This window comes from Paenibacillus sp. JGP012 (genome assembly GCF_014203995.1).
Taxonomy (GTDB): domain Bacteria; phylum Bacillota; class Bacilli; order Paenibacillales; family Paenibacillaceae; genus Paenibacillus; species Paenibacillus silvae.
On sequence record NZ_JACHKG010000003.1, the window covers coordinates 1 to 57,671 of the forward strand.

The following is a 57,671-nucleotide window of genomic DNA, read 5'->3' on the forward strand; positions in this document are numbered from 1 at the left end:
TTGCACGCAAGCGGTTGAACCGCCGTATACCGAACGGTACGTACGGTGGTGTGAGAGGTCGGCTACTCAACTAATGGGTAGCCTCCTACTCGATTTATCAGGGTATCCGGCAATTGCTTATATATATTAAGGGAATGGGATTTCGAGTAACCGCCTTTAGTTTTATTTAAGCAAACGAATGTCGCGATATTATATATTTATTGTCGTGAGTTTCGATTAAAAATAGATGCATCATATGATAACTTATAGATAAATGTCAGAATATTATATATTATGGAGGGAAGACATTCGTGACCATTCGTATAGGTAAAATCAGCTTGTGGCATGTTCATGCATGGGATTACATCAAACAAGCACAGGAGCATCAGGATACGGTTATGGCTGCCGTTTGGGATGAAGATGCAAAGCGTGGGCAGGAAGCGGCTGACCGCCTGAACGTTCCCTTTTATGCGTCACTTGCCGATATGCTGGCTCAGGACGACATTGATGCAGTGATCGTAGACGCACCAACACGACTGCATGAAGAGGTTATTACAGCTGCCGCCAAGGCAGGCAAACATATTTTTACGGAAAAAGTCATTGCGGCTACAGAAGCAGAAGCCAATATGATTCTGAAAGAGGTTCAGGCTAACCGGGTGAAAATGACCATATCTTTACCACGCCTCTATGCTGGCTATACAGCTACGATTCAGGAGGTGCTTGAACGCGGGCTGCTCGGACAAATTACGTATGTCAGAGTACGGTTGTCTCACGATGGCGCAATTACAGACTGGCTGCCGCAGCATTTCTACAGTTTGCAGGATTGTCAGGGTGGAGCATTGATTGATCTGGGCTGTCATCCGATGTACTTGACCCGATTGTTTCTGAATGAGGACATTACAGAGGTAAACGCCAGCTTTGGATATATTACAGGCAAAGAAGTCGAGGACAACGCGGTAGCAACGCTTTCAACGGCATCAGGAGCGATTGGTGTAGTGGAGGCCGGGTTTGTAAACAGTCATTCGCCGTTTGTTATTGAGGTGCATGGTACACAGGGGACATTGCTGTACGGCACACCTGAGAATAAATTGCTAATTCGCACGAAAGAAGGGGAGAAGCAGTATAACGAATGGACAGAGCTTCCTGTTGCTGAAAGTATGGAAAGCGCATTCAATCAATGGGTATCTCACATCCAGCAGAATACAGAAGCCATTGATAACATCGATATGGCGATGGAATTAACCCGTCTGATGCAAGCGGCGAATCGTTCAGCGAAGGAAGGCCGGCGTATTGCTCTCGTGGAGCTGGACAGCAATATAAGTTGAACTATTTATTTACACGTTAACGAAGAGGGCAGAAAAAACCTGGAAAAGCGGAGCGGTCGCCTTTATCACCGGATTTTCCCTTTGAAAAAAGGGAATCCAAAAAATCTGGGGATAACAGCGATTGGAAGGTTGTTCTGTCATCGGAGTGGATTGTGTAAAATTTTCACTTCAACATATATAGATAAAAAAGGCTCGGCGTTAAGTAATGTTAAGGAGGAAGGCAGCTTGAGTCTGTATCCGTATGGGAAAATGCTTGACCGGCAGGATCTGCTGGAGCGGCTTGATATTACCGTGGTATGGGGACATTACGAAATCCGTGTGCTGCGTTTCCATCTGACAACGTTTCCAGCGGGGCGTATCGTGGATTTTCATAACCATGCAGAATATGAATTCCATCTGATCCCCAGAGGTAAAGGCAAGGTGATTATTGATGATCAGACTCATGCGTTGTCTGAAGGCATGTTATACCTGACCGGGCCTGGCGTTGTTCATTATCAGGAGGCAGATGCGGAAGAGGACATGGATGAGCTGTGTCTTCACGTGGACATTGTGCACAAGCCGCGAGAGCATGTCGATCCTTGGGAAGCAGCCGAATCGGAGGAGACCATTGAAAAGCTGAGAACGCTTCCGCATATTCCTGTTCAGGACTATCATCGTGCGATGTCCTGTTTTCTTGAAGCCTATGAAGCATGTGATCATAAAATGGTCGGATATTATACCTCGATCAAGCAGCTGGTGGTCAGTATTCTACTCAAAACTGTTCGCGCATATGATACCGGTGGAATCCGGGCTGAAGCACCTGTGCGGGACATGACGGCATACCGGTATGATTTTGCCGTGCAGTATATGGAAGCCAATCATGCTTCGGCTGTGACGCTGGAGCATGTCGCCGAGAAGCTGCATATCAGCAGCCGTCAGCTGCAGCGCATTTTCTATCAGGTGCAGCCGAATATGCCATTCAGCCGTGTGTTGGAGGACATTCGTTTGCGGGCAGTGTGCAATAACTTGCAGGAGAGCAATGCTTCCATTGAGCAGATTGCACTGGCCTCCGGCTTTAACAACGCCAATTATCTGCATGCCGTGTTTCGCAAGCGGCTCGGGATGACCCCGTCGGCTTTTCGCAAAATGAAACAATCCATGTTCATAAACTAAACAACCATTTTCCATTAAATAAAACAACAATACCAAAGTGAGGGTGACTAGGATGAGTAAAGTATATCGCATTGGAATTATCGGCTGTGGCGGAATTGCGAATGGCAAGCATTTGCCGAGTCTGAGCAAGCTGGATAACGTTGAACTGGCTGCCTTCTGTGACATTGTCGAGGAGCGTGCAGTGGAGGCAAGGAAGCAGTACGGTTCCGAAGGTGCAGACATATACACGGATTATCAGGAGCTGCTGAAGGATGCTTCGCTGGACATTGTGCATGTGCTGACACCGAACATTTCCCATGCGGAGATTTCGATCGCGGCGCTTGAGGCAGGCAAACATGTTATGTGTGAAAAACCGATGGCTAAGACGGCAGCAGAAGCTCAGCTTATGCTGGAAGCCGCAGAACGCACGGGGAAAAAGTTGACCATCGGATACAATAACCGTTTCCGTCAGGACAGTCTGTATCTGAAGCAGCTGTGTGACGCAGGGGAGCTTGGTTCGATTTATTTTGCCAAAGCCCATGCCATTCGCAGAAGAGCCGTGCCGACTTGGGGTGTATTCCTCGATGAAGAGAAGCAGGGCGGCGGGCCGTTGATTGACATCGGAACACATGCACTGGATTTGACCTTATGGATGATGAATAATTATCAGCCAAAAGTGGTGCTCGGCACGACACATCACGAGCTTTCCCAGAGAGAAAATGCAGCCAACGCGTGGGGACCGTGGGATCCTCAGAAGTTCTCGGTTGAGGATTCGGCTTTTGGTATGATTGTGATGGAAAACGGGGCAACCATCATGCTGGAATCCAGCTGGGCCTTGAACTCTCTGGATGTGGATGAGGCCAAATGCAGCCTGAGCGGTACAGAAGCGGGTGCGGATATGAAAAATGGGCTTCGTATTAATGGCGAGAAGTTCAGCCGTCTGTACACGAATGAGATTGAGCTGAGCTCCGGCGGGGTAGATTTCTACGAAGGAGCTTCAGAAAATGCACCAGACATCGAGATGAGAAGATGGATCGAAGCAATCGACAAGGATATCGAGCCGGTGGTTACCCCCAAACAGGCACTGGTGGTTTCCCAGATTCTGGAGGCCATCTACGAGTCTGCACGTACAGGCAAAGCCGTTTATTTTGATAACTGATACGTTTAACTCCCAAACCTCTGTCCCTTTCACAAGGGAAGAGGTTTTTTTATGCATTTGTTAAAAAGTAGAGAGAGCAGTCTATACCAGGCAGGATTCATGCACATAGGATGAGAGAAAACAAGCTGAAAGAGGGCATACGTTGAGCAGCCAACTTTCTCATCCGGTGTCCATTGTTGTTTGTACCAATCGGCCGCAATTTCTCGATAACATCCTGCAAAATTATAGTCGTCAGCGTTATAAGGGCAAAGAACTGATTATTATTTTGAACCTGGACAGCATGGACATGCGTTTGGTTCAGAAAAAGATGCGGAAATATACGCATGTTCACGTATACCGGGTACCGGAGAGGATTTCACTGGGGCAATGTTTGAATGCCGGAATAACCAGAGCCCGCTTTTCACTGATTGCCAAAATGGATGATGATGACTATTACTCTCCTTACTATCTTGAAGAACAGGTGCATGCGCTCCGGCGAACCGGAAGTGATATTGTGGGCAAGCACTCTTGTTTGGTTTATCTGGAGGCTTCGCGAACATTGCTGGTAAGATCTCCTGGCGAGAAAAATAAACCTGTGGAATTCGTACAAGGAGGCACCTTGTTATTCCGCAAAAAGGTATTAAAGAGAGTTCGCTTCACCGACCGTTCGGTTGGAGAGGATGTTACGTTTCTCAGGCAATGCAGGAAGAGAGGATACAAGGCTTATGCGACCTCGCCTTACAACTATGTGTATCTTCGCAGGCAGAACAAGGCAAGTCATACCTGGAGGGCGGAGGATCAGTTCTATCTTGAAGGCAGCAAGCGGCTGGCTGTGACCAGGAATTTCAAACCTTTTGCCAATAAGCAACCATAGCATATAGATATAGATTTTCTGAGGAGCAGGTACGTTAAGTCATTCCGTCAGTGATTAACCAAAAGTTCACACTTTAATGATAAAGAGGTTTTGCCTGCCGGCAGAGCGTCTTTTTTTCTTTGTTTATCAGGTGTATCTCGACATGAAGGGACTGGCTCTGAAGCAGGAAACGAAATAAATGTAGCTTTTTAGAAAAAAAAGTATTGCATATCAGTTTAGTCGGAATTATATTAATGGTATAAGGTCTAGACCATAAACAGATGGGAGTGTTCAGATGTCTAATCCATTCTCCTTTCGATTCGAAAAAGTATCAACGAAAAAGGTTAGTGAATTTATTCGTGAACAGCTTGAGGAAGCTATTATTTTGAAAGAGCTGATGAGTGAAGAGCAGCTCCCGGCCGAGCGGGACTTGGCCGAGATGTTTGATGTAAGCCGTATTACCGTACGCGAAGCACTCTCTGCGCTTGAGGATAAGGGATTAATCGAGAAGAGAGTCGGGGCCAAAGGTGGAACATTTGTCCTGCCACTGACGGCCAACTCCCATAAACGTACAAGAGAAGAGATCAAGCGCGATTGGGCACAGATGCTCAAGGTTTTTGAATATCGGACGATCATTGAGCCAGAAGCGGCTTTCCTGGCTGCTGAGCGGATCACCGCAGGCGAGCTTGAGCTGTTGTATGACTATATGAAACAAAGTATTGAGCCTGACTGTACGCGTGAGTGGTTCAGGGCACTGGATGTCAAATTCCATCTGACCATAGCTAAAGCTTCAGGCAATCCTTATTGCGAGAGAGCTGTAAGGCAGATTCGAACCAAGATTAACCCGGCACTGGATCTGATGCCTTATAATGAGCAAATTCGTTCAGTGAACTACGAGGTACATATGGAGATTCTTGAAGCGCTGAAGTCTCGGGACAGCATACGGTCTCGGGAAACGATGAAAAGGCATATCGAGTTCTCGGCGGATGCAATCTATGCCCGGTTGTTGTCTGACTCAGAGGAAAAGGAAAGGAATGACGTTTAATGAAACAATCCGAATTGATAGAACTTGCGCAGCCATTGCAAGCCAAGTTAAGTGCCTGGCGCAGAGACTTGCATCGCCACCCGGAGATAGGTTATGAGGAGCATCGTACTTCTGCAATTGTAGCGGAACATCTGGAGCAGCTTGGACTGGAGGTAACACGTCATGTGGGACAGACAGGTGTGACAGGTCTGCTTCGCGGAGAGACGGATGGACCTACCTTTGCACTGCGGGCTGATATGGACGCTTTGCCGATCGAGGATCAGAAGCATGTAGAATACCGCTCGACAGTACAGGGCAAGGCTCATCTTTGTGGTCATGATGCGCATACATCCATTTTGATGGGGGCAGCTGAACTGCTTACGAGTCTTGGCAGACCTAAATCGGGCAATATCAAATTTATTTTTCAGCCTGCCGAAGAAGGTCTCGCTGGTGCAAGAGCGATGATTCAGGACGGAGTGCTGGAGAATCCCAAGGTGGATGCCATTGCGGGCCTGCATATGACCCCTGGCCAGGATACAGGAACCGTAGGTGTGAGTCAGGGTGTTGCCTTTGCATCAGCTGATCGGCTGGTGATCAAAATTCATGGTCAGGGGGGACATGCGGCCCGTCCTCATGAAGGCATCGATGCTATCGCCGTATCGGCACAAGTCATTACCGCACTGCAAAATGTAGCCAGCCGTATGGTTGATCCGCTGGAACCTGTTGTGGTGACCATAGGTAAAATTACCGGAGGTTATATGGGAACGGCGATCGCACCGGAAGTGGAGATGGTGGGCACTGTACGTACCTTATCACCTGAATTGCGTGAACGGATGCCTGATCTGATCAAACAAGTGGTAAACGGTGTATGCAGTTCGTTTGGCGCAGGATGTGAAGTGGTCTATGGTGACGGTTATCCGGTTGTTGTCAATGATCTGGGCATGGTTGATCTGCTGACGGATGTCTGTGAAGAGGTGAATGCACAGAAAGGTTGGAGTTATATCAAGCCGTCTACAGGCGGTGAAGATTTTGCTTTTTATTGTGAGCACGTGCCGGGTGTGTTTTTTCGGTTAGGTTCGGGAAACGAAGAGCAGCGCACGCGATATCCGCTTCACCATCCGATGTTCGATCTTGATGAGAAGGTCATGCCTTATGGTGTCGGCTTGTTATCCGCTGTAGCACTTGAGTTTCTGGCAAGAAATACGACTTCTAAGGGGGAAGAATCATAATGAAAAAAAGACAATGGTCAGGTCTGTGGATTACCTTGCTGGCAATGGTGATGGTGCTTAGTGCCTGCGGAGGAAGCGGCAAAGGTACAGAGAACAATACGGCATCAGAGGGAAGCGGCAGTGAAGCGACAGTCAGCAGCACATTAACGATTGCAGCGGCAACCGATATTGAAAGCTTTGATCCGCACAACAATAACAATACAGCCAGCGAAGCTGTGCTTGTGAACGTGTTTGATTATCTGGTCAAAAACGACAGCCAGCAGAAGAAAGTACCTGCACTCGCCACATCATGGGAGCAAGTGAATGATACGACATGGAGATTCAAGCTGCGTGAAGGCGTAACCTTCCACAATGGTGATCCATTCACATCAGCGGATGTGAAGTACACGCTGGAGCGTGTAGCCAAAGACAATACGTTGAAACAAAACAGTTATTTCAAAAACATCGTTGAAGTCAAAGCGGTAGATGAGCATACTGTCGACATCATTACAGAAGGACCAGACCCGCTGCTTCTTAATCGTTTGTCCAAAATGGGTGCCGGCATGCTGCCTGCAAAGTATATTGCAGACAAAGGTATGGATGCGTTCCTGAAAGAGCCGGTAGGCACAGGTCCTTACAAGTTCAGTAAGTGGACCAAAGACGACCGTGTAGAGCTTGTGAAAAATGACAAGTACTTCGGCGGTGAGCCGAAGTGGAATGAAGTTGTTTTCCGTGTCATCCCTGAAGCATCTACTCGTGTATCCGAATTGCTTGCTGGCGGTGTTGATGTTGCGGCTTCTATTCCGTCCACAGACATTGCTCGGATCGAAGGCGAAGCCGACAAAAAAATTGTGAAAGCACCGATTCAGCGTGTGCTTCAGCTGATCTTCCGCCAGACCGAGGGCAGCATTACAGCTGATTCTAAGGTACGTGAAGCGATTGACCTGGCGATTGACAAACAAGGCATTGTGGACAGCATTGCTGGCGGAGCAGGAATCGTTACCCGGACTTCGGTGACACCAGGCAACTTCGGCGCCGATCCGTCATTGTACAAAACATCATTGTATGATCTGGACAAGGCGAAGCAGCTCCTGAAGGAAGCGGGATATGCTGAAGGGCAAGCAGAGATGACGATTTCGGTCTCCTCCCAGTATAAAGAGCAAGCTGAAGTCGTAGCCGCGATGCTGGATCAGGCCGGATTCAAAATCAATCTGGACGTGCTTGAGCCGAGTGCATTCAGCGAGCGCTACAGCTCCAAATCATTCAAGGAAATTTTCATGATTGGTATTGGTAACTCCTTGTTCGATGCTTCGAACAACTACAACCGTTACATGGTGGAAGAAGCCAAAGGTGAATCGGATTACAACAATCCGGAGGTGGAGAAGCTGCTGCAATCTGCTCTGGTAAACATGAACCCTGAGTCTCGTGAGAAGCAGTACCAGCAGATACAGCAGATTTTTGCTGAAGAGCGTCCGGCTGTGTATTTGTATCAGATGGAAGGTGTCTATGGAACCAATGACAAAGTGAACTTTGCACCGCGCAGTGATGAGATGTTCTACGCTGACGAAATTACACCTGCCGCAAAGTAACATCAGGCTTATACCACCTGTCATTGCATGAGTATGCCGTGAACGGCAGGGACTGGATGAACTGGTTCCTGTCGTTCTTTTTTTGAAAAGGGAGGTGAGCCGGGAGTGGGCAAATACGTATTCAAATCTCTGTTACAGATTATTCCGGTGCTTTTTATTGTGTCATTGATCGTATTTGTGCTGGTTCGAGTCACAGGTGATCCTGTTGCACTGATGCTGCCTGAGACAGCTACAGCGGAAGATCGGGCTGTATTAACACAGGCATTGGGTCTGGATCAGCCTCTGTACACACAATATGTGAAGTTTCTGGGCAATGCAATCCAGGGCGATTTCGGCCAATCTTTCCGTTACAATCAGCCTGCACTTGAGCTGGTGCTGGAGCGACTGCCTGCCAGCTTTGAGCTGGCTGCGGCAGCCATGCTTTTTGCCGTATTGATGGCAGTGCCGCTGGGGGTCATCTCTGCGGTGAAACGAAATACGTTTACCGATCTGCTCATTTCGGGCATTTCGGTTATTGGCAAGGCGATGCCAAACTTCTGGATGGGTATTATGCTGATTCTGCTATTCTCTGTCATGCTTGGCGTGCTGCCCGTTTCGGGGCGCGGGGGCTTGTCACATCTGATTCTGCCCGCATTTACCCTGGGCGTTGGTTTAGCCGCTCAGATGACTCGATTGATTCGCTCCAGCATGCTTGAAATTCTGAACCAGGATTATGTTCGCACGGCACGCAGCAAAGGGCTCGGCCCTTTGACGGTCATTGTTAAACATGCTTTTCGCAACGGTCTGATTCCGGTCGTGACCATTATGAGCCTTCAATTTACCAGCTTGATCGGAGGTACGTTGATTACCGAGACGGTATTCTCCTGGCCAGGTCTGGGGCAGCTGCTCGTAGTCGCTGTAAATACACATGATATGGCTATCGTACAGGCTGCTGTGTTTGTGATTGCATTGATCGTGGTGCTTGTCAACATTGTTACGGATGTGTCTTACAGACTGCTGGACCCACGAATCAAATATGACTAGAAGGAGGTGCGATCCATGAGAGACAGCAATGAAATGTCCATTCAGGGTACAGAACCGGGCAATAACCATAGCAACGATGATCATAATCATAAACGTGTATTTGCCGGCTTTCGTTCCATCTGGCAGCAGCTGTTGATCAGCAAGACCGGATTATTCGGTGCGGTGCTGGTATTGGTGGTTGTCGTGATTGCTATTGCCGCACCTCTGCTTACAAGTCATGATCCGGCAGCAGTCAGTCCGCTCAACCGGCTCAAACCACCTGCATGGCTTGAAGGCGGGACAGCCGAATACTGGCTGGGAACCGACAATCTGGGAAGAGACATGTGGAGCCGTATCGTGTATGGTGCACGTGTTTCGCTCATTGTGGGGATGGGGGCAGTGATTGTCTCCGGCATACTTGGAGCTATTCTGGGCTTGATTTCAGGATTTTATGGAAAATGGCTGGATGCCATAATTATGCGTGTAGGTGATGCGTTTATGGCGATCCCGACGATTCTGTTCATGCTTGTTGTGATGGCAATTGCAGGCCCCGGAATGACAACATTAATCCTGGTGATCGGTGTGACGAACTGGGTTCCCTTCACCCGTGTAGTCCGAAGTGAGGTGCTGAGTATCAAAGAGCGAGATTTCGTATTTGCTGCGAGATCGATTGGTGCCAAGAATGGACGGCTGATATTAAAGCATATTTTGCCTAACGTATTATCATCCTTTATCGTCATCTGTGGTATGAATGTGGGCACAACCATTATTATGGAAGCTTCGCTCAGCTTTCTCGGATTGGGAATCAAACCGCCGGATGTATCCTGGGGAGGCATGTTAAGCGATGGGCGGCAGTATGTAGCCACAAGCTGGTGGGTTGCTACTTTTCCGGGACTGGCGATTACGTTTACCGTGCTGGGCGTTATTTTCCTTGGCGATTGGCTGCGGGATGTGCTTGATCCTCGAACAGAGTCTGCTCATAAATAAAACGGAAGGGAGATAGGGTGATGAAAAAAAGCCGGATTATGCCGGAGGATCTGAATCAGTACCGCTGGATCAGTCAGCCTGTGATCAGTGTAAACGGGCAGGTTGCATACGTTGAACAGACAATTGATCAGGTAAAGAATGAGTATAACACCCAGATTCGTGGAATTTCTCTGGACGGAACGGAAGATGTAGCGTTGACCGATGGTACGAAAGACACCTCTCCTGCCTGGTCACCAGATGGAGGCACGCTGACTTTCCTGCGTTCAACTGAGGCGGGTAAGGGGCTGTGGAGCCTTCCAACAGGAGAGGCGGAAGCGGTAATGCTCATATCTCCTGAACGTAAAATCATAAGTTATATCTGGTCTCCCGACGGGAGTTATATTGCGTTTACCAGTAAAATTCCATCAAATGCAGCTGGGCATAGAGCTCAATCCAAAGATGATGAGTCGACGAACGGCTCCAATGCTGCATTATCTGTTGCACCCACGTCTGTGTTACGTGGTAAGGTCTATGAACGTACAACACCAAAGGCTGAAGGTGCGGGCTGGTGGGATGGTCAGTACACTCATTTATTTGTTTACGAGATTGCTAGTGGACAAATCACACAGATCACCTCTGGCTGCTGGAGCGTCAGTATGCCGATATGGTCTCCCGATAGCCTCAAGCTTGCATTTATCTCCAAACAAACGCAAGAAGAGCATGTGGACCCGGATCTGCTGTACCACTCGGACGTATACATTGTCTCCATGAATGAAGGGAAGGAGGCAGAGCCATACCAGGTCACAGATTCCAGTCTTCAGATCAGCCAGTTTTCGTTTACACCTGATGGCAGCCAGCTCATTCTCATTGCCAGTGACCGTCAATACGGAAGCGGAAGTCACAATCAACTGTTTACCATTCCCGTACAACGGGGGGGACCCAGGCTAATGGCACCTGAATTGGATATGCATATCGGCAATGCTGCTTTAAGTGATATGAAATCGGCCAGTGCTTCACCTTCTCCGATAATCAGTCAATCTTTTCCGCAGCAGGGTGTATATGTTCTGGGCACGCATCACGGCAATGTGGATGTATATCGAGTCCATACAGACGGACGCTGCGAAGCAGTCACCCCGGCAGGTGAGAAGGATGTGTATCAATATACGGTATCTGCTGATGAGAAAAAACTGGTGATCGCGGCATTGACGGATTCACATCCGAGTGAGTTATATATTGTAGAGGCCGAAAACGGACAAATGTTCAGACTCACCCGCCGAAATGATGAATTTATGGCGAAACGGCAGGTCAACGTACCTCAAAGAATTGAGTTCTCATCCTCGGATGGTTGGCTGATTCAAGGGTGGCTGGCTATACCTGATTCACGATCCGTGAGCAAGCTTCCTTTGATTCTACAGATTCATGGAGGTCCGCACGCGATGTATACCGGAACGTACAGCCATGAGATGCAGACTCTGCTTGCAGAAGGATATGCCGTTTTATGGGTTAACCCGCGTGGAAGCATAGGATACGGGCAGGATTTTGCCCGGGCATGCCGTGGAGACTTTGCTGGTGGAGATTATCGGGACTTGATGGAGGCAGTGGATTATGCGCTTGCATCATATAATGAGCTTGATGAATTACGTTTGGGTGTGGCAGGTGGCAGTTATGGAGGCGTCATGACGAACTGGATTATCGCTCATTCCCATCGCTTCAAGGCCGCTGTTACACAGCGCTGTATCTCCAACTGGCTGTCTATGTACGGGACAAGTGATATCGGCATTTCCTATGTCGAAGGCGTAATCGGGGGCAATCCGGCAGAGCATGCAGCCTATCTGTGGTCTCGCTCCCCGCTGGCTCATGCACATCAGATCGAAACGCCGCTGTTAATTATGCATGGTGAGCAGGATTATCGAACGCCGATTGCTCAGGCTGAAGAGCTGTATACAACCCTGAAGCGTTATGGCAAAACAACAAAACTGATTCGTTATCCAGGCTCCAACCACTCCTTGCTCAAAAGCGGCAAACCCTCGCTGCGTGTAGACAGCTTTGAACAGGTGAAGGCCTGGTTTAATGCGTATTTATAGCACATCAGATCATGATTGAGTTTGTGGGGATAATCTCCGATTGTATATTTTCTAACATAGATTGAAAACCAAAAACCGCAATAACAGCGGTTTTTTTGCTTTTTACAGAAAAAGTTGTATTTCATCCTCCTGTGATATATATTTAAATTAAATGATAGTATTATCTATCAAAAATATCGGAGGCGATTCATATGCTGATACAACAAACATTAGGTCATATTCAAATATCGGATGACGTCATCTCCAAAATGGTCGGTAAAATAACCAGTGCTACCCGTGAAATTTCTTCGATGTCTGCCGGATTGGTTGAGAGCGTCAGCAAAATATGGAGTGGCCGCAGCCTGCAGAATGGAATCGCCATTCGAAGAGTAGACGACCGTGTAGAGATTAATGTCAGAGTGATTATGCGTTACGGCAGCAAGGTACATGAGGTTTGCAGAGAATTGCAGCATAAGGTTATCGAGCAGGTTGAACATTTTACAGGCTTATCGATCCAGGCGGTAAACGTCATCGTGGAAGGCATGACGCCTGACTTGGCGTCAGCTAAATAACAGACACCCATACCAAGAGAAGATTACAGGAGTGAGAGCTATGAGCCAAACCAATATTGTAAAAGCAAGCCCGCAAACCGCCATTTTGAAAGCAAGTCCAGAGTCAGAAGTTGGAGGTAAATTAACTGAAATGGCGCTTGATTATATGAAATTTTCCCTGGCCGGATCAAGAGAGCCTGCTGTCATTAATAGAACATTTCGGAAGCTGTGGAAGGCTCGAAATAATCGCTTCAGTCACGAGCATGCATATGAGGCTGTACGGGATGGCAAAACACTGGGCATGATCATGTGTTATCCGACAACGCTAATGAACAAGCTGGCGATGCCTACGTTCTCTCAGCTGTTTGATCTGCACAAATGGAAGCTGATTGCTTACAACCTGCGTCACTTCAAAGAGTTCTATACCATGGTCACATTGAAAGAAGGGGAACATGACGAGTATCATATCAGTACAATTGCTACCCTGCCAGAGAGCAGAGGACTTGGGATAGGAACGGAGTTAATCCGGCATGCGGAGAAGCAGGCGAAGCTGCAAGGTTTTGCGAAATCTTCATTAACCGTCAAACAGGAGAACGCTGGTGCAATCAAGCTGTATGAACGTCTTGGATACCAAAAGGTCGGAGAAATCAACAAACCAGCCGTATCGATGTACCGAATGTCAAAAGTGCTTGTGTAAACGTAATGCACTTGACATCCATATGGTATAGTAGTTGAAGTGATCCATGAAAGGCATGTGACTTTAAAGCATGCTGCATGGAACTTCAACACGATATCAAACGGGGTGTGAAAATGTATCAATACAAGGATCAGGAGTATGAAGCAGTGCACTTTGAAGGACGTGATCTGCGATACGGCGAGCTGATGAATTGTGTGTTCAAACACTGTACGTTCATGAATGCTTCGATGGAAGAGATCGAAACGAGCAATTGCCGTTTTATCGAATGTGATTTTAAGGGTGCGTCTATGAATGGATCATTGCATACGGAGTCTGCATTTGAGAATTGCATGTTTGGCGGTGCAAACCTGTTTGCTTCCAAATTTACGGCTTGCAAAATGACCGGATCGGACTTCTCCGGTGCCCAGATGGACGGCATTACGCTTGTTAAAGGCGACTGGTCTTATACGAATCTGAGACATACCCGGCTTGGAAAACAGGATTTGCGTGGCATTCGTTTCTATGAAGCTGATCTGAGCGAGAGTGATCTGACCAAAGCAGACCTGCGTGATTGTGATCTCACGAGAGTGTCCATGAGCAAGGTGAAGCTGCAGGGCGCTGATCTGAGAGGTGCTATTCTGGATGGAATAGATCTGAAATCTCTGGATTGGAAAGGGGTACGCATGGATCGAGAACAAGCGGTTCTTCTTGCACGCTCCTATGGAGCTAAAGTAGATTAGTTGCTTTTGCTTGTAAGAGACTTGCTCATAGGCTTTCAAATTTTGCTTTAAGATGAGTATGAATATTTGACAGGACGTCAATGAGCTACGCAGGAAGCCGTTTAGCCTATGTTGACCCGTTATTGTCATTCATGTTAAGTTTTTGATATTCCATATGTGCTTGAAGAAAGAGGGTGGGAAAAGTGTTGACTGAACTAGAGGTTGTGGATGTTGTTGTGAACCTGTCACTGAACACCAATCATGGCATGGTTCACAACATAATCAAACAGAATCCGGACACAACAAACACTTCTAAATGAGGCTTTTTGCGTTGTCCTGATTATGTTCAAATATGAAAGTGATGCAAGCCATGTCAGGTTATACACTGCCCGACTAACTTTTATATTTCACATAAAAAGGATGATCTCTATGTCTATAATCAGCGTTACCAACCTGACCTTTGCTTATGAAGGCAGTTACGATAATATATTTGAACATGTAAGTTTTCAGCTTGACTCGGATTGGAAATTAGGGTTTACCGGCAGGAATGGTCGAGGAAAAACGACATTTCTGAATTTGCTGCTGGGCAAATATGAATACAGCGGCCATATTTCCGCCAATGTCATATTCGAATATTTTCCGTTCCATGTGGATGACAAGGGAGCCATGACAATGGATATCGTGGCCGAGATTGTTCCCGATGTTGTTCAATGGCAACTGATGAGGGAGCTGAATCTGCTCCAGCTGTCTGATGATGTGCTTTACCGCTCTTTCGATTCGCTATCGAATGGAGAACAAACCAAAGTGATGCTGGCTGCCTTGTTTCTGAAGGATAACCGGTTTTTGCTCATCGATGAGCCCACCAACCATCTGGATTTGCATGCGAGAAAGCTGGTCGGTGAGTATCTCCGCAGCAAAAGCGGATTTATACTGGTTTCTCACGATCGCTCCTTTCTGGATCAATGCGTAGACCACATCCTGTCCATTAACAAGACAAACATTGAGATTCAGAAAGGCAATTTCTCGGCTTGGTGGGAAAATAAAAGAAGGCAGGATCAGTATGAACTCTCAAGCAATGAAAAGCTGATCAAGGATATCAAGCGTCTGTCGGACTCGGCCAAACGGACCGGGAAATGGTCAGATGAGGTTGAGAAAAGCAAAAATGGAACCCGAAATTCCGGGTCCAAGGTGGACAAAGGTTACATCGGTCACAAGGCTGCCAAGATGATGAAGCGTTCCAAAAATATCGAGCAGAGGCAGCAGTCCGCCATTCAGGAGAAATCCAAGCTGCTTAAAAATATTGAAATCGCCGATCGTTTACAAATTCACCCGCTGCCTTACCACAAAAATGAGCTGGTCGAGTGCGATCATGTCTCGATTTTTTACGGCTCCAACGTTGTATGCAAGGATGTGAATTTCAAAGTCGAAAAAGGCGATCGAATTGCCCTTTGCGGTGCAAATGGGTCAGGTAAATCAAGTCTGCTCAAATTAATCTGTGATGAGGATATTCCACATACAGGAGCTGCTCGCAAGGACCAACAGCTTAAAATATCGTATGTGTCACAGGATACATCTCATCTCGGCGGCCAGTTGTCCGACTATGCTGCCAGCCAGGGGATCGATGAGAGTTTGTTCAGAGCAATTTTGAGTAAGCTGGACTTATCGAGACTGCAATTGGAGAAAGATATCTCGACCTTCAGTGCTGGACAAAAAAAGAAAGTACTTTTGGCCAAAAGCTTGAGTGAGCAAGCTCATTTGTACATTTGGGATGAACCGCTGAATTATATCGATGTCATTTCACGTATGCAAATCGAGGAATTGTTGCTGGAATACGCACCAACACTGCTTTTTGTCGAGCATGACAGTGAGTTCTGCGCAAATATAGCGACCAAAGTGATCGAACTGTAACAAAGCACGAGATGGGAATCTTCAATGCTAAGAAGCCGCCTGCGGGCGGCTTTTTCCTTTTAAATCAAATATGGAAGCGACAACTTGCAGTTCGTGATTGGTTTTGTAGAAAATTATGTTATGTTAAATGATATGTAAAACACTTGAACAGAGGTGCCGTTCGCGATGAAAAAAGAGAAGTTATCATTCAAGCAAAACCGGATGTTTACCATATTGGATGAAGCAACCAAGCTGCTGATTGTAAAGCCGAATGCGTCCATGAACGACATAGCTGAAGCTGCGAACATCGGTATTGCAACATTACATAGATATGTCGAGAGCCGTGAGCAGCTCATGATTCATCTCGCGATGAGAGCGATAGAGGTTGTTAACGAAACGCTGCAGCATGTCCAACTGGACGAGGATCGGGCTGACCAATACATCCCCGAGCTGATTGAAGCATTGATTCCCCTTGGTGATAAAATATATTTTCTCGCGCATGATGCAACCGTCAACTATAACGCGGATATTGAAAAGCAATATTGGAAGCTTAGAGAGCCGGTGCTGCATGCTATCGGCGTGCTTCAGGAGAAAGGTTTTTTCCGTTCGGATATGGATAAAACGTGGATTGTTGAAGTGCTCTATTCTGTGCTCTTTCTGACTTGGCAGCAAGTGATCAGCGGGAATATCGCCAGAAACGCAGCGCCTGCTCTTGTAGTCGATACGTTGTATCATGGTTTTGTTGTGAAATAAATAAAAGCCACAGCAGAAGCTGTGGCTTATTTTGTGTCTGAATCTATAGAAGTTGCCGGAAGGTATCGACGTGACCATGTGAATTACAGTGCAATCTTTGCTTTCAGCTGTTCCGATGCGGGCATCAAAGGCAGACGCAGCTGAGCAGAAGCGATAATGCCCTGTTTGGCAAGCAGGTGCTTCAGCATGGCTGGCGCAGGCTCCTCGAAGAGATGTTTAATGAACGGAAGCAACTGAACATAGAGCTGATAGGCTTCTTCCTTTTCACCTGCTGCAAAGCGGTTATATACCTCCAGAAAACGCTCAGGGTTGATGCTGGCCGATGCCATCATGCCTCCGGTTGCACCTTTCGTTAACATATCGTAGAAGAATGTATCATCTCCACATAAAATGGGCTTTGAGCCGCAACGTACCAGTTCGGTCATGAGGTCGAGGTTATTTGTGCTATCTTTAAGGCCAATAACGCCATCGATGTTCATAATTTTTTTCATCATCTCGATGGAAACTCTAACCCCTGTACGGGCCGGGATTTCGTATACCATCACGGGGATGCCCACGCTGGCTGCCATGCGGAAATGCTCGTAAATGCCCTCTTCCGTTGGTCTGTTATAGTATGGGGTAACGACAAGAACAGCGTCAGCGCCGAGTGCAGCAGCTTTCTTTGTTCTCGCCACCGTTGAAGCGGTATCATTCGTTCCGGTTCCAACCATTATGGGTACGGACGAGTTGATGCTGCTCAGTGTTTCCTTCGCGGCCTTCACCAGCTGCTCTACCTCGTCCCATGTAACGGTAGGTGATTCTCCGGTTGTGCCGTTGATCACCAAGCCATGAATGCCGCTGTTTGCCATAACTTTGATGTAGTTTTGAAATGAAGGAAGATCGAGTTCACGATCCTCGGTAAAAGGCGTGATGACAGGGATATAAATACCTTTAATCTGTTGTTCGGTTAACATCGTATAACCCCCAAATGTATGTTGGAATTCCATTTCATACACTTTACCATGGGAAAAGGTATCATAGTTAGCTATAATAGATGATGGGTGTTATCAATAATTTTGATGATGTGAGGGAAGCCGTATGGATTTGAATTATTTTCAAACCTTTCGTGAGGTGGCATTGCGCCAAAGCTTTACCAAAGCAGCAGAAGAGCTGGGGTATGCACAATCAAGTGTCACAACCCAGATTCAGAAGCTGGAGAAAATCTATCAGGTCAAATTGTTTGAACGTTATAATAACAATAAAATCCGGCTGACCTCCGCTGGAGAAGAGTTATTCAAGCTGTCCGGGCAACTGCTTGAAATATATGAACATTCACAGGAAAAGCTGACCAAGCAAGGCGGTGGATCACTAACCATTGCAACGATGGATTCACTTGCTTCTTATTTTCTGCCGGTGCCGATCCAGACGACACGCAAACAATATCCCGAGCTGGGAATTCGGCTGCAGACGGATCGTGAAGACCTCATTTTGCAAAAAGTAAGAGAAGGAGAGGCGGACGTAGGTCTGATTCTGGCTAATGCTTCACCGGAGACGGGTTTGCAATGGATCACCATTCGGGAGGAACCACTGGTGCTTATCGTTAACTCGGACCATCCGCTTGCGGCTAAGTCCAAGGTGGTATTGAGTGATCTGGCTGATGAGGAGTGGATCATGCCCGAGGATTCATGCAATTACAGACAGCTGCTGGAGAAGGTGCTGAGAACGAATGGAATTGCATACAAAGTGGGGCTTGAGCTGGGAAGTCCTGAGGCGATCAAACGCAGTATTATGGCGGGTTCCGGCATTTCTCTGCTGCCGCAGATGATTGCACGGGACGAAATTCGCAGACGGGAATTAACCGTTCTGCCTTTGGAGCATACCGAGTTTACACTGGAGATTCAGCTCGTCATTCATACGCGTAAATGGATCTCTCATGCTTTGCATCAATTCATTACGAACCTGGGAGCGAAAGAATCGGAATGGTTGACCGCGAGAGCGGGGAATTAAGAAGCTAACATACGTTATTTCATAGAGCACTTTTTGATGTATCTTCCGTTCGTGTATGCGGGAGAAGGCATCAGAGGTGCTTTTTTTGCATTAACCAAGATTCAGATATTAACAGTGTTCAGAATTTGAGATTTAATTTTGCTAAAAAAAGATATAAATTTCTATTGTATTCATAATTAATCCAAAATAATACAAAAAAAGCGAAGGAGGTCGATAGAGGGCATATCACTATATCGTAGCACTTATTCAGGTTCCATTGTTATTTTGTTGTACTGACATCAACTCAATCTGGAGGGATCACATGCTTTATACGATTATTGTACCCGTTAATCAGGACTATAACATTTTGAACCTGTTCACCGATTCACTGCTTCGGACTGTATGTCCGTCAACTCAGATTATCTTCATCAATGACGGTTCCGGTTCGGCTGTCTTTCAGCATCTGGACAAGCTCAAACAGGATGTCAGAGAAGGAGTAACGATTGAGATTCTTCAACATGATTTTCCACTTGGCTGTGCTGTATCTATTAACAGCGCGTTGAGTCTTGCTGAGGGAGAGTACATTTTTTTCCTGGATTCCGACACCATTCTGCAGCCCGATTGGCAATCGATGATGAAAGAAACGTTGGACACGGATGTGACCATCGGCATGATCGGAGGGGTTCTGTTATATCCACAGACCGGGGGCGTGCAGCATTGTGGAATTGCATTTGCGGATACGATCGGACGACACTTGTTTCTTAATGCATCTCCTGAAGATATCCCAAAAGAGACCTTCTCTGTGCAGCTCGTTGTGTTTGCGATGTTTGGCATGAAACGAGAAGTGTATGAGACGATTGGCAATCTCGATGAGAAGTTTTTTAACGGATACGAAGATTTTGATTATCAGATGCGGGCAAGAGAAGCAGGGTATGATACCGTCATCAATCCTAAAATTCAGGCATATCACTGGGAACGCAGCAGCGGCATTCATCGCAATTTTAACCGCAAAAACAATCTGGCACGATTCTGGAAAAAGTGGGGAAGCCACATTGAGGCTGATGTATGGCCCTTTATGTTCAGCCATCTGAAGGTGCAGCTCGATAAACAGCGCGATTATGCGCATCTTCCCATGGTTGGCATAGACCTTGCAGAGGTGCGCAGTGATGCAGATACCTTCTGGACCCAGCTTGGAGAGGCACAGATTGCACCCATTGCCGAGATACGGGACTACTCCAACCGATTCAACTCGAACGGAGCCATTTGGCTGCCGCAAGTGTTAGGCAAGGAATTGATTCACAGCGAAAACCGGCTGCTGTTCCTGGTGGACAATTTCGCCCGTTTGCTGGAGAACCGTTACTGGATCGAGATGAGACATGCGCATCGAGCCAAGGATCTAATCATTGATCTGTATGGCAACGTGATCACGATGGATCGGATCTACGATGGCTGCTGGCCAGGGACCAAAGTGCGATAAGCCAATATCTCAGTTAACCAAGCATGGCGATATAGGAGGTGCTTCACAGTGAATAATAAATTGAGCACGGTGGATCGTGCCACAAGATTTACCCGGAATCTGGAGTGGCTGGAACAGGTCGAGAAGGTAATTCCTAGCGGCTGCAGTACACTAGCCAAAGCCCCGGAACGTTTATTTCCAGGCCATACACCCGTCTGCTGTGCAGAGGCCTACCATTCCCGCTTTACAGATATTGACGGTAATGAATGGCTGGATTGTGAGATGGCTATGGGAACAGCCCCTTGGGGTCATGCAAGACGTGAAATCCAGCTGACCGTTATTCACCAGCTCAAGAAGGGGACAAGCTTCTCCATTCCTGCAGATATTGAGCTGGAATGTGCCGAGCTGATTCTGGAGCGGTTTGAGGGGCGTTATGCATCGCTGCGTTTCACCAAAAGCGGAGCAGATGCAGTAAGTGGGGCGGTTCGTATCGCACGTGCAGCGAGTGGCAAAAGCAAGGTGATTGCAACAGCTTATCATGGATGGCATGACTGGTCAGCGTACGGTTATTACGGCAGCCAGACGAAGGAACGCGGTATTCCGAAGGATATTGAGCGCTCCACGATCTGGATCAAGAAGCCTGCTTATGAGCAAATCAAGGAACAAATTTCATCTCAAGAGGATGTGGCCTGTATCGTTTTGTGTCCGAATGAGTGGAGGAAGGAAGAGCTGGCTGACGTGGTGACGTTATGTTCCTCCAAGGACATCATTATTATTTTTGACGAGGTTACTTCGGGTATACGGATGGGCAAGCAGGCGACTGCCGGCGAATATGATATCTGGCCGGACTTGCTCTGCATATCCAAAGGCATGGCCAATGGACTTCCGCTTGCAGCTGTGTTGGGACCTGAGCACATGATGTCCCTTGCAGGCCAGGTTCGATTCAGCAACGCGCATTCCAGTGAAACGATAGCTCTTGCAGCGGCCATTGCCTGCGAAAGGCTGATGAAAAACACCAAAGTGTGGCCTACCTGGCGCGAACCGGCTACCCGAATCATGAAGCGATTGGAGTCTGAGCTGATACTGCTGGGGCTTACTGATGAGTTAGCTCTGAAGGGAACCTATGCGAGCTTCTATATTCAGTCAATAGACGAGCAAAACTTTCAAACTGACCCGTTCCGTGAATTCATGGTGAAGAAAATGGCCTATTACGGCATTTTTACGAAAGGTTATTTTATTTTCTCTGATACGCATACACGGGAGGAATTGATTTGGGTGGAGGAAGCATTGCTTCAAATTTTGTCAGACTGGAAAGAAAAGCAGAAGCAGGAGCATCTGAAACCTACCAATGTATGACGGAGGAGCACGTTAATTCATTTATATAATCAGGAGGGTAACCTATGAAAGCACTTGTATATCAGGATTTGAAACAGGTGGAATTGCAAGACATTGAGGAGCCTAATATTCAGAAACCCAATCAGGTCAAAGTGAAAATCTACGGATCAGGCATCTGTGGCACGGATCTGAATATTGTCAAAGGCAAAGTGGCTGCGAGTAAAGGCACGGTCGTCGGTCATGAAGGCGTGGGGACTGTTGTCGAGGTTGGAGAAGATGTACATGGCATTCGCGTCGGGGACCGGGTTCTCGTTGATCCCACGCAATCCTGCGGTCACTGCTCCTATTGCAGGGAAGGTTTATTCATCTATTGCGAGAATTTCGACGATTATCAGGTGGGCATGACCACACACGGAACGTTTGCAGAATACTTTGTTGGAGATGAAAAATATATCTATCCGATCCCCGATTCCATGAGCTGGGAAACGGCAATGATGATTGAACCTCTCGGCTGCGTACTGCAAACGTTCATGAAAGCAGGCGTGAAGCCCAGTGATTCTGTGCTCGTGCTTGGTTCAGGGGCGATTGGCTCGCTGTGTCAGCTGGTGAGCAAAAGATTGGCAAGACTCACCGTTGGTACGGAAATCGATTCTTATCGCAAACAATTTGCTGAAGGCATTGCAGATTATGCTTATTACCCGGAGGAACTTACCGTTGAGAAAGTATACGAGATCAATAACAATAAAAAATTCGACATCATCGTGGATGCTGTCGGCAACCAGCTTCATGTCGGATTGGAGCTTATCGCTAAAGGTGGACGTATTATTCCGATGGGGTATGACGACAGCTATGAAGTGACATTCAAATCAACTCAGGTGATTAACGACGGACTTAGCATCATTGGTGCGGTAGCTGTGCACTCCATGATCAGTACAGCCTTGAAGTTTGCACAGAGCATTCCAGAACTGGAGCAAATGGTAACCGCTAAAGAGTATTTGACTGATTATGAGCAGGCATTTAATGGAACGATGGGGTATGACCTGCGCAGTGGTGAGAAGCTGCCGATGAACTCGGTGAAAACAGCTCTCATTCTGTAAGCATGTAAATATTTGCGGGTTCTCCGCTGTGAACAGTGAGTATATGACATTTTTGCTCAGGGGTTGGTGATCAACATGTCGAACTACTGGTCACGGCGGGGAGATTCGCAGAGAGAAAGAAGGGATATGGAGTGAAGCTGCTTCAGGATTTGCCGAGAAATCCGCGGTATTCCATTTTACTTGAGCCAGTGTGGGCTATTCCGGGAACGATTGTCCTGTTCTACGCCCCTTTGTATATGAAAGAGGCCGGTTTGTCCGACATTGAGATTGGCATCATCAATTCGGTGAATCTTTATTTTGCCTTCATTTTTCAGCTGTTCGCAGGGGCTGTGACCAATAAACTGGGGCGTAAACGAACGACACTGATCTTTGATCTGCTCGCCTGGAGTGTACCCATGTTCATCTGGGCATTTTCACAAAATTTCTGGCTGTTCCTCATCGCTTATCTGCTAAATGCAACCTCGAAATTTGTCACCGTGTCTTTCAATTGTCTGATCATCGAGGACGTGGAGGAGCATAAACGATCCAAGGTGTTCGCCATATTGAATATGATGATTACGGGTGCAGGGGTGTTAACGCCGATTGCTGGTGTTGTTATTGCGGACTTTGGCATTGTACCGACGCTGGCGAGCATTTATTTTGCAGGTGGCCTGTTAATGACGGCCATGTTTCTCATACGTAACCGCTGCACGGAAGAAACCCAAGTTGGTAAGGAACTGATGGGAATGCATAACAACACTCGTGTATTTCAAAGCCTTGTTGCCAGTTTGCGTCTGTTCGGGCGTTCTTTTTACAAGCGCAGATTGCTGCCTATCATTTTAATTACAGTGCTGTCCAATCTCGTTCTGCAGTTGAATTTTTTTCAGGTGATTTATTTCAAGGAGCAGCTGCGCTTTGATGATCGTGTCATTTCCTTCATTCCCGTAGTAACAGCAATCACCGTGATGTTATTGTATCTGGTTATTATTCCACGTCTGAAGCGGCGTTCAGAAGAGAAGTATGTCAGCTTTTCCATTGTGCTCAGCTCTGCGGGTGCCGTGTTATTTCTGCTGATACCCTCCGGTAATATAGCGATGCTGTTTCTCACACTCATTGTGCTTGCAGCAGGAAACTTTATTTTGCAAACGTATCGCGATTCGCTGCTGATGAACCGACTGGGCACGCATGAGAAGGCCGACATGTTTTCGGCTGTACAGACGGTCATGACGTTAACCGCGATTCCTTCCGGGTATTTGACGGGGCTGCTGTACCATTACAATCCATTCTGGCTGTTCAGTGTTATTCTGGGCTTGTACATCGTATTGATGATCATTATGCTGTTTTTACCTGACCCGCAGCAGCATTCTCAAGTGGTCAAACCTTATAAAAATATGTAGAAGAAGGGCTTTTCTGTATAAAAACCGAATGTATAATACGGGAAAAATACAGCAAATTACACATATTTTTGGGAGGTATGAATGTTGAATATAATGGCAACCGAAACAAGAGAGCAGCTGATCTGGATCAATGAGCCGTGCAACTGGTCCTATACAGATCAGGGTGGACTGATCGTAGAAGCACAAGCAGACTCCGATTTCTTTCAGGACCCGGCGGGCAAGCATATAAGAGCGACTGCGCCGTTTCTGTCGATGCCTGTATCGGGTGATTTTGAGATGACCGCGCAGCTGACAGTGGATATGAAACATCAATATGATTCCGGCTGCCTGATGGTAATGGTCGATGAACGAAACTGGTGCAAACTGTGTTTTGAATATGACGGCAAAGCAGCAACGATCGTTTCCGTTGTTACACGAGATGGGTCATCAGATGATTGCAATTCGATGGAAGTTCCTGTAGCTAATCCGTATTTGCGTATAAGAAAAGTAGAGGGCTGCATGTCCTTTTTCTACTCCCCGGACGGGGAAGAATGGAAGCTGATTCGATATTTCGGCATGACGATGGAAGGAGAGATTCGGGCAGGAGTTGTTGCGCAGTCACCAACGGGAACAGGCTGCACATGCCACTTTTTATCGGTAAGCATGACCCAGCCGGATTTGACTGCACGTTTCTGAGTTTGTCTCTTCTTACTGAGATTTTCTATCCTTGAAATTGCTTGCGCAGTTCAATGGGGGAAACTCCTTCATATTTTTTAAATACCGAACCGAAATAACTTGCACTGTTAAAACCGACAGCCCTCGCGATATCATGTGCTGTGATATCCTTCTGCTGCACGAGCATTTCCTTGGCTTTTAGCAAGCGATAGCGAACCAGATATTCAAGAGGTGTCATATGAAATTCCTTCTTGAATATCCGGTTCAAATGCTGCTCAGTCACCTTCATCTGCTCAGCCAGTATGGATAGGGACAGGTCTTGCTGATAGTTCTGTTTGATGAAAGCAACAAGTTCTGCCAGTCGTAAGCGGGCCTCATTTCGTTCATACTCGCTGTATCGTTCACCGTCAATCGTCAGCCTGACCAGAAGCATATAGAGAAGTGCAGAGCCGTGCCAGATCTGGTCCCTATGTCTCGACTTCAGCGCAATGGTGATTTCACGCAGCAGAATGCCGAGCATTCCGTCCAGTTTGAAAGCACGCAGCTCACCGATCTGCAAGGAATGCAGAAATCGTGGCACAATGTAGCCATTAAAGGAAAGGCAATCAAATCGTAGCTTACTGCTTGGATTGTTATAATGATACGTGACTTCCGGGAACATGATAAGGGTGGTTCCTTTTCGAATGGAGAACTCCCGGTTCTTTGCTGCGATGCGCCCTGTTCCTCCGATGCACTGTACAATGGTGTAATCCCGTGAATGGCGGCTCCAATCTATTAATTCATTAACGGTCAACCGATTTTGCCCTGTAATGATTAGGGGCATATCGGATTCCAGCGGATTCCCCATGTTAGGTTGCGACATTGTTGAATTATTCCTCTCTTTGTTAAAAGGTCTTATGCGCAGAGCGTGAATAGAGCAAGAATAGAAGCCTGTAATGAACTAAGAGAAATTATATTACATAAATGTAATTATTTTAAATATATAAAACGCTTGGTTTGCTGTGAACTGAAACTGCGCTTAGCGGTGTTTGTCTTGCCAACAGAATGTGAAACAGATACGCTATAAGGAATGAGTTAATCAAGAAAAGGAATTGCTTGTACAATCGAGAAGGGAATGCTTGTAATGAAGAAAGTCATCGTGATTGGAGCGGGAATATTAGGAGCCTCCACAGCTTATCATCTGGCAAAATCAGGCGTGGAGGTTCTGCTTATAGATCGGAAAGACGCAGGGCAGGCGACGGACGCGGCAGCCGGCATCATCTGCCCATGGTTGTCCCAGCGGCGAAATCAGGATTGGTATCAGCTTGCCAAGGCTGGTGCGCGTTATTACCCTGAGCTTATTGCCGGACTGGAGCGCGAAGGTGAGACGGATACGGGATATGCACAGACAGGCGCTCTCAGCATTCATACCGATATCGACAAGATTCAGAAGATGGCTGAGCGGGCCATGCTTCGCAGGCAGGATGCACCGGAGATCGGTACGATCACTTGTCTGGATGAAACAGAAACCCGTGCACGCTTCCCCTTGCTAGGGGAAGGTTATCATTCAGTGTACATTAGCGGAGGAGCCCGGGTTGATGGGAGAGCACTGCGTGATGCGTTGATTCGCTCAGCACAAAGGCATGGAGCGCGTTTGATCCAAGGAGATGCCTGCCTTGTCTCTGAAGCAGAACGAGTAATAGGGGCCAAAGTGAACACGGAAAATCATTTAGCAGATTCGGTTGTTGTCTGCACCGGTGCATGGGGCAATGAGCTGATGAAGCCGTTAGGCATTCATTTTAAAGTACACTACCAGAAGGCCCAGATTATGCATTTGCGAACTGCTCATGAAGCAGATACAGGCAGCTGGCCTGTCATCATGCCTCCTTCAGACCAGTATTTGCTGGCGTTTGAGGCACAAAAAATGGTCATTGGCGCAACGCACGAAAACAACGTTGAAGGATATGATACACGAATTACAGCGGGCGGTATGCAAGAGGTACTGAACAAAGCACTTGAGCTTGCACCGGAACTGGCAAATAGTACGCTCGATGAGGTTCGTGTCGGTTTTCGTCCATTTACACCAGGTTTCCTGCCTGTGCTGGGGCATGTTCCGGGGCGGCCTGGTCTGATTACAGCCAATGGGCTGGGAGCGTCCGGTTTGACGATGGGTCCATATATCGGCAGTCAGCTGGCAAGATTAGCTATGGGAATGGAGCCCGATATCAATATAGAAGCGTATGATGTGAGCAAAGCGATGGAAATTGAATGAAAGCATGATGCGATACAGGGGGGATCACACCAATGACGTATTCACAGCGCTTATCTGGCGCAGCAAGTCTGTCTGAAATCATGCATTTGGAGCATCAGATTAAACAAGTAAAAGAAAAGCAGGCTGCTGCTGACGAAAGCCTGAAACAATATCAACAACAATGGGCCGAGTATGCATCTAAGCTGCAAAAAGGTGAACTATCGCTAGAGACCGCGGAAAGACAGGCTGTTCAAGTAAAACTCGAAGCCGCGCACACGCTGGTTAATACATTGACAGCACAGCTTAACGAATTGGAAATGGCTCTGGAGGAGCTTGGAGATTAAGCTGTTTTAGGCTGGAGGCAGGAGGATTAAGGATGAAATATGAGTCTGAACGAATCTATTTAAGAGCTTGGACGGCAGAAGATGCTGTAATGCTCCAACATTTTCAGCTTCACAATCGAGAACAGATCGAAAGGATTACAGCCAGTGAACGAGATGAAGCATTTTATAGTTTAGAGGCACAGACCGAGCTGATTCAGGACTGGCTTGAGAGAAGAAAAGCTGGAAAACGGTATTCTTTCGGTATTTTTCTAAATCATACGGATGAACTGGTGGGTGAAATCTCATTGTTTCTCATTGAACTGAATGGAGCAGCAGCCTGGATGGTTGGATATTCAACAGATCGGCTGCACAATGGTCAAGGGTATATGAGTGAAGCGTTGAAGCGTCTAATACAGTTCGCCAAAGAAGAAACGGATATTCAACAGATCGTGGCCGGTGCTGTGCCTGATAATGCAGGTTCTATCCGGGTTCTTCAGAAAGCAGGCTTCCAGGAAACAGGCTCACATGATGTGCCCATTCAAGGCGTCATGAAAAAACATACGATGCTAACGGTATCGCTGGTGGATGCAGAATAAATACGTACAACACGAGTCAAAGGAGAAAAAAGCATATGGCTACCATATTAGTTGCAGACGATGATGCGAATATTCGTGAGCTTGTCTGTTTGTTTTTGCGAAATGATGGATTCGAGACAGTTGAGGCGGTAGACGGCAAACAGGCGCTCGCTCTATACAAAGAACGCTCCGTTGATCTGGTCGTGCTGGATATTATGATGCCTGTGATGGACGGATGGGCGCTGTGTAAGGAATTGAGACGACTGAACGCTGACCTTCCCTTGCTTATGTTAACAGCACGAGGTGAGACATGGGAGAAGGTTAAAGGTTTCGAGCTGGGAACAGACGATTATTTGACGAAACCGTTTGACCCTTTGGAGCTAACGGCACGTGTCAAGGCGCTGCTGAAGCGTTACAAAATTGGCTCCACCCACCTGATTCAGTTTGGTAACGTTACGCTGGACCGACAGAGCTATAAGGTCATCGTTGGTGAAGAGTCCTTAACCCTGCCGCTCAAGGAATTTGAACTGTTGTACAAACTGGCAGGCACACCGGGACAAGTCTACACGCGGGAGCAATTAATAGATCAAATCTGGGGATTGGACTATGCCGGCGATGATCGAACAGTGGATGTACATATCAAACGGTTGCGCGAACGTTTTGCAACGATCTCTGATTTTCAGATTGAAACGGTTCGTGGTCTGGGGTATCGCTTAGAGGCTACTCATGATTAAGTCTTTGTATATTCGGGTTGTTGTGACTTTTCTGGTTTCCGTGATAGCAGGGACTGTGATTGCTTTTTTCTTGTCAACCTGGATTTTTGAAGATCGACTTAACGATAATGCCCATATTAACATACGTAACTTTGGTCAGGATGTAATACAGATATACCAAACCCTGCCGCTATCGGAGGCGGATGCATTCATCAACAAGATGAAGCAGCTTGATTTGTACTATATTCGCATGTTTGAGCCTTCCGGTCAGCTCCTCACGTTTGGGAAGCATCGAGATCACCAACCGATTTCAGTGACGGGGGAGCAGATACAGAAGGTGATGGAAGGAAAGGTTTTGGAGGTGACACCAAATGGTCTAGGTACGGTGCTGCTGGGATTGCCGATCCAGACTGCGAGCGGGACCCGGGCCATGTTTCTGGAAACCCTGTCGCCTCCCGCTGCTACTACTGTGATCCAATGGGGGACAATCTTTGCCCTCTCATCCTTAGCTGCCGGAAGTCTCATCATCCTGATTGCTTCTGTATTTCTGGTAAGGCCGATCAAAACGTTGACCCGGGCAACGAAACGTATTGCGGCAGGCGACTTTAATGTGAAGCTGAATATCAAGCAAACAACTGAACTGGGCACACTCGCGCGCAGCTTTGAAGAGATGGTGCAGGATTTGCAGCAGCTGGAGCAGATGAGAAGAGAGTTCGTAGCGAACGTTTCACACGAGGTACAATCTCCGCTCACCTCCATATCAGGATATGCTCAAGCCCTGAAAAATGTAGATTTACCGGATCAGGATCGAGGACGGTATCTGGACATTATTATTTCGGAGGCCCAACGGTTGTCTAAAATGAGTGATAGCTTGCTCAAGCTCAGTTTGTTAGAATCGCAATCACACCAGCTGCAGCTTGTCACACGTGATCTGGATGAGCAGATCAGGCGGGTTATCGTTGCATTACAGCCTCAGTGGTCAGCCCGAGATATTCATTTTGAGCTGGATTTGCAGAAGGTTCAAGTTCTTGCAGATCATGATCAGTTGAATCAGGTTTGGACAAATATTCTCGGCAATGCGATCAAATTCTCGGAAGACCATGGTACAATTCATGTCAGGATGGAACGGGATCTCCGTCATGTAACGGTGCACATATCAGATCAGGGTATAGGCATTCCTCTGGAGGATCAAAAGCGTATCTTCGAGCGATTCTTCAAGGCGGATCGTTCCCACAGCCGGAAATATGACGGCAGCGGTATGGGACTGGCTATCGTGAAACAGATTGTTTCGTTACATCAAGGGGATGTCCGGGTAGAAAGTAAACTCGATCAAGGAACGACATTTATGATTACCTTGCCGATCAGCCCACCAACGGAAGCGTAGTCTCGGGGCATGTTTCTGCGTTGCCCGTAATTACACTCACCCAGGCTGCACTCACGTACAAGTTCGCTTGTATGTAGTGCAGCCTTTTTGCTTTGTTCATCTTCTGTTCATATAGACGTCACGGAGAGTACATTTTCACAGATTAAGATGTACTAGGCAGAGAGATGTATGAAGAAGAACTCGTGGGTTCAATGGTTTCAGAGGAATCAGGGGTTTTTAAAGAAAGAGAGGAATACAAATGAGATTTTTTGAAATACTTTTAGTTTTATCCTGCCTGGCTCTACTGACAGATGTACTCTTCATTAAAAGAAGTGCAAAGAAAACAGGCTTGGGTTTGGGGATAGGAAGCAGCGTCATACTCGTAGCTCATTTATTGGTTGAGGGATACAGATGGCAGTTGCTCTTGGTATATATCATGACGGCTCTATTCATAATCATCGTTTTACTTAGGCATTCCGAAAAAATGGTGAATCTAAAAATAGGAAAGGTGTTGAAGTATAGTTTATCTTCCCTGATCGTCATTCTGCTTGTTGCTTCTACCCTCTTGTCTGTATACTTACCTGTCTTTAATTTGCCGAAGCCGGATGGTCCAGAGAAAGTGGGTACTCAAACCTTTCATTTTACGGATCAGAACAGAGATGAAGTCTTAACTGAAGATCAAAGCGACAAGAGGGAGTTAATGGTCCAAGTCTGGTATCCTACTGAGAACATGAATAACAACAAGCGTGACACACTGTTTCCAAGTAATAAAGAAATGTTCAAAACGTATATTCAGAGCTTCTCTGCTTCTTTAAAACTGCCCGAATTTGTGCTCGATTACTGGAAGTATAGTCAAACCAACTCTTATGAAAATGTAGAAATATTACCTTCTACAAGTCCTTATCCCGTGGTATTGCTATCTCATGGTATGGGAACCAGTAGAGTTCTACAAGCATCACAGGCGGAGAATTTGGCCAGTCATGGGTTTATCGTAGTGACAATCGATCATACGTACAGCACCTTTGCTACCCTTTTTCCTGATGGCCGTGTAACGGGCTATACAACTAAGATGACAACCATTGATGACCGCAGAGAAATTGGGGATATATGGACAAAAGACGTGGAGTTTGTAATCAATCAAATCGAAAAGCTGAATTCAGGTGCAATTGAAAGTCAATTCAAAGGGAAAATGGATTTAAATAACATAGGCGCGATGGGCCATTCTTTTGGGGGTGCAACGGCGTTTAATGCAACGTATTTAGATCATCGAATCAAGGCCGGGGTTAATATGGATGGGTCACTGAATGAAGTAGAAAATAGAGATGATATAAACAAGCCGTTTATGTTCATCAGATCGGGAAGTTTTAAAGACTGGTTAGTCAATTTTGAAAATGATAGAAATTCAGATGACGAAGTAAATAAATTTCTTTCAGATGAGCTGCACATTATGAAAAATGTTATCGAACATGGGGGAAATGTGATTTATGTAGAAGGAACCCAGCACTTCAATTTCACGGATCTTCAATTCTATTCGGAGCTGATTAAACTGTCCGGGATCACAGGAGACATCAATGGTAAAAGAGGATCAAACATCGTAAATCAATATATACTCGATTTCTTTAACAAGCAGCTGAAAGGAACGGGTGGAGATCTGATTCAGGGACCAAACGGCAAGTATCCGGAAGTGAAATTCGTGGAATCCAGCGAGCTCTAACTATGTCCGAGGCAGGATTGAACAAGTTACGTACACAGTCAGGAGGAGATGTGAATGAACATACAGGACAAACAAGACATACAAGACAGAAGAAGCATGTCCAAGAGAAGGATTAACCGAGTCGTCCAGAGACGAACTTCCATCGCTGCAATCAGTCTGGTAATAACCCTGTTAACACCATGGACTGTTATGGCTGAATCTTCTAATACGAACCGTAGTGATCTAACATATCAAAAAACGAAGCAAACAGCGGTAGAGAAGGCAAGGTCTCTTACCGAGACGTACGGAATCACAAGTGTGCAGTATGCACTGATGGATCAAGGGGAGATTGTTGTCTCCGGGCAGACGGGCAAGAATGACCTGCAAGGGCAAGTTCCCCTTACATCCGATACGATCTATGGCATAGGGTCAACCAGTAAAATGTTTCTTACCGCTTCGGTGATGAAGCTGGTGGATGAAGGCAAGGTGAATCTCGATCTGCCAGTAACAACGTATATTCCAGAATTCAAGATGAAAGATGATCGATATAAGCAAATCACACCACGCATGCTGTTGAACCATTCGGCCGGTCTTCTGGGCACTTCGAGCCACAATGCATCACTGTATGGGGACAATGATACCTTTGCACATGATACCTTTTTGGAACAATTGACCGCACAGAATCTGAAGGCAGAGCCTGGTGCATATTCTGTTTATACAAACGACGGGTTTACTTTAGCTGAAATTTTGGTGGAGCGAGTCAGTGGCATGAGTTTTACGGCATTTATACACAAACACTTTACAGAGCCGCTGAACATGGAGCATACGAAAACACCGAAAGATGTGGTTAACCCGGCAGATATGGCAGGAATCTATTCGCCGCTATATGAAGGCCAGCTTCCACAAGAGAATTATAATATCATTGCATCAGGAGGCATCTATTCCACGGCTCAAGATCTGGTGAAATTCTCACAAATTTTCACTGGAGAAGTCAAAGGCATTTTATCCAGCAAATCGGTGCAAGGCCATGGAACAAAAAGAATATAAAAAAGGCATGTGGCCAGAGGATAGCGATGCGTCTATCTCTTACGGATTAGGATGGGATAGCGTGGACTTGTATCCATTCAGTGAGTACGGCATCAAGGCGGTTACAAAAGGTGGAGATACGGTATCATACCATTCCTCCCTGGTCGTACTTCCAGAGTACAATCTGGCAGCAGCCGTTACTTCCTCAGGGGGCTCAAGCGCACTGGATCAAACGATAGCAAGCGAACTGTTGCTCAGCGCACTGGAGGCCAAGGACATTATTCAAGAACGCAAGCCGGCAAAAACGTTTGGCGTACCTGTAAAGGCTGATATGCCTGAAGAGTTGTTAAAGTATGCAGGCAATTATGGCGGCAATAAACCGGTGAAGAAGGTGGAGGTGAATCTGTCTGGGCAACTGCTGATTTCTTCTGCTTCAAATAGTACTTCGGATCAATATATCTACACGTCCGATGGAACATTTGTAAACAAGGAAGGAACACAAAAATTAAAGTTTGTTGAAGAGTCCAACGGTCAGATTTACTTGTGGTCCCGGTCCTATATGTCCATACCGGGGTTAGGTCAGCTCGCTTTCTCGGAATATACGGCGCAAAAACTCGAAAGCAATGAATTGTCGAGCGAGATTCAGGCGGCATGGAATCAGCGCGAGGGGAATACGTACTATTTGCTCAATGAAAAATATACTTCGATGGCATATCTGCATGCTTCAACAATTATCCCTATGCAGTTAGACAAGGAAGTTTCCGGGTATGTTGGCAGCAGTAAAATCATTGGAGCTAATCGGGCAGTGAATCAAGTCCAGATTCCCGGCCTGGCTGGTCGGGATACAACGGATATGCAGTTTTTTAGCCAAAACGGAATCGAGTATATTACGGCATCAGGTCCTCTATATGCCAGTGAAGATATAGTTCAAGCGCTATATAGCGGTAAGCAATCCAGAGTAACCATTCAGTCGGACGGTTATGCGAGATGGTTCTCTGTACCTGCTGCGGTTAGCGGTAAGGTAATGACAGTGAAGATGCCTGCCGATGGCTCCTTTGCTGTGTATGATCAGAGAGGTGTTTGTATTCATCATACTGTAATCCGTGGGAAGAATAAGGTTGTCTTACCTGAAAACGGCCGCATTGTATTTGCAGGCGAGCCTGATTCAGTGTTTGAAGTTTCATTGAAAAAATAAAATGTGAACATGATAACGTCAGGTAGTATTGTGTTGCTGTCTGTTTTGCATTGTACTGTTCGATTGAATAATCATTCGAAAAGTCTTCTCTATCTTGTGTTGTGGAGAAGGCTTTTTGGCTATAGATTAATAAGAATGGGTTTACATGTTTTGGAAGACTGTATAAAATGGTATACACTGTACCAACGAATATGAATGTGGAGAGTGAGCGTGAACAGAAATGATTCGTCGTTTTTTTTCGTATTATCGCCCGTATAAAAAGCTGTTTTTAATTGATTTTGGCTGTGCCGTTTTTGCTGGTTTGCTGGAGCTTGCATTTCCGCTTGCTGTCAGTAAATTTATTAATGAGCTGCTGCCCGGGCAGGATTGGCCGCTTATTTTGCTTGCATGTGTTGTGTTGCTAAGTATTTATGCGCTGAATTCGGTATTAAATTATGTAGTAACTTACTGGGGGCATATGCTGGGCATTAATATCGAAACGAACATGCGGGAGAAAATGTTTGCGCACCTCCAGAAGCTGTCGTTCCGATTTTTCGATAATCGTAAAACAGGTCACCTGATTGGTCATATTACCAATGATCTTAACGACATCGGTGAGGTGGCCCACCACGGCCCGGAGGATGTATTCATTGCTGTGATGACACTGATTGGGTCATTCTGGCTGATGGCGAACATTAATCTGGAGCTGGCTTTGCTGACCTTTATTATTATCCCAGTTATGGCCTGGGTGATCATCGTATTTGGTGGCCGTATGACCAAGACATACCGAAGATTGTTCGGGGATGTGGGTAATTTCAATGCACGCATTGAAGACAATGTAGGCGGTATGCGTGTCGTTCAGTCCTTCGCCAACGAAGAGCATGAGAAGAAGCTGTTTGCGGTAGACAATGCCAATTTCCGTCTGACCAAGCTGCTCGCATACAAGACGATGGCCAAAAGCATCTCGGTCAGTTATATGATGATGCGTCTCGTCACGGTGTTTGTGATGATCGCCGGGGCCTGGTTTTACATTGATGGCAAAATTAACATGGGGGATTTCATGGCATTCCTGCTGTTATCCAATATTTTCTTCCGGCCAATCGAGAAGATTAATGCAGTCATTGAGAGCTATCCCAAGGGTATCGCAGGTTTCAAGAGGTATTTGGAAATCATTGATACGGAGCCTGAAATCTCGGATCGTAAAGATGCGGTGGAATTACATCATGTGAAGGGGGATATCCGCTTCGAGAATGTGTCATTTGGCTACGAATCGAGCCGTCGCATCCTGAATCAGATCAGCTTGTCCGTTCGTCCGGGGGAAACGGTTGCTTTTGTCGGGCCCTCCGGTGCAGGCAAAACAACGATCTGCAGCTTGCTGCCGCGCTTCTATGAGGTAGAAGAGGGCAGGATCACCGTAGACGGTGTTGATATTCGTGATATCAAGCTGCATTCGTTGCGTAAACAGATCGGCATCGTGCAGCAGGATGTATTTCTGTTCTCGGGTACGATTAAAGAGAATATCGCATACGGTGACCTGACAGCGACAGAGGATCAGATCTGGGATGCGGCTCGCCGCGCTTCACTCGAGGAACTGATTCTGAGCTTGCCTGATGGCATGGATACCATTATCGGGGAACGAGGTGTGAAGTTATCGGGTGGTCAAAAGCAGCGTCTGTCCATTGCCCGTATGTTCCTCAAAAATCCGCCGATTCTGATTCTGGATGAAGCAACCTCTGCCCTTGATACGGAAACGGAAGCGCTCATTCAGCAATCGCTCGCTGAATTGTCTGTCGGCAGAACAACACTTGTGATTGCTCACCGGCTGAGCACAATCAAAAATGCCGATCGCATCATCGTAGTTAATACCGATGGCATCGCTGAACAAGGCAATCACGAGGAGCTGGTGGCTGCTGGCGGAATATACAGTCGTTTGCATCAAGTGCAGCATACTCACTCATAACATGCAGGAGACTGCACTTGCTTCATTTCCTGATTTATTGTTGGTTTAATCCTTTAGTCGCACCACGCAAGGTGCGGCTTTTTTTGTTGTTATTTTATCAATAAATGCTCCATAACAATATTGTTGACAATGTCCACAAACCTGATTAGTATAATGTTGACAATGTCCACTAAAAGGGGGCTCCGATATGAACTCTGAGCATATTCCACCGGAAGTTTTAGCAGATATGCGGCGTTTCAACCGTTTCTATACGAATATTCTCGGGGTGCTGGATAAGCACATTCTCGGGACAGGGTATTCTTTTGCTGAGGCACGGGTCATTATCGAGATTGGCATTCGCGGGGAAAGCATTGCTAATAACCTCGTTGACACACTCACGATTGATCGCAGCTACATGAGCCGCATTGTAAATAAATTAACGAAGGAAGGGCTGCTGCTCAAGGTGGATTCTGCGGAAGACAGCAGGGTGAGTCTGATTCGCCTGACGGACAAAGGGAAAGAGCTGTTCGCTGAGCTTAATGCCCGTTCTGATCAGCAGATTGTCAAATTAATGCAAAACCTGAATGAAGAAGAGATTCAAGAGGTATATGCCTCCATGATGAACATCCAAGAGAAGCTGAACAAGAAGGCAGGAGAGACAGTACGATGATACGATTTGAATGTGATTATAACGAAGGTGCACATGAGCGCATTTTGCAGCGATTGATGGAGACAAACATGGAACAGACTAGTGGATACGGGACAGATGCGCATTGTGAGCGAGCACGCGCGCTGATTCGGCAGGCTTGCGGCAATGAGGCGGCGGATGTACATTTTCTCGTAGGGGGTACACAGACAAACACCACGGTGATTGCGTCGATTCTTCGTCCGCATCAAGGGGTTATTGCAGCGGTATCCGGTCATATTGCGGTTCATGAGACGGGAGCAATTGAGGCTACAGGTCACAAGGTGCTGACTGTACCAAGTCTGGATGGCAAAATTACGGCGGCACAGGTGAAGGCGGTCTATGATGCACATGTGCAGGAATCGTCACCCGAGCACAGCGTTCAGCCTGGCATGGTGTACATATCTCAACCGACGGAAAATGGTACGATGTACAGCAAGACTGAGCTTGAAGCTATATATGAGGTAAGCCGGGTATGCGGTTTGCCGTTTTTTATTGATGGAGCGAGATTGGGGTATGCTCTGGCATCTACAGAATGTGATATGACTTTGGCGGATGTAGCCCGCGTGTGTGACGTGTTTTATATTGGTGGCACCAAAATTGGCGCGCTGATGGGCGAGGCCGTTGTGATTTTGAACGATGCGCTCAAGCGTGACTTCCGTTATATCATCAAGCAAAAAGGCGGCTTGCTGGCTAAAGGCCGATTGCTCGGCATTCAGTTTGAGACGCTGTTTGAAGACGGATTGTATCTGGAGATTTCGAAACATGCCGTAGATATGGCTGTGAGAATCCATGATACCCTTGAGCAGCACGGTGTGCAGTTTCTGTACAGCTCCCCGACCAATCAGCAGTTCCCGATTTTGCCTGATTCCCTGCTGGAGCAGCTCAGCAATCAGTATACGTTTACGTTCTGGGAAAAGGTTGACGCTTCCCGCAGTGCCGTCAGGTTCTGCACAAGCTGGGCTACCCGCGTAGAAAACGTAGATGCTTTGACCAGTGATATTATAAGGCTGCTGCATGAAGAACAAACGCAGGATGAAATCGCTGCCACCCGAGCAGAGGTGCTTGTGTAGAGTACAGACGTTGGCTGAAAGCTGTGCTGTAAACGGATTGGGTTAATCCCGAGTTTAAGTTGCAGTTCAAGCGCTAACGATCACGAGAGACCTTATTTCAGTCATTAGTTGAGAAAAAATTTCTAACGATCTCCAGAAGTCTTATTTCATCGTAAGAAGGCCTTTTAGCCTGGTAAACGCTGGTTTTCACCGAAATAACGTTCCTGGGAATCGTTAGAATTGAAAATGGCCTGATATGACGAAAATAGCGTTTCTGGAGATCGTTAGCGTTTTACGATGAGCGGTGAAGGTAGATTGACAGCTCTCTTCGAATAAATTAAGCTATTAAAGACTTATAATATCCTTAATATACAAAGGAGAGAGAGAATGAACACCGAACAACGTTCCATTTTTGAAAATACACCGATTTTAACAGCTCTTCAGCCAGCTCCGGGCGAACGCATTCTGGATGTGGGATGCGGGAACGGAGCATTAACAGCCCGGATTGCAGCATCAGGCGCTATCACTACAGGGATTGATCTATCGGAAGAGAACATCGCCCAAGCTTTGCATCACTATCCTGAACTTGATTTTCAGACAGCAGATGCTTGTCAGTATCGAACGGAACAGCGCTATGACGCTGTTTTTTCACATGCTGTATTGCATTGGACGGCGGATGCCTCTGCTGTGATCCAAAGCATGTACGCCGCACTGAAGCAGGGAGGACGTCTGGTCACGGAGTTTGCGGGCAAGGGAAATACGGCGATCATACTTCATGCGGTCCGGGAGGAGCTGCTTGCACGAGGCTACACTTGGGAAACGCGTAATCCGTGGTACCACCCCAGTGTTGGAGAATTTTCAAGCTTGCTGGAGCAGCATGGATTTCGTGTGTTATATATTCAGCATACCGATGCACGCAGGCCATTACAGCAGGGGGTGCGGAGCTGGATAAGCAGCTTTGCCCAATATCTCTTCTGCGATATTACAGCGGACGAGCAGGAGTCTATAATGGAGGTTGTCGAAAAGAAAGTAGAACCGCTGCTCTTTCATGAAGGGCAATGGAGCCTGGATATATCCAGACTGCGAGTTATTGCTATCAAAGTGTAATCCATAAGTCCAAAGGAGACGCGCATGAAAATAGAGAAACCCAAGCTGCAGCTGCAGCTGCTTGAAGCTGAACCGATCTATTCTTTGGACTCGAAAACAGAGTACAAGGACAAGCTGATTGAGAATGTTACGCTGGACATGCTGGAAGCGAGCAAGGTGTCTTTTGAAAATGTAGTGTTCCGGCATGTGACTATTTTCGAGTCCTCGCTGGAGCAATGTGAATTTACGGATGTACGTTTCGAGCACTGTGACTTTTCCAATGTGAATCTGCAGAACTCGTTTATGCATCGAGCGGAGTGGCAGAACTGCAAACTGGTGGGAACAGACTTTACAAGCAGCCGCTGGCAGAATGTGCGTGTTACACAGAGTATAGGAGACTACAGCAATTTTCGCTTTGCACATCTCAAGCAGGTTGAATACACGGATTGTAGCTTGATTGGAGCAGACTTCGCCTATTTGAAATTACAGAAAATCGCATTTGCAGCATGTAAGCTGGATCAGGTTGCGTTCACCGGAACAGCGATGAAGGGCCTGGATCTGAGTGACAGTGAATTCGACGCGCTTGTGCTGACAATGGAGGATCTGGCCGGCTGTGCTATTGCTCCTCATCAAGCGGCGACCTTTGCCGGATTAATGGGACTTATTATCAAATGAAAGTGCGGACGTATACAGAACCTGTTTTTAATGTTATCCTTAACTGTTACGTGTGACATAAAGACTTGTTTTTATGTATAGATGTGCGTAAATGAAGGAGATAACATGACATTTCAGGAATTAAACATCATCCCTCCGATTCTGGAAGGGTTAAAGAAAGCAAATTACAGCAAGCCCACTCCCATTCAGGAGCAATCCATACCTGCTGTGCTTGCAGGTAGAGATTTGCTTGGTTGTGCCCAGACGGGTACAGGCAAGACGGCTGCATTTTCGGTGCCGATTATACAACTTCTAAGCGAAGCAAACCAAGTGAAACAAGGCAGTCCTGCGAATAAAAAGGCAAAGTCAGCGCGTGCGATTCGTTCACTTATTTTGTCACCAACTCGTGAGCTTGCCATTCAAATATCCGATAATATTAAAGTGTACAGCAGTTACACCGACATTCGTTCTACTGCAATCGTGGGCGGAGTATCTCAGAGAGTGCAGGAGCGCGCATTGCAGCAGGGAGCGGATATCGTCATTGCTACACCCGGCCGCTTGATGGACCTTGTGAACCAGAAGCAGATTGATCTGAGCATGGTGGAGATTCTCGTACTGGATGAAGCGGATCGTATGCTCGATATGGGCTTTATCCATGATGTGAAACGGATTATTGCGAAGATGCCAAACAAGAAACAAACGCTGTTCTTCTCGGCTACGATGCCGCCAGAGATTGTTAAAATGGTGCAGACTTTGCTGGTCAACCCGGTAAAAGTAGAGATTACCCCGGTATCTTCCACCGTGGATCGTATTCAGCAATCTGTATATTTGCTGGAGAAGGGCAAGAAGCAGAGCATGCTCAATCTCATTTTGCAGGATCAAACGATTGCATCTGCACTGGTGTTCACTCGTACGAAACGTGGAGCAGACCGGGTTACTCGTGATTTGGCTAAGGTGAATGTTACCGCACAGGCCATTCATGGCAACAAGTCGCAGAATGAACGCCAGCGGGCATTAAACAATTTCAAAAGTGGCGTCACCCGTGTATTAGTCGCTACGGACATTGCGGCCAGAGGCATTGATGTGGAGGAGCTGACACATGTCATCAACTTCAATCTGCCTAACATTCCAGAAACATATGTCCACCGTATTGGACGGACGGGCCGTGCGGGGAAGAGCGGAATGGCGATCTCATTCTGTGAACAGGATGAGCTTCCTTTCCTGAAAGATATCGAGAAAGTGATCAAAAAATCCATTCCCGAGGTGAAGGATCATCCTTATCCGTTGACCAGCATGCCTGTGTTTGCACAACAGCTGAGCTCAACGAAACAGGCATCCAGAACGTCTGGCGGCCGGTCCGGGTCTCATCGTTCCGCTGCTGACAGACCGGGTAAATCCAAGACGAATCCGGCACGCAAGCCGAAGTCTGAGTGGTTCACGAAACGGGATAAAGGGACATCTGGCGGCGGTAAATCAGGAGAACGCCATTCGAATGGCTCACGCTCTGCACGCAGCGAGCAGTCTCATGCCAAAGGTGGTCCTTCATCTGGAGCAGCTCGTAAAGCGGAGCATAGCAAAACAAACAGCCGATCTTCGGTTCAGGGTTCGCAGCGCCGTGCCAAAACGCATAGCAACCAGGCCAACTAGCTGATATAACAACAAAGCATGCCTTCTTCGAATGTCGGAGAAGGTTTTTTGGTTCCGTGGCAAATGTCATTTACATGCAAACGTACATTCGATAAAATAAAGTGTGGTAGATTGTGTCAAAAAGGGGGGGGGACCGTTGACAGAAACGATGATGTATTATTGTCTTGCCAAAAAAGGTGCCGTGAAGGAATATCCGTTCGGACCTGATACGGCTGTAATTAAGGTAGCAGACAAAATGTTTGCTCTTTTGTTTGAGGGAAATGGAGAAGATAGCCGTATTAATCTGAAGTGTGATCCGATGATTGCGGAAAATCTGAGAGAACAGCATGAGGCGGTCAAACCCGGCTATCATATGAACAAAAAGCACTGGAATACAGTCATGCTGGATGATTCTTTACCGAATGAGGACATCTATGCCATGATAGATCATTCCTATACTCTCGTTGTACAGAAGCTGCCCAAGAGAGTTCAGGAGACGTTGAGCGAATAAAGCTGCGGAACCTGGGCCATAGAGCAGTCTAGCAGTTGAGGTATTTTATCGCATGAAACCAATACGAAGGAGTGCATGAGAATGGATCAGCAGCAGCAGATTGCAATGGTGCAGCATATGCGGGAGCAGAGCTCTGGTATGGGCCAAGCCTTACAGCCAAGGGTTACATATGATGTTATGGTCAAAGAGCACTTTATCACCACCTCCGCGGGAGAGACGAGGGTACTGGTATATACACCAAACCGGAAGCAGGATTTATCTTCAAGCTTGCCTGTGTTTTTTAACATGCATGGCGGAGGGTTTGTGCTTGGACAAGCAGACGGAGATGACGCCTGGTGCCGTTTGATCGCAGATCGTGCAGAATGCTTAGTTGTAAATATAGATTACAAGCTGGCACCCGAGCATAAATTCCCTGTAGCTGTCTATGAGTGCTATGATGTGGTGAGATGGGTGCATGAGCATGCGGCGCAGTTCTCGGCTAATGCTTCTCTTCTCGCGATTGGTGGTCATAGTGCGGGAGGGAATCTGGCAGCAGTCGTATGTCTGCTGAATCGTGAACGTGGAGATGAGCTTCCAATTCTGCTGCAGATTATTGATTATGCTGTACTTGATGTAGCTGCAGACCCGGCGGAAAAGCCGGATTTTCCAGAAGCCATTCCTGCGGATATCGCCCGAACGTTTAATGCGATGTATCTGACTGAGCCGGAAGACGCTCACAACCCGCTGGCTTCTCCTGTACTGGCGGATTCATTCGCAGGTTTGCCCGAAGCGCTTATCATTACTGCGGAGAGAGATTCTCTCGCCCAGGAAGCGCGTACGTATGCTGCGAAGCTGGAATCAAGCGGTGTGCATGTGACTCATAAGGAATACGAGGGCGCAGCTCATGGTTTCACACATCATGGCGATATACAGATGGCTGAAGATGCATGGTATTTGATGAGTGACACGTTAAAGGCCGTTTTTGCGAGATAGGCTGTTATTCATTGATGTGATATAAGAAAAGAATACAAACACCTTCTACAGATCACAGTCCCATGTGTCAAACGTGGTTATCCTGTATCCTGGAAGGTGTTTTTTTTATATGAACGTACAAATTCCTGAAGCGGGCTTCTGAGTGAGCACAAGGGTTAATAAAATATACAAATCCGGGCAAGCCGCAATCGACGAGAAACCGTGCGTGCTTAATTTTGTATGGATCAATCTTTTTTCTGGGTTACTGCCTTTTCATAAAGGGTAAGAGGTGTTAATCAGAGGTGATCCTATACCGAAACAGGAGGTTCATATGAATTCAAATTTGAAACACCTTCATGGTGATGCTGCCATTCTTGGCATGGGGACTGCTTTACCTGTACATGTTGTAAATCAGGCTGAAATTACAGAGCTTATCGCCGCCTCAGTGCACGATCGCCCGGAGTTGGCCCGATTTGCCAAGCGGATCTTTAGATCCTGCGGGGTAGAGACGAGATATACGGTAGAACCGAGTTATCTCGGACCACTTGAGGAATGCCGCTATTTACCTATTGCATCTGTTGAACCCAGTGACATCCCTACAACCAAGGAGAGAATGGACACCTTCCAGCGGGAGGCTCTTCCTCTGGCCCTCAAGGCTGCGGAGCAAGCGATGCTGGATGCAGGAGCATCTCCCGAAAGCATCACCCATTTGATAACGGTCAGCTGTACGGGTCAATATTTGCCGGGGTTGGATGTGGATTTGATTCGCAGTCTGGGTCTCTCGGCCCGAGTGAACCGCATGCCGTTGATTTTTCAGGGCTGTGCTGCCGGTTTAAAAGCCATTCAGCTGGCTCGTGATGTTGTGCAGGGCGCCCCCGGCTCTAATGTGCTGGTAGTCTGCGTGGAATTATGCTCTCTTCATTTCCAGCCGGTACAGGATCGGGAAGCGTTGTTCGCGGCATCTTTCTTTGGGGATGCAGCCTCCGCCTCTATTGTCGGCAGGCCTGAAGTACAGCATACAGACTATTTGAGTCTGGGCACTGGATATTCGGTACTGCTGCCCGACTCGACGCAAGATATGACCTGGAAGGTGGCAGATTACGGATATGATCTGCATCTGTCACCACGAATACCCAAGCTGCTTGGTTTACATCTGGAAGAGGAGCTGCGGCGGCTTCTGCAGCATGAACAGTTCCCGGAGCTTTGGGCGATCCATCCGGGGGGACGCGGAATCGTAGATTCTGTCCAGGCAGTGATGAAGCTAGAGCAGGAGCAAACGAAGTACAGCCGGGATATTTTGAGAGATTACGGCAACTTGTCTTCGAATACGATTTTGTTTGTGCTTCAGGCGATGCGTATGGATATGAAAATTCGTGAACAGTCTACAACGACAGGCGTGGCGATGGCTTTTGGTCCTGGACTTACAGCCGAATTAATGAAATTCACATATGTCCCGTCCTTGTTGTTGGCAGCAGAGGAGCAGAATCATGTCTTTTTTTAGAACGCTGCATAGTCGGGCGAAGGAAGAAGAGCTGATGGATGATTTCACAATGGGTGGAGAAGAACTGCATGAAGCGCTGCGGCATCTAAGACGCCTGAATAAGCTGTTTGCTGCGTCTGGTCCGACAGTGTCCGGCGTAGCCAAGCTGTGGGAGTCCATCGGCAAGCCGGATAAGCTTACCCTTATGGATGTCGGAGCGGGTTCGGGAGATGTGAATCAGAGGCTGCTGAAATGGGCGAAGAAACAAGGCATTGATATGCACATTACGTTAGTGGATATGACAGAGGAAGCGTGTCAGGAAGCCCGGCAGCTGTTTCGGAACGAACCGCGTGTTCGAGTACAGCGTGCTGATTTAACGACGTTGCCAGATGCGTCGGCAGATATTGTGACAGGCTCGCAATTTATTCATCATTTTGAAGGAGAGCAGCTCGTGAACATGGTGGGCCATATGCTGCGAACATCACGATATGGTGTAGTGATCAACGATATTCATCGTCATACGGTGTCCTATAAGGCTGTGTGGATTACAACCCGGTTAATCTCGCGCAACCGTTATATACGGCATGATGGGCCGCTTTCCGTAGCGAAGGGCTTTACCCGTAAGGACTGGCAGGAACTCAGGCAACGCTTGAATCATGAGACAATGACCTATGAATGGAAGCCGTTATTTCGCTTTTCTGTTGTCATCCCACATCAAGGAGGGTCAATAACATGACAAGATCAACAGATGTCATCGTTATTGGAGCAGGCATTGCAGGAAGTGCCTGCTCCATCGAGCTGGCCCGGCAGGGCCATCGGACGCTTCTGCTGGATCGGCAGCAGTTTCCCCGGCATAAAACGTGCGGCGAGTTTATGTCACCTGAAACAAGGGAGATGCTGGAGCACTTGGGTGTCCATTTGCTGGATTGCGAGAAGACAACTGGCCTTATGGATCATGCCAGCATTATACTGCCTGATGGCGGTGAGATTGAAGCGCCTTTGCCTGAAACAGCATATGGCATAAGCAGATATGTGCTGGATCAGCTTCTGCATAAACAGGCACGGGATGCCGGGGCCGGCATCATCACCAAAGCGAACATTATTGCTGTCCGGCAGCTTGAAAATAAAAAGTATGAAGTTGAGGTCAAGCAAGGCGACGAGTATGTACGTTACCAGGCGAAGGCCATTATCGGGGCCAACGGCAGTAAAAAGCTGAGAGGAACGCATAGTGAAGAAGGAGTGCGCGATGAAACGATCTATGTTGGTGTGAAGTCTCATTACAGAGGCATCAGCATTCCGTCGAGGGTAGAGCTTTATTTCTGCAATGGCGGTTATGTTGGCATCTCTCCGATTGAAAATGACACGGTAAATGTTGCGGCACTGCTCACACTCGACTCAGTGCAGGGAAGCGGCAAGTCCGTGCCTGAGATTATACAGGCAGCGGCTCTTACCAATACCAAGCTTGCCGCCCGCTTATCCGAAGGCAGGGCGGTTCAGGGAACGCAGGTATCTGTTGCCCCGTTACAGCTGTCCAATGTGCCCGAACCATGGTCCAGTTATCCGCATATTGGCGATGCAATGCTGGTGATTCCACCGCTATGCGGCGACGGCATGTCAATCGCTCTTCGTTCCGCTATTCTGTGCTCAAGATTGACTGACGCATATTTGAAAGACGAGTTACACTATGACGCTTGGCAAAGCGAGTATATACGGAAGGCTAACCGTGAATTTGCTCCACTGCTGCGCAGAGCCAGAACGATTCAACAGCTTGCTTTTGCCAGAACCAATCGTTTCTATCCGGTTCTCGCCCGAATGTTTCCGGGGCTTGCGTCATATGTAGTAAAGGCCACGCGATTGTCAGGCATGAGATGAAAAGACTGTTTGGACTAAAGTAGAAGAGGCTATGAGATGAAATAATCAAGCTGCCTTGAGGCGGCTTTTTTGCAGTATCCATTGCACGTATGACAAAAAAAGCACTTAAACAAGTAGATGACTGTTTAGCAAATTGAAAAATACTCGTATAATAGAGTCTGATGTATCATGGAGAGACAGAAGACAGAGAACAGATCAGATGCCGAGAGGATGTTAATGAAGATGAATTATACCTTTTCCAACCGGATTGCGTCATTGCAGCCATCCATTATTCGTGAAATTTTGAAGGCCTCTTCAGGTCAAAATGTCATTCCGTTCTCAGCGGGCAACCCCGCACCGGAAACATTTCCGATTGAAGCGATCCGCAGCTTCACCCAAGCGATTCTGGAGCAAGACCCGGTTACCGCGCTGCAGTATGGCATTACCGAAGGTTATGTGCCGCTGCGCGAAGCACTTCAGCAACATCTGGAGCGTAATTTTAACACAGGCAAGCCGTCCGACCAGCTCTTTATTGTGTCAGGTGCACAACAGGGAATTGAGCTTGCATGTAAAGTGCTGTGTAATGAAGGAGACACGATTATCTGTGAAAGTCCAAGCTTTATCGGCTCCTTGAACTCCTTCCGGGCTTCCGGTGCGAAGCTGGCAGGTGTGCCGATGGAGATGGACGGTATGGACATTGAGAAGCTGGAGCATGCGCTGCAAACGGAGCCGAATGTGAAAATGATCTATGTGATTCCAAGCTTTCAGAATCCAACAGGCGTAACGACCAGTCTGGAGAAACGCAAAGCGATCTATGAGCTGGCGAAGAAATATGGCGTGATGATTCTGGAGGATAATCCATATGGCGAGCTTCGATTCAGCGGTGAGGACGTGCCAACTATCAAGTCAATGGATGAAGAGGGAATCGTAATCTATGTAGGCTCCTTCTCCAAAATTTTGTCAGCGGGTCTGCGCGTTGGTTTTGTTCAAGCCCCGCATGAAGTGGTGGAGAAAATGGTTGTTGCCAAGCAGGGCGAGGATGTACATACGGCTATGCTTCCGCAGATTTTGGCGCATCGCTTCATGACAGAATATGATTATGCGGGTCATATCCAGCATATTCGCGAGGTCTATCGGAGAAAGGCGACCTTGATGATGGAGAAGCTTCAGGAGCATATGGGTGACGCCGTGACCTATACACGCCCCGATGGCGGACTGTTCCTGTGGTGTGATCTTCCTGCACATGTGCCGATGGTAGACTATGCCAAAACTGCGGCTGCACAAGGGGTGGCTGTTGTACCTGGCAATGCGTTTCTGGTGAATGAGCAGGACCCTTGCAATGCGATACGACTCAATTTCTCGACACCTTCTGACGAGCAGATTGTCAAAGGTGTGGAGATTCTTGGACAAGTATTGCGCAGCTCGTTTTCGTAAAAACAAAAGCATGACGAAAGCCGCCCGCGGGCGGCTTTTTTGCTTCTGGACCGCTGTATTATGTGCTGGCGGCGTTCTTGCCGGGAATCGGTGCTTGATTGAGTGGCCACCTCTTAATTATCAACCAGTGCACTCAGCTCTGCCCGAAAGACATTCTGTCCCTTCTGATTGTAGGTGCTCAGAAGCACGGTTACTGTACCGTTGCCTGCTCGTCTGGGGCGAAGCTCAATAACCTCGGCTATCACATGCAGCTCATCCCCCGGATATACAGGTTTGAGAAATTGAAGCTGATTCATGCCTGTCCCGGCAATGATATGTTCACCATATATGGCTACATCAATCCACAGCCTGAACGATACATTCAGCGTCTGCATCCCCGAGGCAATCAGCCCGCCGAAACGTCCCTTTTTCGCTTTTTCCTCATCAAGATGCATATACTGCGGGTCGTACATCTCCGCAAAACGCATAATATCCTCTTTGCTCAGAGTAATCGACGCCGTCTCGTAACGCTGTCCCACTTTAAATTCGCTAAATTTCATGTTTACCACTCCGATTCTTAGATGTTCACTGCTTATATTATCACGTCTGCATGACAAAGCCCTAACCAGAGAGCTTGCGTCAGTTGACTTGGATATGCAGCCCAATTTTAGTTAGAATAGGAGAGCAGGGTGAGTACATTCAGGCATATGAATAGAAACATAAGGCAGATGTGTGTGGAAAAATGAGGAGGCGAAGCATATGGGCGTACCTACTTTTCTGGAAACAGGTCACATGGCCGACGGGTTTCCCATTCGGTTAATTTATACAGGTGCACAATTCAATTATGCCGCACATTGGCATGATGAGGTAGAGCTTGTGGTCGTGAATGGAAAGAAGGCACGGATTGGCGTGAACGAGCAGATTCTGGAGCTGGGCCAAGGAGATATGCTTCTGATCAAGCCGGGGGATGTACACTATTTTTTGCCGGGAACCGAACGGTTGACGATTCTGCTGTTTCGGCTTGAACTATTGACCGGAAGCTTTACAAGTGAAGTGGAGATGCAGGAGCTGGGAGCACTTTTTAATCAAACGACTGTAATTCCAGCCAGCAGTCAGGGCAATCCGGGTCCGTATGTAGAAGCAATTGCTGCCGAGAAAAAAAATCAGAGACCCGGTTACCGCTGGCTCATGGTATCCCGGTTATACGATCTGATCGTATTGCTGCTCCGTACAGCACCTCCGGCTGATGCGAATCATACAGCACCATGCTGGCCCTGCGGATTATCGTCCAAAAAGTTCGAGTTTCTTGAAGCGGTCTGCGAATATCTGGAGGAACATTATGCCGAGCCGATCAAGCTGGAGCAGGTGGCAGAGCATATGAAGTTCAGCAAGTTCCACATCTGCAAGCTGTTCAAAGAGATCAAGGGCATTACGCTGATGGAATATTTGAATCATTTTCGCATTATCAAGTCCGAATGGGCACTGCTGTTCCGTCAAGACTCCATTCTGGAGATCGCGATCAGTCACGGATTTAACAATGTGAACTCTTATAATCGTCTTTTTAAAAAATACAATAACTGCACACCTTCCGAATTCCGCAAGCGTCATCGGTCCAATATCGCAAAATATCAAGGATGATTGACAATATTTGTGGAGAAAGCTATCGCTCAAATTCATATACTCAAGTAAATTGTAAGCGTTTCCTTTTTGGGGAGGGTACTTATGAAGAGATGGTTTAAGCGATGGGCTATGCCGGTTATGGTGCTTGCAGGTGCAGTCATGGTGTTCACAGGCTGCCAGACGGGAGCATCGAATCACACGAAGCAGCAGGAAATCACGGTCTGGAGTTTCACGGATGAGGCAGGCTATGCCATTGAGAAATTCGAAGAAAAGTATCCGGATATCAAGGTGAATTTTGTGAATATACCGGGTAACTTCTATCTTACCAAGCTCAAATCAGCACTTCAGACCAGCTCAAAGGCCCCGGACGTATTTATGATTGAGAACGGAAATATCAGGGAACTGATTGATGTGCCATATCTGGAAAATCTGTCACCCCCGCCGTATAATGCCGCTGAGCTGATCAAAGAGCAATATCCTTTTGTACAGGCCAATGAGAAGGACAGCGAGGGGAATGTCAGAGCGATTGGTTATCAGGGAACACCTGGAGGCATCTATTATCGCCGCGATCTGGCGAAGGAATATCTGGGGACGGATGACCCGGAGAAGGTGAGTGCACAGATTGATTCGTGGGAGAACATTTTTGCGATTGGAGAGAAGGTGCAGGAGCAGAGCGGCAACAAGGTGCATGCACTTGCCAACTGGAATGGTATTGCGAACTCATATGACGGCATTCCCTGGGTGAAGGACGGGAAGCTGGTTATTGATCCAACGTACCTGAAGGTGCTTGATCTGGTTCGTGAGGCGCGTGAGCGGCGTGTTCTTGCTGAATACGAGGATGGAAGTGCAGGTTATGCAGCATCTATGCAAAAAGGTGAAGTGATGTTTTATCCCGCTGCGACTTGGGGGCTGCAGTTTACATTCAAAGCGAATGCACCGGATACCGAAGGATTATGGGGCTTGGCACACGGGCCATCCTCCTTCAGTTCAGGAGGGACTTATATTGCGATGTACAGCAAGAGCGACAAGAAAGATGCCGCTTGGAAATTCATTGAGTTTTATAACTTTAATCATGAGTTTCTGAAAGGATTGGCGAAAGAACAGGATTATTTTACGAGCAACATGGTGGTGAATGATGAGCTGGCAGAATCGCTAACTTCGGCTTACCTTGGCGGACAAAAGCATTTTGAATTTTTCTCGGAGGCAGCCAAGCAGGTTCCGGTGTACGAGCGCACCAAATATGACGGCATTATCAATACGGATATCTATAGAAACCTCCTGCAGCTGTATCTGAACGGTGATATCCAGACGAAGGAGGACGTGGTGAAACGCATCAAACGTGATGTGCGCCTGAGATTCCCCGAGCTAGAGGTGGAGTAGGAGTAAGTTGACTAACGCTGGTTACACAAGAACTCCGATGACAGAACAACCTTTCAATCACGAGATTCATGAGAGCAGTCATATCCAAGTTGATCATGGGGAGGACAGCACATGTTTGCCAAAACACTTCGCAAGGACCACTATGGCTATTATTTTATCGCTCCGTTTTTTATCATCTTTGCTATCTTTGGATTGTACCCGATTCTGTACTCGCTGTATATCAGCTTCACGAATTTTGACGGCATAACCACGCCAGAGTTCGTCGGAATTGGTAATTACGTTGCAGTGCTTCAAGACCCGCTTTTCTATAAAACGCTCTTCAACACACTTTTCATCTGGGGTGTCTCAGTAGTGCCGCAGCTGACAGTGTCGCTTGTGCTGGCTTTTATTTTGAACGACAAGCTGCTGAAGGGACGGGATATATTCCGGGCAGTCTATTTTTTTCCGAACATTGTTACAGCGGCTTCGCTGGGCTTGCTCGTCAGTCTCATTTTTGATTGGCAGTCGGGAGGACTGAATCATTTTCTCGTACAGACAGGGCTAATTCAAGACCCGATCAATTGGAAAAATGACCCCTGGTTTATGCGGCTGATTGTATCCTCCATCCTGTTCTTTCAATACTTTGGCTACTCGATGGTCATCTATCTGGCAGGTTTGCAAGGGATTGACCCGGCACTGCAGGAGGCGGCACAGATTGATGGTGCGAAGAAAAAACATATCTTCCTGCACATTATCGTGCCGATGCTCAGACCGATTATTTTGTTCCAGATCATAACGTCGATCATCGGAGGCATTCAGATTTTTGACCAGCCGTTTACACTGACCAATGGCAACGGCGGGCCGGATCGGGCTGCGATGACCAGTATTATGTATCTCTATAATGTAGCGTTCCAGAGCACACGATTTGGTTACGGCGCTGCAATCGCGTTTTGCCTGTTTGTCATCATTATTTTGCTATCCGTTGCATCCTTCATCATGACCAAGCGGAAAAGCCGTTCATAGGGAGGGAGAGATTGTATGCAAACTGCTAAGGTTGCCGCGCAGCGAGAGGCCGTGCTTCAGCATCATGCTCTGCGCCAGCGGCTGACATTGGGGAAAATCCTCATCTATCTGTTTCTGATCGCCCTCGCTGTATTGTGTGTGATTCCGTTCTACCTGATGCTGATCTATTCTACACATAACAATGCATCGATTGCATCCAGCTTTACGTTTCTGCCAGGCACATATCTGCTGGACAATTATGTGAATATGGCGTCCAAAATCAACATCTGGCGCGGCTTCGCCAACAGCTTTTTCATCGCTGGCAGCTCCACGGTATTGTCGCTGTATATCGGGGCGTTGACCGCCTACGGATTTGCCAAGTTTAATTTTAAAGGCCGTACCGGTCTGTTCCTGTTTCTGCTCGCAACGATGATGGTTCCGGGTCAGCTGGCACTCATCGGGGTCTATCGGCTTTTCAGTACACTTGGCCTGCTGGACAGCTATGCGGCTATTATCTTACCTGCGGCAGCGAATGCGTTTAATGTCTTTTTTATCAAACAGTTTATGGAAAGCAGCATTCCTGACGAGATCATTGAGTCATCCCGGGTGGACGGTGCCAGTGAATTCAGAACATTTAACCAGATTGTACTGCCCATCCTTGGGCCAGCCATTTCGGCACTCGGTATTTTCACGTTTATCGGATCATGGAATAATTTCCTGACTCCGCTCGTATTGTTTTTCTCGCTGGACAAATATCCGCTTCCGGTGCTGGTTGCCCTTGTACAGGGCTATTATGGCATGGACTATGGATTGCTGTATCTCGGGGTGGCGATTTCTATTTTGCCGATTATCGTGGTGTTCGCAGTGTTCTCGAAGCAAATTATCGGGAGTGTTGCACTAGGTGCTGTTAAAGGATAGCTTTTATCTCATCAGACACACAATCTAAAGGATTTACTTGAAAAGAGTCGCTCCCCGAGCGGCTCTTTTTGTCATGTTTGCTGCATATTTGTGGTCTCGGAAGCAAATGATATCTTTTACTGAGAATACTTGGACGATGCCGTGGGAAGGGGTGAAGCTTATGAAGGGCACAAACCAGACTTCAAAGTCAGAACCGCAACAAGAGTCGAAGCAAGGCTCAGATCAAGAGATGAAACAAGACACATCAAACAAAGAAAAATCAAAAAAAGAAAAATCAAACCAAGATACAGATTCAAAGAGCAAGTCGAACGAGTCTGCCTATCAGGACCTGCCTCTGACAGGCCATCTTGTAAACGATGAAAATACACTGCGAGCTGTATTTGCTGACTGTTCAGATGTCGTATTTCATTCCTTCGAAACGGCCGGCTTTGTCTCGGCACTCTGTGTATACTGTCTCGGTCTGTGTGATACGGAACGTCTGGAACGTCAGGTGTTAACGCCTGTTCAGGAGATTGGAATCGAAGCAGCCCAGGTACCTATGGCATCGGTCAAAACAGTAGAAACGCCAACACAGGCAGCCGAAGCGATCCTGGAAGGAGAAGCACTGCTTCTACTGGAGGGTTCCAATGTTGCAACGGTGTACCCGCTCTATAAAGCGGCTAATCGTTCGACGGAAGAGCCGTTAGCGGAATCCACCGTGCGTGGTGCCAGAGACGGGTTTACGGAAGCCCTGGCAACCAATCTTTCTTTGGTTCGCAAACGACTGAAAACACCAGCGCTCAAATTTCGTACTCGCACGGTAGGTGAACGATCCAATACAAGTGTTGCGCTGGCTTATGTGGAAGGTGCCATTGACTTCAAGCTGGTACAGGAAGTTGAGAAAAGGCTGGATAATCTTAGGGTTCGAGACATTCTGGAAAGTCAGTATATTGAAGAAGATATCATTGATCAACGTCACTCTCCATTTCCACAGATGATTGCTACCGAAAGACCGGATGTCGTTGCCTCCAATCTGCTGGAAGGGCGGTTTGCCATTTTTGTTGATGGTACGCCGTTTACGCTTATTGCACCTGTTACTTTGTTTTCCATGCTGCAATCTCCCGAAGACTATTATCAATATGCACTCATGAGTGTATTTCTACGTTGGCTAAGATACACATTCTATGTGTTATCGCTCTTGCTTCCATCAGCTTATGTGGCGATAACAACCTTTCATCAGGAGATGATTCCAACTGTACTGCTGCTCAGTATCGCCAAAGCGAGAGAGGAGATTCCTTTTCCGGCTTTAGTGGAGGCGCTAATTATGGAGATCGCTTTTGAAGCGCTGCGTGAGGCAGGGGTGCGTTTACCCAAGCAGGTCGGTTCTGCTGTCAGCATTGTTGGCGCCTTGATTATCGGTCAGGCAGCCACCACAGCAGGTATTGTATCCGCACCGATGATCATTATTGTCGCAATTACGGGGATAGCGTCCTTTATGATTCCGCGTTACGCTGCCAGCATTGCTACTCGTTTGCTGCGATTTCCGGTCATGATTCTCGCAGGAACACTGGGACTGATAGGTGTCATGCTGGGCATTATCGTAATCGTTATACATCTCAGCAGCTTGCGCTCATTTGGCACACCGTATCTGTCGCCGCTTGCACCGACCATGTCCAAGGAAGTCAAGGATGTATGGTGGCGCCCGTCACCGTGGAATAAAACACGTTAGTTCATAACCGGAGTGGAAAAGGAGGGGAAGTCATGTTACCCGATCAAGGAAAAATATCCGTAACACAGCTGGCATTCATGATTTTCCCGGCCATCCTTGCTACAGCAATCCTGTCTGTACCGGGAATTACGATGCATTATGCCGGTCATGATATGTGGATGACACCTGCAATTGGGTCCTTACTCGGGATTGCCAGTATTGGTATATCGCTTGGACTGCATCGGATGTACCCGGGAAAGACCCTGATTCAATCCAGTGTGTTAATTGCTGGCAGGATTCCGGGTAAGCTGCTAGGACTGATATATATTTTATTTATGCCTCATCTGACGGGGTTGGTAGTCCGCGAATATGGCGAATTTATTGCTAACAATGCCCTGCCGCGAACACCTATGTTTGTGATAATGGGTACGATGATTATCGTTTGTGCAATCAATGTAAGACTTGGCATTGAAGTGGTGGGAAGGACTGCACAAGTTTTTGTTACGCTGGTGATTGTGCTTCTGGCTTTAATCTTTGTACTGTTAATCGGTGAGCTCAATCCTGCTCAGCTGTTCCCGTTTATGGAAAATGGTCCGCTGCCTGTCCTTGAAGGAGCTATGGCGCCGGGGGCATGGTTCAGTGAGTATATCGTTATTGCTTTCTTGATGCCGTATGTCAATCGAAAAAAAAGAACGGTTCACATTCTATTCGGTTCTCTAATTCTGACGACAGTCGCGATGACCGTCACCAATGTGTTTTGTCTGTTTTTGATCGGAGATTTGACGGATACCTTTGTTTTCCCGGTTATGATTGCTGCCAGATACATTACGATAGCGGACTTCCTGCAGCATATTGAATCGGTGATTATTGCCATCTGGATTTTTGGTATCTTTGTCAAGATTTCTGTGTTCCTGTATATCTCGGTTACTTCAACCGCAGAGTGGTTTGGCATGAAAGATTATAAACCGCTGGTATGGCCGCTGTCCCTTATGTCCATTGTTTTTGCCTATTGGGTAGTTACAGAAGGCTCCGGTTTATCCAGCTTGATTACAGCATCCGCCAATCTCTATACCATCAGTGTGTTATTGGTGCTGCCAGGGCTTACGTATGGTCTTGCATGGCTGAAAAAGGGGTGGTCGCATGTACGCAAGAAACAGGCGAGTCACTGATCAGATGATGAGAATCGTACGAACATGGCGCATGTTAATAGCATTCGTATCTGTGCTGTCCTGCGTAGTGTTAAGTGGCTGCTGGGATCGGATTGAAATTAACGATCTGGCGATTGTGCTGGCGACAGGAGTAGATTACCGAGACAATAAAGTTGAACTTACGGCACAAATTTTCGTTCCTCGCAAAGCAGGTGGAGGAGACAGTACCGCGGGTGGAGGAAGCCCGAGTGGTGTGACGTTAATCCGAACAGCTGACGGTCAAAACATCGCAGAGGCTCTGAATCGTTTGCAGCGTAAAGTTCCCCGAAATATGTTCTGGGGGCACTGCGAAGTCATTGTGATTAACGAGGATGCGGGCAAGCATGGACTGCGTGAGTATATTGACTTTTTTCTGCGATACCCGCAGATCAGGGAGCATGCTTATGTTTTTTCCACGACAGAGTCTGCCAAAGGAATACTGGCCTTGCTTGATCCGTTGGAAAGAAGTTCTGCTGAATCTTTGCGTGAGATGGCTAATCTAAGGCTCGGTACTCGAACAACAGTGCTGGATTTGGCCAAATCCATTGAAGGACCCAGCGAATCGGTCATTTTGTCGCGCATGCTGACTCTGCCGCCGCCGGATGAGAAGGACAAACTCACAACAACACCTTACATTAAAGGATTAAGTTTATACAAGAAAGATCGTTATGTTCGAACCATAACGGAACCGTTAACAGTCGGTGTGCTGCTGCTTGCCAAAGATCTTAACAACATAATTATGCCCGTGGAATTCCGATCCTCCAACGGCTCTTTTTCTATCCAGCCGCTAGATATTAAAACAAAATTAAAGCCAAATATCACCAATGGCCAGTGGCGAATGCTGGTTAATGTTGAAACCCAGGGAGAAGTTTTGCTGAACACAACGGATGGTGACCTGACAGACCCTTCCGTTCTTAAAGAGCTGGAACAGGAGTGGGGAAAAAAGCTGCAGGAACTGGCTCAGGCTGCGCTGCATCTGTCACAGCAGGAGATGCGAGCAGACTTGTATCATTTTGCTGTTGAATTTCGCAGATTCTATCCGCAGCAATGGAAAAAGCAAGAGAAGAACTGGGAGAAAATCTATCCTGATCTTGATGTACAGATTAAGGTGAAGGCCAAGGTTGTGCGTTCAGGCAAGTCAACTGGACCACAGGGCATTCCCAATGAGAACAAAAAATAAGCATAGATCCTTTTATGAAGTTTAGATGGAAAGAAAGGCAGGGAGCGTCATGATCAAACTTGGCTCGGTTATTGGGGTGCTGCTGTTGGCAGCAACCATCATATATGTCGAATGGAAAAATAGTGAAGAGAACAAGGTCAGGTGGATTGCAGGAGGGATTACAGCAATCAGCGCGGTTATTGGTATCCTGCTGCTCTTTAATCCACGTTTGCCGGGACCGAGTGCAGTAGTCAAGCTGTTATTTGGCGGTGTGGATAAGGTGATGAAATAGAAAAATACTACATGCAAAAGAGAATCACACGTTCGTAGCAACATGTGATTCTCCGCTGTATATACATATAATTCCGGATTGAGGGTTATCTATTCTTTGATAACAGAGTCACGGATGGCGTCTTCCATTCCTGAACCATGCAAGCGGAATATGCCCAGTCGCCAGAAGGCTGCTCCTTTAAGATCGTAACGTTTGGCGAGTCCCAGCTTGTCATTCACGGACGAAGATGTTTCACTGTTCAAATTGATACCGAGCAGCAGCTTCTCTTTGGGTACACCCGCCTGCAGCGCAAGCTGAATGGCTTGATCGACCAGACTGTTCGGTTCAGGCACTTGAGCTTTGGTCCCCACAGGATTGTATTGATACGCCATAATGATAAGGTCGTCTGCTATGGATGCAAGTGTTTTGTAGTCGTATCCTTTATAAGCACTATTAAGCGGAGGAAGGGCCAGAGAAATGGAAATGTTGGACGGAAGCACCTCTCTTAGCTGCTTTACATATTGATTAAGCAACTGCTGTTGCTTGGATGCATCCAGCTTGAAGCCAAGTCCCTCAAAATCAAGCACCACACCGCCAAAGCCATACTCCTGTACAGCTGCTTGAATGCCATCCATCGATTTTTGCCGTAACGTGCTGTCACTCAGCATTTTCGTTAATTCGCCGTTTCCATCAAGCGCATAGACCATCAGACTCGGCTGAATTTGCTGTTCAGCGGCACCAGCTACGATAGATTCAGGTGTGACCTCACCAGCAGCGGGCGGAATCTGATATTCTTTGCCTTCCAGTGTAAACTCACCATCCCGGTCAATCCGGCTCCAACCAAAAGCAACTGAATTCATAGAGGGTAACAGATCAATCTCGTGGTATGATCTCACGGCATAGAATGCCCGAAGGTGCATCTCGCGCTGAGGTGACACCATAGAGACGGTTCGTGTAGCCTGATTCCATCCAGTACGTACACCGAACTGGCTGCTGAACGAGCTGAGCGGAATGAGCACACGTCCTTCACGCTGCACAGGGGCAGCAGCAAGCTGCACTTTGGTACCATTTACAGTGGCGGTCTTGCTTCCCACCTGAAGCACAACCTTCGTTGTTTTTCCTTTCGATGTGTTCACCGCAGTTACGGTCTGTGTTTTGCTGTTCCAGTTAATATCGATGCCAAGAGCTTCTCCGACTGTGCGGAAAGGAACATACGTTACCCCTTGATCAATTCGTGGTGCTGCATCGAACGTTAAGGGTACATGATCCAATTGAACAGAGATTGCAGGGGCTGCTTGAAGTTTATGGGCTTGAGTTGCAGATATACTTCCCATCATGGACAGTACCATGACGGCTGCGACAGCAATTTTTCCAGT

Annotated in this window: 51 protein-coding genes and 1 pseudogene (1 of these 52 running past the window's edge); 48 read left to right on the plus strand and 4 right to left on the minus strand. The window is 47.2% G+C overall.

Features of this window, described 5'->3' with window-relative positions; genetic code table 11:
• The first annotated feature begins 290 nt into the window (after nt 1-290).
• The 15 genes from HNR77_RS04830 (at nt 291) to HNR77_RS04900 (ending at nt 16,864) form a co-directional block, all read left to right on the plus strand.
• Nucleotides 291-1,304 (plus strand): Gfo/Idh/MocA family protein, encoded by a 1,014-nt coding sequence (locus tag HNR77_RS04830; protein WP_184181330.1) that lies wholly within the window; start codon nt 291-293, stop codon nt 1,302-1,304.
• Nucleotides 1,305-1,529: 225 nt separating this feature from the next.
• A complete protein-coding gene (locus HNR77_RS04835) occupies nt 1,530-2,456 on the plus strand; it encodes a helix-turn-helix transcriptional regulator (RefSeq protein ID WP_260410310.1) in 927 nt (308 codons plus the stop codon).
• A 52-nt stretch (nt 2,457-2,508) separates the two neighbouring features.
• Nucleotides 2,509-3,594, plus strand: coding sequence for a Gfo/Idh/MocA family protein (locus HNR77_RS04840; RefSeq protein ID WP_184181332.1), 1,086 nt, complete (start codon nt 2,509-2,511; stop codon nt 3,592-3,594).
• Between the two features lie 142 nt (nt 3,595-3,736).
• Entirely contained in the window at nt 3,737-4,447 is a 711-nt protein-coding gene (locus HNR77_RS04845) for a glycosyltransferase family 2 protein (protein WP_184181334.1), read from the plus strand.
• A 274-nt stretch (nt 4,448-4,721) separates the two neighbouring features.
• Nucleotides 4,722-5,471 (plus strand): FadR/GntR family transcriptional regulator, encoded by a 750-nt coding sequence (locus HNR77_RS04850; RefSeq protein WP_184181336.1) that lies wholly within the window; start codon nt 4,722-4,724, stop codon nt 5,469-5,471.
• On the plus strand, nt 5,471-6,679 hold the full coding sequence (locus HNR77_RS04855) for a M20 metallopeptidase family protein (RefSeq protein ID WP_184181338.1): 1,209 nt from the start codon (nt 5,471-5,473) through the stop codon (nt 6,677-6,679). Before HNR77_RS04850 ends, HNR77_RS04855 begins: the two co-directional genes overlap by 1 nt.
• Nucleotides 6,679-8,247, plus strand: coding sequence for an ABC transporter substrate-binding protein (locus HNR77_RS04860; RefSeq protein ID WP_184181340.1), 1,569 nt, complete (start codon nt 6,679-6,681; stop codon nt 8,245-8,247). Before HNR77_RS04855 ends, HNR77_RS04860 begins: the two co-directional genes overlap by 1 nt.
• 105 nt (nt 8,248-8,352) lie before the next feature.
• A complete protein-coding gene (locus tag HNR77_RS04865; protein WP_184181342.1) occupies nt 8,353-9,270 on the plus strand; it encodes an ABC transporter permease in 918 nt (305 codons plus the stop codon).
• Between the two features lie 15 nt (nt 9,271-9,285).
• A complete protein-coding gene (locus tag HNR77_RS04870) occupies nt 9,286-10,236 on the plus strand; it encodes an ABC transporter permease (protein ID WP_184181343.1) in 951 nt (316 codons plus the stop codon).
• A gap of 20 nt (nt 10,237-10,256) precedes the next feature.
• Nucleotides 10,257-12,299 (plus strand): S9 family peptidase, encoded by a 2,043-nt coding sequence (locus HNR77_RS04875; RefSeq protein WP_184181345.1) that lies wholly within the window; start codon nt 10,257-10,259, stop codon nt 12,297-12,299.
• A 191-nt stretch (nt 12,300-12,490) separates the two neighbouring features.
• The gene (locus HNR77_RS04880; RefSeq protein WP_184181347.1) at nt 12,491-12,850 is read left to right on the plus strand and encodes an Asp23/Gls24 family envelope stress response protein; all 360 of its coding nucleotides are present in this window, start codon (nt 12,491-12,493) and stop codon (nt 12,848-12,850) included.
• 40 nt (nt 12,851-12,890) lie between these two features.
• Nucleotides 12,891-13,526 carry a GNAT family N-acetyltransferase gene (locus tag HNR77_RS04885; RefSeq protein WP_184181349.1) on the plus strand — a complete coding sequence of 212 codons (636 nt, stop codon included), beginning with the start codon at nt 12,891-12,893 and terminating at the stop codon, nt 13,524-13,526.
• Nucleotides 13,527-13,639: 113 nt separating this feature from the next.
• Nucleotides 13,640-14,245 carry a pentapeptide repeat-containing protein gene (locus tag HNR77_RS04890; protein ID WP_184181889.1) on the plus strand — a complete coding sequence of 202 codons (606 nt, stop codon included), beginning with the start codon at nt 13,640-13,642 and terminating at the stop codon, nt 14,243-14,245.
• A 408-nt stretch (nt 14,246-14,653) separates the two neighbouring features.
• The gene (gene abc-f / locus HNR77_RS04895) at nt 14,654-16,132 is read left to right on the plus strand and encodes a ribosomal protection-like ABC-F family protein (RefSeq protein WP_184181351.1); all 1,479 of its coding nucleotides are present in this window, start codon (nt 14,654-14,656) and stop codon (nt 16,130-16,132) included.
• 165 nt (nt 16,133-16,297) lie between these two features.
• Nucleotides 16,298-16,864 (plus strand): TetR/AcrR family transcriptional regulator, encoded by a 567-nt coding sequence (locus HNR77_RS04900; RefSeq protein WP_184181353.1) that lies wholly within the window; start codon nt 16,298-16,300, stop codon nt 16,862-16,864.
• A gap of 83 nt (nt 16,865-16,947) precedes the next feature.
• Here the strand turns inward: HNR77_RS04900 and dapA are convergent, their stop codons facing one another.
• A complete protein-coding gene (dapA, locus tag HNR77_RS04905; protein ID WP_184181356.1) occupies nt 16,948-17,817 on the minus strand; it encodes a 4-hydroxy-tetrahydrodipicolinate synthase in 870 nt (289 codons plus the stop codon).
• A 124-nt stretch (nt 17,818-17,941) separates the two neighbouring features.
• On the opposite strand from dapA, the gene HNR77_RS04910 reads away from it, so the two are divergent.
• From HNR77_RS04910 to HNR77_RS04935, 6 genes are all read left to right on the plus strand, one after another.
• The gene (locus tag HNR77_RS04910) at nt 17,942-18,850 is read left to right on the plus strand and encodes a LysR family transcriptional regulator (protein ID WP_184181357.1); all 909 of its coding nucleotides are present in this window, start codon (nt 17,942-17,944) and stop codon (nt 18,848-18,850) included.
• A gap of 301 nt (nt 18,851-19,151) precedes the next feature.
• On the plus strand, nt 19,152-20,306 hold the full coding sequence (locus HNR77_RS04915; protein WP_184181359.1) for a glycosyltransferase family 2 protein: 1,155 nt from the start codon (nt 19,152-19,154) through the stop codon (nt 20,304-20,306).
• Nucleotides 20,307-20,354: 48 nt separating this feature from the next.
• Nucleotides 20,355-21,641 carry an aminotransferase class III-fold pyridoxal phosphate-dependent enzyme gene (locus HNR77_RS04920; RefSeq protein WP_184181361.1) on the plus strand — a complete coding sequence of 429 codons (1,287 nt, stop codon included), beginning with the start codon at nt 20,355-20,357 and terminating at the stop codon, nt 21,639-21,641.
• A gap of 44 nt (nt 21,642-21,685) precedes the next feature.
• Entirely contained in the window at nt 21,686-22,717 is a 1,032-nt protein-coding gene (locus tag HNR77_RS04925) for a zinc-dependent alcohol dehydrogenase (protein ID WP_184181363.1), read from the plus strand.
• Nucleotides 22,718-22,848: 131 nt separating this feature from the next.
• A complete protein-coding gene (locus HNR77_RS04930) occupies nt 22,849-24,093 on the plus strand; it encodes an MFS transporter (RefSeq protein WP_184181365.1) in 1,245 nt (414 codons plus the stop codon).
• 81 nt (nt 24,094-24,174) lie between these two features.
• On the plus strand, nt 24,175-24,768 hold the full coding sequence (locus HNR77_RS04935; RefSeq protein ID WP_184181367.1) for a DUF1349 domain-containing protein: 594 nt from the start codon (nt 24,175-24,177) through the stop codon (nt 24,766-24,768).
• 25 nt (nt 24,769-24,793) lie between these two features.
• On the opposite strand, the gene HNR77_RS04940 is transcribed toward HNR77_RS04935, so the two are convergent.
• A complete protein-coding gene (locus tag HNR77_RS04940) occupies nt 24,794-25,609 on the minus strand; it encodes an AraC family transcriptional regulator (RefSeq protein ID WP_221443705.1) in 816 nt (271 codons plus the stop codon).
• A gap of 261 nt (nt 25,610-25,870) precedes the next feature.
• Here HNR77_RS04940 and HNR77_RS04945 point away from each other — a divergent pair, with 261 nt between their 5' ends.
• The 19 genes and pseudogenes from HNR77_RS04945 to HNR77_RS05035 all read left to right on the plus strand — a co-directional run bounded on the left by HNR77_RS04945 (nt 25,871) and on the right by HNR77_RS05035 (nt 47,113).
• A complete protein-coding gene (locus HNR77_RS04945) occupies nt 25,871-26,998 on the plus strand; it encodes an NAD(P)/FAD-dependent oxidoreductase (RefSeq protein WP_184181371.1) in 1,128 nt (375 codons plus the stop codon).
• Between the two features lie 32 nt (nt 26,999-27,030).
• Complete coding sequence (locus tag HNR77_RS04950) at nt 27,031-27,321, plus strand: hypothetical protein (RefSeq protein WP_184181373.1); 291 nt, start codon at nt 27,031-27,033, stop codon at nt 27,319-27,321.
• A 32-nt stretch (nt 27,322-27,353) separates the two neighbouring features.
• Nucleotides 27,354-27,896, plus strand: coding sequence for a GNAT family N-acetyltransferase (locus HNR77_RS04955; protein ID WP_184181375.1), 543 nt, complete (start codon nt 27,354-27,356; stop codon nt 27,894-27,896).
• A gap of 35 nt (nt 27,897-27,931) precedes the next feature.
• Nucleotides 27,932-28,609 carry a response regulator transcription factor gene (locus tag HNR77_RS04960; protein ID WP_184181377.1) on the plus strand — a complete coding sequence of 226 codons (678 nt, stop codon included), beginning with the start codon at nt 27,932-27,934 and terminating at the stop codon, nt 28,607-28,609.
• Nucleotides 28,602-29,972, plus strand: a complete 1,371-nt coding sequence (locus HNR77_RS04965; RefSeq protein WP_184181379.1) for a sensor histidine kinase — start codon at nt 28,602-28,604, stop codon at nt 29,970-29,972. Before HNR77_RS04960 ends, HNR77_RS04965 begins: the two co-directional genes overlap by 8 nt.
• A 238-nt stretch (nt 29,973-30,210) precedes the next feature.
• The gene (locus HNR77_RS04970) at nt 30,211-31,665 is read left to right on the plus strand and encodes an alpha/beta hydrolase family protein (RefSeq protein WP_184181381.1); all 1,455 of its coding nucleotides are present in this window, start codon (nt 30,211-30,213) and stop codon (nt 31,663-31,665) included.
• A 96-nt stretch (nt 31,666-31,761) separates the two neighbouring features.
• Nucleotides 31,762-33,865 (plus strand): annotated as a pseudogene (locus HNR77_RS30735) (serine hydrolase domain-containing protein).
• Nucleotides 33,866-34,085: 220 nt separating this feature from the next.
• A complete protein-coding gene (locus HNR77_RS04980; RefSeq protein WP_184181383.1) occupies nt 34,086-35,804 on the plus strand; it encodes an ABC transporter ATP-binding protein in 1,719 nt (572 codons plus the stop codon).
• A gap of 187 nt (nt 35,805-35,991) precedes the next feature.
• On the plus strand, nt 35,992-36,453 hold the full coding sequence (locus HNR77_RS04985; protein WP_260410312.1) for a MarR family winged helix-turn-helix transcriptional regulator: 462 nt from the start codon (nt 35,992-35,994) through the stop codon (nt 36,451-36,453).
• Nucleotides 36,450-37,541, plus strand: coding sequence for a threonine aldolase family protein (locus HNR77_RS04990; protein ID WP_184181385.1), 1,092 nt, complete (start codon nt 36,450-36,452; stop codon nt 37,539-37,541). Before HNR77_RS04985 ends, HNR77_RS04990 begins: the two co-directional genes overlap by 4 nt.
• Nucleotides 37,542-37,907: 366 nt before the next feature.
• Nucleotides 37,908-38,627: a class I SAM-dependent methyltransferase gene (locus HNR77_RS04995; protein WP_184181387.1), complete on the plus strand. Its 720-nt coding sequence runs from the start codon at nt 37,908-37,910 to the stop codon at nt 38,625-38,627.
• A 24-nt stretch (nt 38,628-38,651) separates the two neighbouring features.
• Nucleotides 38,652-39,281 carry a pentapeptide repeat-containing protein gene (locus tag HNR77_RS05000; protein ID WP_184181389.1) on the plus strand — a complete coding sequence of 210 codons (630 nt, stop codon included), beginning with the start codon at nt 38,652-38,654 and terminating at the stop codon, nt 39,279-39,281.
• A 105-nt stretch (nt 39,282-39,386) separates the two neighbouring features.
• The gene (locus tag HNR77_RS05005; RefSeq protein WP_184181391.1) at nt 39,387-40,907 is read left to right on the plus strand and encodes a DEAD/DEAH box helicase; all 1,521 of its coding nucleotides are present in this window, start codon (nt 39,387-39,389) and stop codon (nt 40,905-40,907) included.
• A gap of 136 nt (nt 40,908-41,043) precedes the next feature.
• The gene (locus tag HNR77_RS05010; protein ID WP_184181393.1) at nt 41,044-41,397 is read left to right on the plus strand and encodes an MmcQ/YjbR family DNA-binding protein; all 354 of its coding nucleotides are present in this window, start codon (nt 41,044-41,046) and stop codon (nt 41,395-41,397) included.
• An 81-nt stretch (nt 41,398-41,478) separates the two neighbouring features.
• On the plus strand, nt 41,479-42,369 hold the full coding sequence (locus HNR77_RS05015; protein ID WP_184181394.1) for an alpha/beta hydrolase: 891 nt from the start codon (nt 41,479-41,481) through the stop codon (nt 42,367-42,369).
• A gap of 310 nt (nt 42,370-42,679) precedes the next feature.
• The gene (locus HNR77_RS05020; RefSeq protein ID WP_184181396.1) at nt 42,680-43,849 is read left to right on the plus strand and encodes a type III polyketide synthase; all 1,170 of its coding nucleotides are present in this window, start codon (nt 42,680-42,682) and stop codon (nt 43,847-43,849) included.
• Nucleotides 43,836-44,564: an SAM-dependent methyltransferase gene (locus tag HNR77_RS05025; RefSeq protein WP_184181398.1), complete on the plus strand. Its 729-nt coding sequence runs from the start codon at nt 43,836-43,838 to the stop codon at nt 44,562-44,564. The genes HNR77_RS05020 and HNR77_RS05025 overlap by 14 nt, the downstream gene beginning before the upstream one ends.
• Nucleotides 44,561-45,700 (plus strand): NAD(P)/FAD-dependent oxidoreductase, encoded by a 1,140-nt coding sequence (locus HNR77_RS05030; protein ID WP_184181400.1) that lies wholly within the window; start codon nt 44,561-44,563, stop codon nt 45,698-45,700. The genes HNR77_RS05025 and HNR77_RS05030 overlap by 4 nt, the downstream gene beginning before the upstream one ends.
• A 222-nt stretch (nt 45,701-45,922) precedes the next feature.
• A complete protein-coding gene (locus HNR77_RS05035) occupies nt 45,923-47,113 on the plus strand; it encodes an aminotransferase-like domain-containing protein (RefSeq protein ID WP_184181402.1) in 1,191 nt (396 codons plus the stop codon).
• Between the two features lie 113 nt (nt 47,114-47,226).
• Here HNR77_RS05035 and HNR77_RS05040 read toward each other — a convergent pair whose 3' ends face one another.
• On the minus strand, nt 47,227-47,652 hold the full coding sequence (locus HNR77_RS05040) for a MaoC family dehydratase (RefSeq protein WP_184181404.1): 426 nt from the start codon (nt 47,650-47,652) through the stop codon (nt 47,227-47,229).
• Nucleotides 47,653-47,851: 199 nt separating this feature from the next.
• Between HNR77_RS05040 and HNR77_RS05045 the strand changes: the two genes are divergently transcribed.
• The 8 genes from HNR77_RS05045 (at nt 47,852) to HNR77_RS05080 (ending at nt 56,316) form a co-directional block, all read left to right on the plus strand.
• Nucleotides 47,852-48,730 (plus strand): AraC family transcriptional regulator, encoded by an 879-nt coding sequence (locus tag HNR77_RS05045; RefSeq protein ID WP_184181406.1) that lies wholly within the window; start codon nt 47,852-47,854, stop codon nt 48,728-48,730.
• 84 nt (nt 48,731-48,814) lie between these two features.
• Nucleotides 48,815-50,092 (plus strand): ABC transporter substrate-binding protein, encoded by a 1,278-nt coding sequence (locus tag HNR77_RS05050; RefSeq protein WP_184181408.1) that lies wholly within the window; start codon nt 48,815-48,817, stop codon nt 50,090-50,092.
• A gap of 111 nt (nt 50,093-50,203) precedes the next feature.
• Entirely contained in the window at nt 50,204-51,094 is an 891-nt protein-coding gene (locus HNR77_RS05055; protein WP_110896191.1) for a carbohydrate ABC transporter permease, read from the plus strand.
• A gap of 15 nt (nt 51,095-51,109) precedes the next feature.
• Nucleotides 51,110-51,991 carry a carbohydrate ABC transporter permease gene (locus tag HNR77_RS05060; protein ID WP_184181410.1) on the plus strand — a complete coding sequence of 294 codons (882 nt, stop codon included), beginning with the start codon at nt 51,110-51,112 and terminating at the stop codon, nt 51,989-51,991.
• Between the two features lie 160 nt (nt 51,992-52,151).
• A complete protein-coding gene (locus tag HNR77_RS05065; RefSeq protein ID WP_260410317.1) occupies nt 52,152-53,699 on the plus strand; it encodes a spore germination protein in 1,548 nt (515 codons plus the stop codon).
• Between the two features lie 32 nt (nt 53,700-53,731).
• Nucleotides 53,732-54,847, plus strand: coding sequence for a GerAB/ArcD/ProY family transporter (locus HNR77_RS05070; RefSeq protein WP_184181412.1), 1,116 nt, complete (start codon nt 53,732-53,734; stop codon nt 54,845-54,847).
• Nucleotides 54,819-56,045, plus strand: coding sequence for a Ger(x)C family spore germination protein (locus HNR77_RS05075; RefSeq protein ID WP_184181414.1), 1,227 nt, complete (start codon nt 54,819-54,821; stop codon nt 56,043-56,045). The genes HNR77_RS05070 and HNR77_RS05075 overlap by 29 nt, the downstream gene beginning before the upstream one ends.
• Before the next feature lie 25 nt (nt 56,046-56,070).
• Nucleotides 56,071-56,316 carry a hypothetical protein gene (locus tag HNR77_RS05080; RefSeq protein WP_184181416.1) on the plus strand — a complete coding sequence of 82 codons (246 nt, stop codon included), beginning with the start codon at nt 56,071-56,073 and terminating at the stop codon, nt 56,314-56,316.
• Between the two features lie 89 nt (nt 56,317-56,405).
• Here HNR77_RS05080 and HNR77_RS05085 read toward each other — a convergent pair whose 3' ends face one another.
• Nucleotides 56,406-57,671, minus strand: partial view of a stalk domain-containing protein gene (locus HNR77_RS05085; RefSeq protein ID WP_184181418.1) — the 3' portion only. The gene runs 15 nt beyond the window's last position; the window shows 1,266 of its 1,281 coding nt (coding positions 16-1,281); its start codon lies beyond the right edge, outside the window — the gene reads right to left on this strand; its stop codon occupies nt 56,406-56,408.

Bases quoted from the DNA above. Each gene is read 5' to 3' on its own strand.
- HNR77_RS05030 (WP_184181400.1), top strand. From the start codon at position 44,561: ATGACAAGATCAACAGATGTCATCGTTATTGGAGCAGGCATTGCAGGA.
- HNR77_RS04940 (WP_221443705.1), bottom strand. From the start codon at position 25,609: ATGTCGCAACCTAACATGGGGAATCCGCTGGAATCCGATATGCCCCTA.
- HNR77_RS04980 (WP_184181383.1), top strand. From the start codon at position 34,086: ATGATTCGTCGTTTTTTTTCGTATTATCGCCCGTATAAAAAGCTGTTT.
- HNR77_RS04875 (WP_184181345.1), top strand. From the start codon at position 10,257: ATGAAAAAAAGCCGGATTATGCCGGAGGATCTGAATCAGTACCGCTGG.
- HNR77_RS04855 (WP_184181338.1), top strand. From the start codon at position 5,471: ATGAAACAATCCGAATTGATAGAACTTGCGCAGCCATTGCAAGCCAAG.
- HNR77_RS04850 (WP_184181336.1), top strand. From the start codon at position 4,722: ATGTCTAATCCATTCTCCTTTCGATTCGAAAAAGTATCAACGAAAAAG.
- HNR77_RS04955 (WP_184181375.1), top strand. From the start codon at position 27,354: ATGAAATATGAGTCTGAACGAATCTATTTAAGAGCTTGGACGGCAGAA.
- HNR77_RS04900 (WP_184181353.1), top strand. From the start codon at position 16,298: ATGAAAAAAGAGAAGTTATCATTCAAGCAAAACCGGATGTTTACCATA.
- HNR77_RS05065 (WP_260410317.1), top strand. From the start codon at position 52,152: ATGAAGGGCACAAACCAGACTTCAAAGTCAGAACCGCAACAAGAGTCG.
- HNR77_RS05080 (WP_184181416.1), top strand. From the start codon at position 56,071: ATGGAAAGAAAGGCAGGGAGCGTCATGATCAAACTTGGCTCGGTTATT.
- HNR77_RS05015 (WP_184181394.1), top strand. From the start codon at position 41,479: ATGGATCAGCAGCAGCAGATTGCAATGGTGCAGCATATGCGGGAGCAG.
- HNR77_RS04860 (WP_184181340.1), top strand. From the start codon at position 6,679: ATGAAAAAAAGACAATGGTCAGGTCTGTGGATTACCTTGCTGGCAATG.
- HNR77_RS04965 (WP_184181379.1), top strand. From the start codon at position 28,602: ATGATTAAGTCTTTGTATATTCGGGTTGTTGTGACTTTTCTGGTTTCC.
- HNR77_RS05000 (WP_184181389.1), top strand. From the start codon at position 38,652: ATGAAAATAGAGAAACCCAAGCTGCAGCTGCAGCTGCTTGAAGCTGAA.
- HNR77_RS05035 (WP_184181402.1), top strand. From the start codon at position 45,923: ATGAATTATACCTTTTCCAACCGGATTGCGTCATTGCAGCCATCCATT.
- HNR77_RS04945 (WP_184181371.1), top strand. From the start codon at position 25,871: ATGAAGAAAGTCATCGTGATTGGAGCGGGAATATTAGGAGCCTCCACA.
- HNR77_RS04890 (WP_184181889.1), top strand. From the start codon at position 13,640: ATGTATCAATACAAGGATCAGGAGTATGAAGCAGTGCACTTTGAAGGA.
- HNR77_RS05005 (WP_184181391.1), top strand. From the start codon at position 39,387: ATGACATTTCAGGAATTAAACATCATCCCTCCGATTCTGGAAGGGTTA.
- HNR77_RS05060 (WP_184181410.1), top strand. From the start codon at position 51,110: ATGCAAACTGCTAAGGTTGCCGCGCAGCGAGAGGCCGTGCTTCAGCAT.
- HNR77_RS04995 (WP_184181387.1), top strand. From the start codon at position 37,908: ATGAACACCGAACAACGTTCCATTTTTGAAAATACACCGATTTTAACA.
- HNR77_RS04990 (WP_184181385.1), top strand. From the start codon at position 36,450: ATGATACGATTTGAATGTGATTATAACGAAGGTGCACATGAGCGCATT.
- HNR77_RS04960 (WP_184181377.1), top strand. From the start codon at position 27,932: ATGGCTACCATATTAGTTGCAGACGATGATGCGAATATTCGTGAGCTT.
- HNR77_RS04935 (WP_184181367.1), top strand. From the start codon at position 24,175: ATGTTGAATATAATGGCAACCGAAACAAGAGAGCAGCTGATCTGGATC.
- HNR77_RS04870 (WP_184181343.1), top strand. From the start codon at position 9,286: ATGAGAGACAGCAATGAAATGTCCATTCAGGGTACAGAACCGGGCAAT.
- HNR77_RS04910 (WP_184181357.1), top strand. From the start codon at position 17,942: ATGGATTTGAATTATTTTCAAACCTTTCGTGAGGTGGCATTGCGCCAA.
- HNR77_RS05025 (WP_184181398.1), top strand. From the start codon at position 43,836: ATGTCTTTTTTTAGAACGCTGCATAGTCGGGCGAAGGAAGAAGAGCTG.
- HNR77_RS04840 (WP_184181332.1), top strand. From the start codon at position 2,509: ATGAGTAAAGTATATCGCATTGGAATTATCGGCTGTGGCGGAATTGCG.
- HNR77_RS04915 (WP_184181359.1), top strand. From the start codon at position 19,152: ATGCTTTATACGATTATTGTACCCGTTAATCAGGACTATAACATTTTG.
- HNR77_RS04985 (WP_260410312.1), top strand. From the start codon at position 35,992: ATGAACTCTGAGCATATTCCACCGGAAGTTTTAGCAGATATGCGGCGT.
- HNR77_RS04880 (WP_184181347.1), top strand. From the start codon at position 12,491: ATGCTGATACAACAAACATTAGGTCATATTCAAATATCGGATGACGTC.
- HNR77_RS05040 (WP_184181404.1), bottom strand. From the start codon at position 47,652: ATGAAATTTAGCGAATTTAAAGTGGGACAGCGTTACGAGACGGCGTCG.
- HNR77_RS04925 (WP_184181363.1), top strand. From the start codon at position 21,686: ATGAAAGCACTTGTATATCAGGATTTGAAACAGGTGGAATTGCAAGAC.
- HNR77_RS05055 (WP_110896191.1), top strand. From the start codon at position 50,204: ATGTTTGCCAAAACACTTCGCAAGGACCACTATGGCTATTATTTTATC.
- HNR77_RS05070 (WP_184181412.1), top strand. From the start codon at position 53,732: ATGTTACCCGATCAAGGAAAAATATCCGTAACACAGCTGGCATTCATG.
- HNR77_RS05020 (WP_184181396.1), top strand. From the start codon at position 42,680: ATGAATTCAAATTTGAAACACCTTCATGGTGATGCTGCCATTCTTGGC.
- HNR77_RS05075 (WP_184181414.1), top strand. From the start codon at position 54,819: ATGTACGCAAGAAACAGGCGAGTCACTGATCAGATGATGAGAATCGTA.
- HNR77_RS04885 (WP_184181349.1), top strand. From the start codon at position 12,891: ATGAGCCAAACCAATATTGTAAAAGCAAGCCCGCAAACCGCCATTTTG.
- abc-f (WP_184181351.1), top strand. From the start codon at position 14,654: ATGTCTATAATCAGCGTTACCAACCTGACCTTTGCTTATGAAGGCAGT.
- dapA (WP_184181356.1), bottom strand. From the start codon at position 17,817: ATGTTAACCGAACAACAGATTAAAGGTATTTATATCCCTGTCATCACG.
- HNR77_RS04970 (WP_184181381.1), top strand. From the start codon at position 30,211: ATGAGATTTTTTGAAATACTTTTAGTTTTATCCTGCCTGGCTCTACTG.
- HNR77_RS05050 (WP_184181408.1), top strand. From the start codon at position 48,815: ATGAAGAGATGGTTTAAGCGATGGGCTATGCCGGTTATGGTGCTTGCA.
- HNR77_RS04950 (WP_184181373.1), top strand. From the start codon at position 27,031: ATGACGTATTCACAGCGCTTATCTGGCGCAGCAAGTCTGTCTGAAATC.
- HNR77_RS05045 (WP_184181406.1), top strand. From the start codon at position 47,852: ATGGGCGTACCTACTTTTCTGGAAACAGGTCACATGGCCGACGGGTTT.